The sequence below is a fragment of the Candidatus Methanoperedens sp. genome (genome assembly GCA_027460535.1).
Lineage (GTDB): Archaea > Halobacteriota > Methanosarcinia > Methanosarcinales > Methanoperedenaceae > Methanoperedens.
In genome coordinates this window covers 1-57,671 of record JAPZAR010000018.1, presented here as the reverse complement: position 1 = coordinate 57,671, position 57,671 = coordinate 1, and the positions used below count along the sequence as shown (strand labels likewise).

Annotated in this window: 48 protein-coding genes and 1 pseudogene (1 of these 49 running past the window's edge); 36 read left to right on the top strand and 13 right to left on the bottom strand. The window is 42.4% G+C overall.

The window, feature by feature from the left end; translation table 11 throughout:
• The 17 genes from O8C65_07965 to O8C65_07885 all read left to right on the top strand — a co-directional run.
• A protein-coding gene (locus tag O8C65_07965; protein ID MCZ7356853.1) for a phage tail protein crosses the window boundary here: on the top strand, nucleotides 1-828 show its 3' portion. The gene continues 189 nt to the left of window position 1, outside the view; the window shows 828 of its 1,017 coding nt (coding positions 190-1,017); the start codon falls outside the window, past its left edge; it ends in the stop codon at nucleotides 826-828.
• A 72-nt stretch (nucleotides 829-900) separates the two neighbouring features.
• Nucleotides 901-4,305 (top strand): hypothetical protein, encoded by a 3,405-nt coding sequence (locus O8C65_07960; GenBank protein ID MCZ7356852.1) that lies wholly within the window; start codon nucleotides 901-903, stop codon nucleotides 4,303-4,305.
• Nucleotides 4,306-4,318: 13 nt separating this feature from the next.
• Nucleotides 4,319-4,549 carry a hypothetical protein gene (locus tag O8C65_07955; GenBank protein MCZ7356851.1) on the top strand — a complete coding sequence of 77 codons (231 nt, stop codon included), beginning with the start codon at nucleotides 4,319-4,321 and terminating at the stop codon, nucleotides 4,547-4,549.
• 743 nt (nucleotides 4,550-5,292) lie between these two features.
• Nucleotides 5,293-5,487: a hypothetical protein gene (locus O8C65_07950; GenBank protein ID MCZ7356850.1), complete on the top strand. Its 195-nt coding sequence runs from the start codon at nucleotides 5,293-5,295 to the stop codon at nucleotides 5,485-5,487.
• Nucleotides 5,488-5,664: 177 nt separating this feature from the next.
• Nucleotides 5,665-6,129 (top strand): hypothetical protein, encoded by a 465-nt coding sequence (locus O8C65_07945; protein ID MCZ7356849.1) that lies wholly within the window; start codon nucleotides 5,665-5,667, stop codon nucleotides 6,127-6,129.
• Nucleotides 6,126-7,859, top strand: coding sequence for a M48 family metalloprotease (locus O8C65_07940; protein MCZ7356848.1), 1,734 nt, complete (start codon nucleotides 6,126-6,128; stop codon nucleotides 7,857-7,859). The genes O8C65_07945 and O8C65_07940 overlap by 4 nt, the downstream gene beginning before the upstream one ends.
• Before the next feature lie 213 nt (nucleotides 7,860-8,072).
• A complete protein-coding gene (locus O8C65_07935; protein ID MCZ7356847.1) occupies nucleotides 8,073-9,008 on the top strand; it encodes a tetratricopeptide repeat protein in 936 nt (311 codons plus the stop codon).
• A 288-nt stretch (nucleotides 9,009-9,296) separates the two neighbouring features.
• Nucleotides 9,297-11,189: a DUF4157 domain-containing protein gene (locus O8C65_07930; GenBank protein MCZ7356846.1), complete on the top strand. Its 1,893-nt coding sequence runs from the start codon at nucleotides 9,297-9,299 to the stop codon at nucleotides 11,187-11,189.
• Between the two features lie 364 nt (nucleotides 11,190-11,553).
• Nucleotides 11,554-12,210, top strand: a complete 657-nt coding sequence (locus O8C65_07925) for a hypothetical protein (GenBank protein MCZ7356845.1) — start codon at nucleotides 11,554-11,556, stop codon at nucleotides 12,208-12,210.
• 101 nt (nucleotides 12,211-12,311) lie between these two features.
• Complete coding sequence (locus tag O8C65_07920) at nucleotides 12,312-14,303, top strand: DUF4157 domain-containing protein (GenBank protein ID MCZ7356844.1); 1,992 nt, start codon at nucleotides 12,312-12,314, stop codon at nucleotides 14,301-14,303.
• A gap of 264 nt (nucleotides 14,304-14,567) precedes the next feature.
• Nucleotides 14,568-16,706, top strand: coding sequence for a hypothetical protein (locus tag O8C65_07915; protein MCZ7356843.1), 2,139 nt, complete (start codon nucleotides 14,568-14,570; stop codon nucleotides 16,704-16,706).
• 42 nt (nucleotides 16,707-16,748) lie between these two features.
• A complete protein-coding gene (locus O8C65_07910; GenBank protein MCZ7356842.1) occupies nucleotides 16,749-16,940 on the top strand; it encodes a hypothetical protein in 192 nt (63 codons plus the stop codon).
• An 87-nt stretch (nucleotides 16,941-17,027) separates the two neighbouring features.
• Complete coding sequence (locus O8C65_07905) at nucleotides 17,028-17,210, top strand: hypothetical protein (protein MCZ7356841.1); 183 nt, start codon at nucleotides 17,028-17,030, stop codon at nucleotides 17,208-17,210.
• A gap of 191 nt (nucleotides 17,211-17,401) precedes the next feature.
• Nucleotides 17,402-17,758 (top strand): hypothetical protein, encoded by a 357-nt coding sequence (locus tag O8C65_07900; protein MCZ7356840.1) that lies wholly within the window; start codon nucleotides 17,402-17,404, stop codon nucleotides 17,756-17,758.
• 42 nt (nucleotides 17,759-17,800) lie between these two features.
• Nucleotides 17,801-18,811, top strand: coding sequence for a hypothetical protein (locus O8C65_07895; protein MCZ7356839.1), 1,011 nt, complete (start codon nucleotides 17,801-17,803; stop codon nucleotides 18,809-18,811).
• Nucleotides 18,812-18,837: 26 nt separating this feature from the next.
• Nucleotides 18,838-19,089 carry a hypothetical protein gene (locus tag O8C65_07890; GenBank protein ID MCZ7356838.1) on the top strand — a complete coding sequence of 84 codons (252 nt, stop codon included), beginning with the start codon at nucleotides 18,838-18,840 and terminating at the stop codon, nucleotides 19,087-19,089.
• 667 nt (nucleotides 19,090-19,756) lie between these two features.
• A complete protein-coding gene (locus O8C65_07885) occupies nucleotides 19,757-20,206 on the top strand; it encodes a carboxymuconolactone decarboxylase family protein (protein ID MCZ7356837.1) in 450 nt (149 codons plus the stop codon).
• Here the strand turns inward: O8C65_07885 and O8C65_07880 are convergent.
• The 5 genes from O8C65_07880 to gatC form a co-directional block, all read right to left on the bottom strand.
• The gene (locus O8C65_07880) at nucleotides 20,203-20,895 is read right to left on the bottom strand and encodes an SDR family NAD(P)-dependent oxidoreductase (protein MCZ7356836.1); all 693 of its coding nucleotides are present in this window, start codon (nucleotides 20,893-20,895) and stop codon (nucleotides 20,203-20,205) included. The genes O8C65_07885 and O8C65_07880 overlap by 4 nt on opposite strands.
• A 12-nt stretch (nucleotides 20,896-20,907) precedes the next feature.
• Nucleotides 20,908-21,891: a hemolysin family protein gene (locus O8C65_07875; GenBank protein MCZ7356835.1), complete on the bottom strand. Its 984-nt coding sequence runs from the start codon at nucleotides 21,889-21,891 to the stop codon at nucleotides 20,908-20,910.
• 97 nt (nucleotides 21,892-21,988) lie between these two features.
• A complete protein-coding gene (gene gatB, locus O8C65_07870) occupies nucleotides 21,989-23,404 on the bottom strand; it encodes an Asp-tRNA(Asn)/Glu-tRNA(Gln) amidotransferase subunit GatB (protein MCZ7356834.1) in 1,416 nt (471 codons plus the stop codon).
• The gene (gatA, locus tag O8C65_07865; protein ID MCZ7356833.1) at nucleotides 23,404-24,825 is read right to left on the bottom strand and encodes an Asp-tRNA(Asn)/Glu-tRNA(Gln) amidotransferase subunit GatA; all 1,422 of its coding nucleotides are present in this window, start codon (nucleotides 24,823-24,825) and stop codon (nucleotides 23,404-23,406) included. Before gatA ends, gatB begins: the two co-directional genes overlap by 1 nt.
• Entirely contained in the window at nucleotides 24,826-25,173 is a 348-nt protein-coding gene (gene gatC / locus O8C65_07860) for an Asp-tRNA(Asn)/Glu-tRNA(Gln) amidotransferase subunit GatC (protein ID MCZ7356832.1), read from the bottom strand.
• Between the two features lie 81 nt (nucleotides 25,174-25,254).
• Here gatC and carB point away from each other — a divergent pair, with 81 nt between their 5' ends.
• The 3 genes from carB to O8C65_07845 all read left to right on the top strand — a co-directional run bounded on the left by carB (nucleotide 25,255) and on the right by O8C65_07845 (nucleotide 32,747).
• The gene (gene carB / locus O8C65_07855; GenBank protein ID MCZ7356831.1) at nucleotides 25,255-28,455 is read left to right on the top strand and encodes a carbamoyl-phosphate synthase large subunit; all 3,201 of its coding nucleotides are present in this window, start codon (nucleotides 25,255-25,257) and stop codon (nucleotides 28,453-28,455) included.
• Between the two features lie 2 nt (nucleotides 28,456-28,457).
• Nucleotides 28,458-30,938, top strand: coding sequence for a cation-transporting P-type ATPase (locus tag O8C65_07850; protein ID MCZ7356830.1), 2,481 nt, complete (start codon nucleotides 28,458-28,460; stop codon nucleotides 30,936-30,938).
• Nucleotides 30,939-31,406: 468 nt separating this feature from the next.
• Complete coding sequence (locus tag O8C65_07845) at nucleotides 31,407-32,747, top strand: dihydroorotase (GenBank protein ID MCZ7356829.1); 1,341 nt, start codon at nucleotides 31,407-31,409, stop codon at nucleotides 32,745-32,747.
• Nucleotides 32,748-32,822: 75 nt separating this feature from the next.
• On the opposite strand, the gene O8C65_07840 is transcribed toward O8C65_07845, so the two are convergent.
• Nucleotides 32,823-33,029 carry a TRAM domain-containing protein gene (locus O8C65_07840; protein MCZ7356828.1) on the bottom strand — a complete coding sequence of 69 codons (207 nt, stop codon included), beginning with the start codon at nucleotides 33,027-33,029 and terminating at the stop codon, nucleotides 32,823-32,825.
• A 498-nt stretch (nucleotides 33,030-33,527) separates the two neighbouring features.
• Nucleotides 33,528-33,842 carry a hypothetical protein gene (locus tag O8C65_07835; GenBank protein MCZ7356827.1) on the bottom strand — a complete coding sequence of 105 codons (315 nt, stop codon included), beginning with the start codon at nucleotides 33,840-33,842 and terminating at the stop codon, nucleotides 33,528-33,530.
• 147 nt (nucleotides 33,843-33,989) lie between these two features.
• Between O8C65_07835 and O8C65_07830 the strand changes: the two genes are divergently transcribed.
• From O8C65_07830 to O8C65_07775, 12 genes and pseudogenes are all read left to right on the top strand, one after another.
• A complete protein-coding gene (locus tag O8C65_07830) occupies nucleotides 33,990-34,349 on the top strand; it encodes a DsrE family protein (GenBank protein MCZ7356826.1) in 360 nt (119 codons plus the stop codon).
• Between the two features lie 10 nt (nucleotides 34,350-34,359).
• Complete coding sequence (locus O8C65_07825) at nucleotides 34,360-34,521, top strand: hypothetical protein (GenBank protein ID MCZ7356825.1); 162 nt, start codon at nucleotides 34,360-34,362, stop codon at nucleotides 34,519-34,521.
• Between the two features lie 21 nt (nucleotides 34,522-34,542).
• Complete coding sequence (locus O8C65_07820) at nucleotides 34,543-35,706, top strand: cysteine desulfurase family protein (GenBank protein ID MCZ7356824.1); 1,164 nt, start codon at nucleotides 34,543-34,545, stop codon at nucleotides 35,704-35,706.
• Between the two features lie 102 nt (nucleotides 35,707-35,808).
• Nucleotides 35,809-36,186: pseudogene (nifU, locus tag O8C65_07815) on the top strand (Fe-S cluster assembly scaffold protein NifU).
• Entirely contained in the window at nucleotides 36,175-37,143 is a 969-nt protein-coding gene (locus O8C65_07810; GenBank protein MCZ7356823.1) for an NAD(P)/FAD-dependent oxidoreductase, read from the top strand. Before nifU ends, O8C65_07810 begins: the two are co-directional and overlap by 12 nt.
• Nucleotides 37,144-37,248: 105 nt before the next feature.
• Complete coding sequence (locus tag O8C65_07805; protein MCZ7356822.1) at nucleotides 37,249-37,680, top strand: flavodoxin domain-containing protein; 432 nt, start codon at nucleotides 37,249-37,251, stop codon at nucleotides 37,678-37,680.
• 5 nt (nucleotides 37,681-37,685) lie between these two features.
• On the top strand, nucleotides 37,686-37,877 hold the full coding sequence (locus O8C65_07800; protein ID MCZ7356821.1) for a hypothetical protein: 192 nt from the start codon (nucleotides 37,686-37,688) through the stop codon (nucleotides 37,875-37,877).
• A 258-nt stretch (nucleotides 37,878-38,135) separates the two neighbouring features.
• Nucleotides 38,136-40,655, top strand: coding sequence for a DEAD/DEAH box helicase family protein (locus O8C65_07795; protein ID MCZ7356820.1), 2,520 nt, complete (start codon nucleotides 38,136-38,138; stop codon nucleotides 40,653-40,655).
• A 62-nt stretch (nucleotides 40,656-40,717) separates the two neighbouring features.
• On the top strand, nucleotides 40,718-43,180 hold the full coding sequence (locus O8C65_07790; GenBank protein MCZ7356819.1) for an N-6 DNA methylase: 2,463 nt from the start codon (nucleotides 40,718-40,720) through the stop codon (nucleotides 43,178-43,180).
• Nucleotides 43,181-43,251: 71 nt separating this feature from the next.
• A complete protein-coding gene (locus O8C65_07785; protein MCZ7356818.1) occupies nucleotides 43,252-44,703 on the top strand; it encodes an AAA family ATPase in 1,452 nt (483 codons plus the stop codon).
• A gap of 18 nt (nucleotides 44,704-44,721) precedes the next feature.
• Nucleotides 44,722-46,251 (top strand): VWA domain-containing protein, encoded by a 1,530-nt coding sequence (locus O8C65_07780; GenBank protein ID MCZ7356817.1) that lies wholly within the window; start codon nucleotides 44,722-44,724, stop codon nucleotides 46,249-46,251.
• 427 nt (nucleotides 46,252-46,678) lie between these two features.
• Nucleotides 46,679-47,140: a nucleotidyltransferase domain-containing protein gene (locus tag O8C65_07775; GenBank protein ID MCZ7356816.1), complete on the top strand. Its 462-nt coding sequence runs from the start codon at nucleotides 46,679-46,681 to the stop codon at nucleotides 47,138-47,140.
• A gap of 67 nt (nucleotides 47,141-47,207) precedes the next feature.
• Here the strand turns inward: O8C65_07775 and O8C65_07770 are convergent, their stop codons facing one another.
• From O8C65_07770 to O8C65_07745, 6 genes are all read right to left on the bottom strand, one after another.
• Nucleotides 47,208-47,633: a PIN domain-containing protein gene (locus tag O8C65_07770; protein MCZ7356815.1), complete on the bottom strand. Its 426-nt coding sequence runs from the start codon at nucleotides 47,631-47,633 to the stop codon at nucleotides 47,208-47,210.
• Nucleotides 47,596-47,802 carry a hypothetical protein gene (locus tag O8C65_07765; GenBank protein ID MCZ7356814.1) on the bottom strand — a complete coding sequence of 69 codons (207 nt, stop codon included), beginning with the start codon at nucleotides 47,800-47,802 and terminating at the stop codon, nucleotides 47,596-47,598. The genes O8C65_07770 and O8C65_07765 overlap by 38 nt, the downstream gene beginning before the upstream one ends.
• Before the next feature lie 221 nt (nucleotides 47,803-48,023).
• A complete protein-coding gene (locus tag O8C65_07760; protein ID MCZ7356813.1) occupies nucleotides 48,024-51,287 on the bottom strand; it encodes an ATP-dependent DNA helicase in 3,264 nt (1,087 codons plus the stop codon).
• A 337-nt stretch (nucleotides 51,288-51,624) separates the two neighbouring features.
• On the bottom strand, nucleotides 51,625-51,861 hold the full coding sequence (locus O8C65_07755) for a DUF433 domain-containing protein (protein MCZ7356812.1): 237 nt from the start codon (nucleotides 51,859-51,861) through the stop codon (nucleotides 51,625-51,627).
• Between the two features lie 617 nt (nucleotides 51,862-52,478).
• Complete coding sequence (locus O8C65_07750) at nucleotides 52,479-52,892, bottom strand: hypothetical protein (protein ID MCZ7356811.1); 414 nt, start codon at nucleotides 52,890-52,892, stop codon at nucleotides 52,479-52,481.
• Between the two features lie 41 nt (nucleotides 52,893-52,933).
• Complete coding sequence (locus O8C65_07745) at nucleotides 52,934-53,233, bottom strand: UPF0175 family protein (protein ID MCZ7356810.1); 300 nt, start codon at nucleotides 53,231-53,233, stop codon at nucleotides 52,934-52,936.
• Nucleotides 53,234-53,759: 526 nt separating this feature from the next.
• Between O8C65_07745 and O8C65_07740 the strand changes: the two genes are divergently transcribed.
• The 4 genes from O8C65_07740 to O8C65_07725 all read left to right on the top strand — a co-directional run bounded on the left by O8C65_07740 (nucleotide 53,760) and on the right by O8C65_07725 (nucleotide 57,099).
• Nucleotides 53,760-54,341: a hypothetical protein gene (locus tag O8C65_07740; protein MCZ7356809.1), complete on the top strand. Its 582-nt coding sequence runs from the start codon at nucleotides 53,760-53,762 to the stop codon at nucleotides 54,339-54,341.
• A gap of 531 nt (nucleotides 54,342-54,872) precedes the next feature.
• Entirely contained in the window at nucleotides 54,873-55,319 is a 447-nt protein-coding gene (locus O8C65_07735) for a CRISPR-associated endonuclease Cas1 (protein MCZ7356808.1), read from the top strand.
• Nucleotides 55,243-55,701: a CRISPR-associated endonuclease Cas1 gene (locus O8C65_07730; GenBank protein MCZ7356807.1), complete on the top strand. Its 459-nt coding sequence runs from the start codon at nucleotides 55,243-55,245 to the stop codon at nucleotides 55,699-55,701. The genes O8C65_07735 and O8C65_07730 overlap by 77 nt, the downstream gene beginning before the upstream one ends.
• 150 nt (nucleotides 55,702-55,851) lie before the next feature.
• Nucleotides 55,852-57,099 carry a hypothetical protein gene (locus tag O8C65_07725; GenBank protein ID MCZ7356806.1) on the top strand — a complete coding sequence of 416 codons (1,248 nt, stop codon included), beginning with the start codon at nucleotides 55,852-55,854 and terminating at the stop codon, nucleotides 57,097-57,099.
• Nucleotides 57,100-57,671 lie beyond the last annotated feature (572 nt).

Here is a 57,671-nt window from a genome sequence, read left to right as displayed (position 1 = left end):
TCCGTTTTCATTAAGGATAGATTTTCACAAGAGAACAGGCGGATTCTGGATGAGTTCATGAATGCAAGTCAGCCGTCAGAAGCCCTTCAAAAAGCCCTGAATGAAGAATTCAAGAACCTGCTCCTTGGAAATTCGATATATGAAAAAAACCGCTTCCAGAGGATAAAATTATCTCCTGAAACCGCAGAGCTTCTTGAAAAAAATCCGGTCGGTAATGACCTCATCCGCCTGAACATGATGCTTCTGGTAGAAGCGTTCCCTTATGAAGTAACTCAAAGAAAAGGTATAGAGGAAATAATTGACCAGATCCATATCTATTTCGAACCTCTTAATATGCCTCTTGAGTTCCTTCCCTGGCTTGCAGGCTGGATGGCCCTTGTTCCGAGAGAAGAGGATGAATGGAATGAGAATAACGCTGCGAAAAAGCGCGATCTTATTGCGAAGATAATCCCGCTGTACCAGAGGCGAGGAACGCTTGACGGACTGCGAAAGTTCATCCGGATCTATGTGGGCGAAGATGTCAAGATATCAATAAATGAGTTCCTGGAGACATTACAGATAGGCGTCAGTTCCACGATCGGAACGAATACAGCGATACGGGAAGGACGCCCCTATTATTTCCAGGTATATATCGAGCTGCCCACAGCGAGTCGGGAGATACTGGAAAAGAGGAGGCGCGTCATAAGGAACATCATCAATCTTGAAAAACCGGCTCACACATATTATTATCTGATTACTGAGGCACCCACCATGCAAATAGGAGTACATTCAAAAATCGGGGTGGATACACTGCTTGGAAGCTTGATCCGCGAAAGCACGGAGGCATGATCTGTCAATGGAAATCGAGTGAGTTTAAAGATATTAAGAGAAATGATTATAATAAAACAAGGAGGTAAAAATATGATAACGTTGGATGACATTGAGAAAATGAAAGAAGTCAGAAGGATGCGATACTTTAATGAACTGTTCCTGAAACAGGAAGAGTTCGTGCTTGACCAGAATTATCATATCAGGATGCGGCGGCTTCATAACGGGCATCTGCACAGCCACGGGATAGTATGGGGACTGGAGGTAGTAGAGGGATCCAATCCCACAAGTGTAAAAATAAAGCCGGGCATGGCGCTCAATAAGGTGAAAGCAGCAAATGAAGATGATGTAAGTCAGGAGATCATTCTTTTTGCTGAGACAGATGATATCGAACTCAAAGGCACTGCAGCTGAAGGTGATGGAGTCTATTTTTATATTTATCGGTTTGAGGAAAAAAACTATACTGATGAGTCGAAGGGGGGGAGTGAAGAAATCAACTGGCTGGAAACAGCCAAAGTTGAATTAATTGCAGTTAAACCTGAAAATAAACCTGACAATGAAAGTCATATCATACTGGCAAAGGTCAAATTGATAGATGGACATGTCCATATCGAAAATGAAGACCGCATTTATGCTGGAGCCTACGGTAAACTGGCGCTATCTGTGGATGGGGAAGAAAGCGCACTTTCTATCGAGGGAAAGAAGTTTGATGCTGAAAACGGGATTCAAATCAATTCTCCTTTAACGAATTTCACAGGCGGTCTTCGTATCGGAAGCACGTCTGAGCCGGGTGATAAAAATCTGGTCGTAGATGGCAATTGCACTGTTAATGGGACGCTTGAGGTAAAAAGCGGGATGCCCGGCGGTCTGCACATCGGAGGCACATCTGATCCGGGTGATAAAAATCTGGCAGTCGATGGTAATTGTACGATTGATGGTAATCTTACAGTCAAAGGGACCCGGAAAGAAGGAGTAGTAATTTCAGACAATATCATTACAGTACATGATTATCCACCCCCCGGGAATAAAAAACCGCTTATTGGTGATGGCGGTTTAGAGGTTTATCGGGGTGGGACAGCACCAAATGCCCAGATAATATGGCGAGAGGAGGCTATTGAGAAAAATAGCAAATGGAAAATCGGTCTTGAAAATAATTTGTTAGATTTAGTTTACGGTGACAATGTGCTTAAATTGACCGATGCTTCAATTGCAGATGAACTCCATAAGCACAGCAAACTCGTGGGTTCAGACGGCTCTCCTGACCCTGCCCTGATTGTTGATAACGATGGCAATGTTGGCATAGGTATCGATGAACCATCTGAAAAACTACTGCACGTTAATGGCACAGTTAAAGCCACTAACATTAATGCATCTGGATTCTCAGGAGATACATTGAATTTAGCCGAAAATGCCGAGATTATGGGGAATGTCGGTATTGGGACGCTGAATCCGGAATCAAAACTTGAAGTAAGGAACGGGGATCTTCTTGTTCAACCGATTGATTCTATGTCAGGTGATTATGTCAGGATCCATGGTTCCAGTCCGGCCCCCGTACCAATGCTGGCAGAATTCATACCCGACCCGGTGATATCTTTCTATGAAGATGGCACACAGAAAGCGGATATTCTCTGGTCAAAAGAGCTTGAAGCCTTGTTAATAAATAATAGCGCTGCAAATACTTATATAAACCGTAATGGCGGCTATGTCGGTATCGGGACGGATAAGCCGTCAAATGAATTAGAGGTCGCCGGCACTGTTAAAGCAGATGTGTTCTTAGGTGATGGTTCGCAGTTAACAGGAGCCAGCCAATGGCTCAATGACCCTGCCGGGATTTATTATGATAAAGGCAATGTTGGCATTGGCACATCCACGCCAGGTTATGGGTTAGATGTGAAAAGCAATGACGGTTACGCATTAAGGCTTTCGACTGAGGATACAAACAGCGATATCAGGATTCAGGCTGAAGGTACTGGTGGAGGTGGCCTGCAAATTAACTCGATGGGTGGGTCCAATTCTATTTATCTCATGACCCGGGAATTGATCAGAATCAGTATTGATGGAAAGGGTAATGTGGAATTATTAGGTAATTTATACGTTGACGGCCCTGTCAAAGCCAAGGAGTTCATAGGTGACGGCTCGAAGTTAACCGGTAAAACCCAATGGCTCGGCGACCCTGCCGGGATTTATTATAAGAACAACGTGGGTATCGGGACACCACCATCTGCAACCGATAGACTATCTGTTATAGGCACCATTAAGGCAGATAAGTTCATAGGCGATGGATCAGGATTAACAGGTATCAATGAAGGCAAATGGTCAGATGGTGCAGTCCCTGATAGTATTTTTTATAATGGCATCGTCGGCATCGGTACAAAGAGCCCATCAGGAAAGCTCCAGATTGGCGAATTTACTTATGCAGGCGAAGATCAATATGTTCCAGATGATTATGATAAGGAAGGGCTTTTAATCATCGGCAATGGTTATCCTTCTTTAACGCTACTCGGAAGGCGTTGGAACGGTAGCCATCTGCGTCTCGGTGATGAGGGAGAAATCTGTCTGGATATCAAGGGAGATAACGATGATACTTCATACATTGATGTCAAAGGCAATTCTCAAGGTCTGGAGTTTAGGATAAACGGTAAAGAGAAAATGAGAATTGATATTAATGGCAATATCTTCGTGGGGAACGCTTATGCTGCCAGCGATTTATCAGTTAATGGAACTGTCAGCGCAACGAAATTCATAGGCGATGGCTCACAGTTAACAGGCGCAGGCAAATGGTCTGATGCTGCTGGCGGTATCTATTACGATAAAGGAAATGTCGGCATCGGTACGATAACGCCATCAAAAGAATTAGAAGTCATCGGTACAGTTAAGGCGGATGCGTTTGTTGGCGATGGCTCAGGATTAAAAAATATTTTTGGCGCAAGCAAATGGATTGATGGTTCTATCGCCGGGCGTATTTACTATAATAAAGGCTACGTCGGCATCATGACAACGGACCCAGTATGCGCGCTGCATGTTGCAGGTGATGTGCAAGCAGAGGGAACAATGTATTCAAGTTATGGTTTCAAAACCGGTTTGGTTGGCGACCTAGCTGAGAACTATTCTTCAGATATGGATCTTGAACCTGGAGATGTTGTTCGTTTGGACCAGGACGAGGATAGAATCATCATATCGGAAAAGCCGGATGACTGTTTAGTCCTCGGAGTTATATCGACTGCACCTGGATTCTTGTTAAATACAAAGCGTGACGGTGAAAAGGTATTTCCTGTTGCCCTGTGTGGTCGTGTTCCCTGTAAAGTTGTTGATGAAAATGGTCCGATAAAAAGGGGAAATTTATTAACATCTTCTTCAATCCCTGGTCATGCTATGAAAGCCAGTCCTATAAAAATTAAAGGTGAAGAATTATTTCGACCAGGAACGATTATAGGAAAAGCCCTTGATAGGCATGAGTCAGGAAAAGGGGTTATCGATATATTCGTATATTCAAGTTGAAGGAGGTTGAATTATGAAAGAACGATTAGAGCATCGTCTCAAAGAACTGAGAACCGAATTCGAATCAGGTCAAAAAGCACTCTCCGACTTGGAAATTAAACAGGCGAACCTGAGGAACACACTGCTGCGCATCAGTGGTGCGATCCAGGTGCTTGAAGAGGAACTGGTGAAAGAGAGGCAGATAGAGTCGGTTAGCACAAGCCAGTTAGAAAGAATTCCTAAATCTGAGCCAATAACAGAGTGAAGAAATTGGATTATTGACGTATAGGAAACTATATTTCATTTCTCTCAAAAATAATATTCCACTTTGCTCTTAACGCGCTTTTATCTTTCGAAAAATATTTACTTAGGTAATATAATTAAAATGATGGTGGGAATATGATTAATAAATTAAGAATGATAATGTTCTTGGGATTATTGACGAGTGTAGTTGTTTTTATAAGTGGCTGTGTGCAAGAAAAAGCTGTATGGAATGAAACGATAAAGAAACTCAACCAACTACAACATCATACAAGAGAGGGAACACTCCAACTATAACTGAGACCCCTACCAGCAAGTCACCTACTTTCCTTTACAAAGGTTTTGATGATATCAAATTATTTAAGGGTGCCTACTGGAAATATTCGTGGGAGTATGCTTCTTCTGGTGACCCCACAATATCTGGAACCTTAATTATAGAATTGACCGATTCTGAAATTTGGGACATGACTGATTTGGGTGAAATAACCTTTCATCGCATCAAATACACGCTGTCCGGTGATAGTTATCCATTATCTATTAACAAAGTGAAATATTTGGCTTCAAGAGATGGAGTCATTTATATCGGTTAATATGATGGCACTAACCATAGGGCAGCTAGACTGTTTGACTCACATGACGATGAAGGTTTCATAGGTTATTTTTCCGCTGAATCGTAAGAAATCTATAGGCGAGACCACAATCAACAATCGTCCCGCAGTAGTAATTTCCGAACGTTATTATAAACCGATGTGTCAGATAACTGCGGGTGTGGAAACATGTGATGATCAATCCCACGATTATATTGTGCGCGAATATTACCTGCCACATATTGGATTCGGTGGCTTCTATCGTTCTGGAACTTCGGTCTTTACCGGTGGTGGCCTTTACGATAAATTTACTTCAACGATGGATATGTGGCTTACTGACACCAATATCATCTGAGTAAATATTCATTATTATTCAATTCCGTACCCGCGCCTGAATCAAATCAAAAAGATCAGGTAGACTATAGAAATCCCAAAAAATTGACAGAACTAACACTGATACCTCTGGACTTTCAAGTAAGAGGTCTGTACATTAAAAACCAAATCTGATTATGTGATTTAAGGTGGTGAAAAAATGGATAAAAATAGTGAAGAATTGGCGTCTCGCCTTTCGTATGAAATTATAAAAGAAGTGGCACCTGATGAACTGGATTTATTCGACGATATAAAAGAAGAATATCTTAAAAATCCTGATGCTTTTCTGGAGAAAGATCCTAAGAAAAAAGAAAAAATGCTGGGTTTTGGAGGTGGAGTTGGAGAAGTATTCATTACAACTACGATTCTTCCGCTTATCTGGGGTGTTATAGCACATATCGGTAAGGCCGGAGTCGAATCCCTAAAAAAGGAGGGTGCAAAGGCTTTAGAGGATAAGATCAAAGAAAAAATAGGGGGAAAAGAGGTTCATACATCAAATGCGAAAATCAAGGATTTAAGAGATTATGTATTCAAGGATGCTTTATCCATGGGGATAGATGAGCAGAAAGCAGGTTTTTATGCTGATTCTATAATTGGAAAATTGACGCTCATGGGGATACAATGAACGAAAATGATATCCGTTTAAATCCTTTCGTGTATATCTCGGAGACCGATATTCGATTTTACTTAATGGTCTTAATTGGCATTATCGTTCCATCTTTATGGGCTCTGATATTTGCGATTGTTATTTTTTATGTGATGGCCGGCGCTGAGATAACGCTTATTCTCCGATTATTGATTGTGATTCCGATTTTCTTATTTATCCCCATTTTGATTTACAGGGATTATAAAAAATCTACAGGAAAAATTGAAAAAGAATCAAAATTGAAGGAGTTTGACCCAAAAAAGTATCCAGAACACCATGAATACATTGAAAAGCTACATAGTGAATACTTTTCGAGAGAGAAAAAACCTGTGCTGATGGTTCAACCACTGGATGCATCAAAGTCCGCTTTTACTTTTGGTACGAAAAATCATATGTACATTGGTATTCCTGGCGGGCTGATCAAAATGTTTCGGGAAAATCTCAATGGTTTCAAAACGATTTTCCTTCATGAAATGGGTCATATAGTTAACAGAGATGTTGAAAAAACTTATCTGGCGAATTCTACATGGCGGTCGCTTTTCCTGACCCTGTCAGTACCGCTTGGAATTTTTCTATTATATGAAATATATCTTGCGTTAAGCATATTTTACTTGGGGAATCTCGCAGGATATGATATGGATTATATAATCTCTAAAATGGATATTGGAAAAAGAGTGGCATTATATGGAGGGATCATTATTTATTTTATAATTTTTTTAGGAGTTATCTATGTATTGCGAAACCAGATAATCCGTATTAGAGAGTTTTATGCAGATGCAAGAGTTGTTGAATGGGAAAGATCTCCTGAAAATATTGTAAAAACTCTGGAAGAAAGTGGCGGAGAGCAGTACTCGAAATTTGAATTACTAAAAAAATTTCACCCGAATATAAACGAAAGAATTCAGATCCTTAAAAATAATCTGAGCCTGTTTGATCCAAGTCTATGGATTGCATTTAGTATTGGTTTTTTCTACGGTTTAATTGAGTTATCGTTGCCTTTTTTCAATCAGATTTTTTCATTGTCTTCTTCTGAATGGGCTGCAATGGCAAATGAGAACTATCAATCAAGTGGAGAGATATATATTGGTCTTAGAGCTATTATCTCTGTTTTCATCGTTCCTGTTCTGATGCTGCCTGTAAGCCTTAGTTTTCATAAATCGATATTAAGAGATACTTTTATTGAAAAGAAGAACTATTTTTCGTCCACTACTATTTCAAATCTAATAAAATTTTCAATGGCATTCAGTTTAGGATGGTTGACCAATGAATTAATTTATTTTCCCGCAATTATTTCCCTTTATGAAATTAATACTATAATGAGCAATCTCCTAGATATAGCGAAAGCATGGTTCTGGCATGCTCTCTATTTTTCAATTGTATTGCTATACATTCTGATTTTTTCATCAATTCTGATACGGAGAAGTTTTAATAAAAAAGAAGCAGTAAAAAATTTCATATTTGTTTCGATTCTATCATCATTCTTGTATATCTTAATCAGATTCTATGCAATTGAAACTCTTAATAATAAACCACTTACGATGGTTTTTTTCTTTGTTTTTTCATGTGTAACTTATATTTTTATTAAAATCAAAGATAAAAAATTGTCATGTCCCAGTTGTAACGATAAAATAGACTTTTCAGTCTTTCGACGAAATTGTCCCAATTGCCAGCAAAATTTGTATCCGTGGGCAATCTATTCATTTTCATGAAAAATTCAGTGACCTACACGGTAATCTACCCATTTTACTCCTGCGCTGGAGCAGGATACAATGGTTAGTGAATGCATTACAGTTAGCGATACAAAAAATCAAAAACTTATAGAAAATAAAGAGAGCAGATAATATTAGAGAAATCTCGATAAGCTATGGAGTAATATGAACAAAATTTTAAGAATTATTTTATTGTCTATCGTATTGTCGCTGATGATATCAGCAGTTGGTGCAAAAACTGCATCTGACTGGAACCGAGAGGGTATTACTTTAGAAAAGGCCGGAAATTATGAGGGGGCGCTTGAAGCTTTTAGCAATGCTATTCAGCTTGATCCACAGTTCGCGAATGCATGGTATAACATGGGCACTACCCTTGGTGAATTAGGAAGACATAAAGAGGAGTTGGAAAGCTATGATAAAGCATTGGAATTAAACCCGAAATTAACTGTTGCATGGGATAAGAGAGGAATCGCCCTTGGTAATTTGGGGAGATATGAAGAAGCAATAAAAAGTTATGAAGAAGCATTGAAGATAAATCAAGAGGATAATTCTGCATGGCTTATGAAAGGAATAACGTTTGCTAAATGGGGAAAACACGAAGATGCCATAAGCAGTTATGATAGAGCACTGGAAATAAATCCAGATGACACTGATGCATTATTTTTAAAAGGATTATCTCTTTCAAGTCTTAATAAATATAATGAATCAATAGAATATTTTGATAAGACGTTGAAGATAGATCCAAAGAATGCCAATGCATGGAAAAATAAAGGAATTGCCCTAGATAGTTCAGGAAGACATGAAGATGCCATAAGAAGTTTTGATAGGGCGCTGGAAATCGACCCGCAATCAGCTTCTGCATGGTATAACAAAGGATTTGCCCTGGGTAATTTAGGACGATATGAAGAAGAGCTGGAAAGTTATAATAAGGCGCTGGCGATAGAACCGGAGTATGCAAATGCATGGTATAGAAAAGGGATTGTTCTTAATAACTTAGGTAGAACAGAAGAAGGAGAAGAAGCACTTAACATAGCATATAAATTGGATCCAACATTGAAAAAGTCCCCAATGTTTGAATTTACTCTTGTATTTATTCTTGGATTTGTTATTGTAATCTTGATAGTATATTTTTTAATGAGAAGAAAATAGAATCTGGACAACAGATGCCATCACTTCCAAATCATAGCCTTGTGCCTGAGTAGAATATAAGATCAATTAAGGAGGAGTAAAAATAGTAAAACTTATCGAAAAGCAGATTAAAGCTGTAGAAAAATTAAAACGAAATCACCCTGTAGGGACTGGAGGTTGAAAGTCATGGACATCGCGAATGAAGATACAGGAATTTTGAACAGGTGAGGGATAGAGGTTACGAATGAGGCTTAAATATATTTCTTAAAAATATAAAGGAGTATAAAGATAGATCATCAGGGAGGCACCATGGGCAATATATCTAGAATAGAAGTTAAAAAGCATGAGGCAAATAGTCAGAATTTTGTATCAAAGACCAGAAAGCCATGTTGTTCAAAAACCAGAATTTCACCGGTTGATAGAGTTCTATTTCTTCAAAGAACGATTGGCAACCAGGCTGTCCAGAAGCTCATGAAATCCGGTGTACTGCAGGCTAAGCTTAGGATAGGCGCGCCCGGCGATGTTTACGAACAGGAGGCTGACAGGGTGGCGGATGCAGTGATGAGGATGTCTGAGCCGCAGGCATCATCCAGTGGTATACCCAACATCGAGAGAGCTTGCCCGAAATGTGAAAATGATGAACTGAAGCGGCAACCGATAAAAGAAGAAGACGAAGAAGAAAAGCTGCAAAGGAAACCAGTAGAAGAAGAGGAGGAAGGGCTTCAGGCGAAAGCAACATCAGGTAGTATCTCTGAATTAAATCCTGATATCGAATCAAATATCCAGTCTCTCAAAGGAGGAGGCATGCCTTTATCAGAAAACGAACGCGCCTTTTTCGAGCCGCGTTTTGGCCAGGATTTCGGCCAGGTGCGTTTGCACATAGATACACGGGCGGCTGAAATGGCTCGAGCGGTGAATGCGCGGGCGTTCACTATCGGCAGCGATATGGTTTTCGGAGCGGGGGAGTATACACCTAGAACGATCGAGGGACAGCGGTTAATTGCGCATGAGTTGACGCATGCGGTGCAACAAAGTGGTGGCTTGGTGCAACCGCAAATTCAGCGCATAGGTGATCCAAGCCAATTACCCAGTGGTCTTGCCTGCCCAATCGCGCATGACTCTCCTGGTGTCTCTAATCTAGACATCATATTCCGAGTAAACAGTGCTAACCTGAGCTCCAGTGACGAGACTGCCATCGACAACTTTGTTAACAATTGGCACGCTTCTGGCGCTAACGAGAATTTACGTCTTGATGGTTACGCCAGCCCCGAAGGTACCGATTCCCTCAACTGGACTCTCTCGTGCAACCGCGCCATGGCTGTCAAAAACGCACTTATGAGCCCGGCGAGCGGAGGACTTGGTATACCTGCCTCCGATATAGAAATGTTTGCCCATGGCGAAACCTCTGAATTTGCAGCATCATATTCTCCAAACCGACGTGTCTCCATACAGATGCGAGGAGGCTCTCCTAATCTGATTCCGCCAAGGCCGATACAGACTAGGGTTATTCCCTGTACTGCTATGCCCAGAGAGATCTTTAACCGTGGAGCTTGTGGTGCGGATGCAGATTTTAGATCTAATGATTTTCCTCCACTAAAAGGTACTAATGTTGCACAACAGGCAGCTGTATGGGAGGCTGACCACCTTACTCTCGATTTCCAGTTACGTAACCGCATGCGCCTGGAACTGGGCGGACTAGCTGGTGCGGAGGGGTTGAGGATGGTGACCCATTTCTCTGGTGGCACGGGAACCAAGCTTACTCATGACAGTTCCAGTACACTGGGCGCGGATGCGCTTGTTTCAGGGACTTTCTCGCGCTTGCACGCTAGCGTGATCCGGGAAATCGAACGTCAGCTGACTAGCATGGATGCTGCGGGAGTGATCGATTGCAACGCTATCACTCTACCCACGGCGGGAGTTCCTGCTGTTAGCTTTGGTTTCTCAGACAGCACGGCGTTGAAAGCTATCATCGGTGGAACCCAGGGCTTAAGTATCCGTATTACGCGTTTTAGTATCAATCTCAGCTTGCGCATCTATGACATAGAACTCCAGTATCTTATTTGTGATGATTTCGGAGTTGACACAACCGATTTGTATTCACCGGCACTCATTGCTTTTTGGGTCTTGCAACATAGGCGGTCTGGAAATGTGCCTTTCATTAATGAGCTCGATTTACCCAAGGCTGAGCTGGGGCATTATTAAAAAGCCAAATGGCTAATTTATCGCACATTCCAGGAATAGTTATTCTGGGGGCTTTGATGTTTTCATTCTTGGGCCAGGTCGACCCCTTTTGAAGTCCGTATGCCCGCAAAAGGCCGGGGACTTGTAGCTCCATCGATCAACTATATTTCCGGTATCGTGAAGAGAATGCGGTAAGTGAGTATGAGCAGGATGGATGTTGAACTTACTCATCCGTGCATGCAAGAGATCGGCCGCATTTTGTTTTGTAGAAGTTTCCGCTTTAATGCCTATAATGCAATGCGTTGATTAATCCTTTCGTAATTTGCCACATTAAATTCCTTTCTTAAAAAGTTCATTAAGCAATTTAATTGGAAAAAAGATATTTATGCAAACAGAAACTCAAATTAGAAATAAAGAGCTATTGCGTGAAGAACACAAGGAATTAGCCGAAGGTCTGCTCTACACCCACACCCGCATCAATTCCAATACCAAAAAAACCTTAGAATCAACCTCATTCCTCTATGCAGTCATCGAACTGCTCAGCGAAAAGGGATTGATCTCGATCGAGGAACTGGACAAGCGGAAAAATCAGGTCGCAGAGCGGCTGGTAAAGAAGTTCGTAGAGAGTGGCATGGGACTTATGTATCAGGATCCGGAGGAAGACAAATACACGTTCGAACATGAAACCCAAGTGGACTGCGAGAGCAGGCTGCATACATGCAAGGCTATGTGCTGCAAATTTCCTTTTGCCCTGTCTAAACAGGATGTGGATGAGGGCATCATCCGCTGGGAGTTCGGAAGACCGTATCTTATCGCACATGATTCTGATGGCTACTGCGTTCATATGGACAGGAATACATACCACTGCACAGTGCGCGACCACCGCCCTGTGCCGTGCAGGGGTTTTACCTGCGAGAATAATCAAAAATGGCATGTTTGGAATGATTATGAGGCAATGGTCATTAACCAGGAAATGATGGAAAAGATATCTCAGGATAACAGTAAAATTTATGCGATTTCAAAGTCAAAATCAAATGGATGAGAGGTTGGAAGTACATAGAATAGTCATGCAATTTTCTTGGCAGTTTGAGATGTTAAAAGTTATTATATACATATGAGAATATTTAATTTAGGAAAATAACAATGGGCGAAGCAGTCAAGACAGCGGTCAAAGCACCAGAGACAAAAAAAGAGAATCAGATTTCACAGGTGCAGAAAGGTAATTTCTACCAGCCACTCAGTTCACCAGTTGAACAAATTCTCTTTCTTCAAAGAACTATAGGCAACCAGGCTGTTCAGAAACTCATGAAGTCGGGAGCGCTGCAGGCCAAGCTCAGGATAGGCGCGCCAGGCGATGTTTACGAGCAGGAGGCTGACAGAGTAGCGGATGCAGTGATGCGGATGCCGCAGACGCAGGCGTTATCCGGTGGTACACCTTCCATCCAGAGGATGTGCCCGAAATGTGAAATTGATGAACTGAAGCGGCAACCGATAAAAGAAGAAGACGAAGAGGAGAAGCTGCAAAGGAAACCAGTCGAAGAAGAGGAGGAAGAGCTTCAGGGGAAGACAACTTCTGGTGGTATCTCTGAAATAAATCCTGATATTGAATCAAAAATCCAGTCCCTCAAGGGTGGAGGGCAGTCTTTATCAGAAAACGACCGCGCCTTTTTCGAGCCACGATTCGGTCATGACTTCACTAAGGTGAGGTTGCATACAGACGAAAGGGCTGCAAAGTCTGCGAGGGATTTGAATGCACTCGCATTTACAGTAGGCAAGGATGTGGCCTTTGGAGCCGGGCAGTATGCGCCCGGAACGCTTGATGGGCGGCAGTTGCTGGCACATGAGCTTACGCATGTTGTGCAACAAGGACTATCGAGCCTTGGAATTGTTCAGCGATTCCTACCCGAAGATGCCGTGGAAGAGATGATCGGGAAAATGTTTATACTCAACAAAGAGTTGAAGGTTTCTGACCTTACTCTTCCCAAAGGAAGCAGTGTGGTCATTACTGCATGGTCGAACACCAAAACCTCAGTCACTGCCAATTTCACATCAGGCAGTAAAGTTACCTCCGTCACTATCGAGAAAAATATTCTGGTTCCAGCAGGCGACACCAAATCGGGCTTATCTCAATACCATGCAGGTGTTGCGAGCATAGAAAAAAAATATGCCGTACTCGAAAAGAAAATCAGCGATCAGGAAAAAGTAGTGTCTGATTGGAAGGCAGAGGAAAAAAAGTATACGACCGACAATGGAAAAGCCGAATGGCAGCGCCAGATGAATGTGAAGCAAACCGAACTTAAAGATTTGAAATACAAGTTGACGGGAGAAGGATACACCTCTGCTACACTTCCCGAATATTTGAAAATAGAAGCAGATGGAATAAAAATTCCCATCATCCCACAAAGCACATTACTGAACAAAGCTTTGATAGAAGAAACCATGTTCAATGCTTTCGATGCAAGTATTGTAAAATGGGTAGCGTTTTACAATAAGAACATCGGTTCGCCAAAGAAATGGCTTGCATTGGATGCCAGCCTGGTGAAATCAATGTTGTATCAGGAGTCCCACATGGGGACACTGGGAGATTTCCTCAAACTTCCACCATATACGAAAGGGCAACGGATGACCCGTTTCAATATAGGTCAGGCTATTGATAGCTCTGGAGATCAGCAAATTTTGATGATCAAGGAAATAAGTCCAGCTATCGCGATCAAACACAATCTCGATCAGGTAACTAAAGATATGTTTGATGCTCAAGCACGCAGAAAAAAACTTGTAGCAAAAGGCAAATCAATAACGCCCGCGGAAAAGTCGGAATTGGATACGATCAATTCTCGATCTAAAAACGGCGATCGCTGGAACGTTTTCTTCACCACGGACACGCGATGGGAATCAGCAGTTGAGGAATTCTTTACTGAAACGACCAAAGCCCGAAATCTCGATTATGACTACTGGATTCGCACGGCAGTTCGGTGGTTGTTTGAAAAAAGAAACGGAGTTAAGGATTGGGACGCTGCCATAGAAGCATATAATGGATCGGGGACGGATGCTAAAATTTACAAGAAAGACGTGATTGGTCGAAATGAAGCCGCCAAAGCTGCAACAGGAGATTTCATACCCAAACAACATTATTGACTTGTTTTGAGTCAGTCAGGCAGGATGGGAGTTCGGAAGACCATATCTTATCGCACACGATACTGATGGCTACTGCGTTCATATAGACAGGAAGACCTACCGCTGCGCATTGCGACCACCACCCTGTGCCGTGCAGGGGTTTTACCTGCGAGAATAATCAAAAATGGCATGTCTGGAATGACTATGAGGCAAAGGTGATTAACCAGGAAATTATCAATCAAGATAAAAGGAAGATTTATGCGATTAATTTCAAGGAGATAACAAATGAGTGAGGCAATCAGGACAACGGTAAAAGCGCCTGAGAAAAAAATAGAGAATCAGGTTTCGCAGGTGCGGAAAGGTAATTTATACAAGCCACTCAGTTCACCTGTTGAACAAATTCTCTTTCTTCAAAGAACCATCGGCAACCAGGCTGTGCAGAGGCTCATGAAGTCAGGAGCGCTACAGGCAAAGCTCAGGATAGGCGCGCCCGGCGATGTTTATGAGCGGGAAGCTGACAGGGTAGCGGATGCGGTGATGAGGATGCCGCAGCCGCAGGCAGTATCCAGCGGTACACCCAGCATTCAGAGGGCATGCCCGAAATGTGAAAATGATGAACTGAAGCGGCAACCGATAAAAGAAGAAGGAACCGAGACCGCTATATATACAATACCAACAGAATACTCTTTTGATGCCAGGGTATCTCCATCGGGCGGTACATTAATTTATAGATATTTTACTTCTGAAATACGCGTGATTTTAGAAGTAAGTCCTGAAGTGAGAATCGCAAAAGCACCATTTGCTTATCAATTCTTAACTTCGTTTGAAAAAAGGGATTATCCAATCATTCGGTTAGTAGTTGCACCAGGGGTTTCAATTCGGACAGAAGGTTATCCAGAGTTATGTATTTTAGGTCCCAAGTATCCATCACTTGAAATTTATCGCGTCCAAGACCCTGCACTTGTTCCACTTCAGGGAGATCCAGTAATTCCATCACATTATGTAGGAATGCAACCTGTTTACGGAGTAGCAGGTCCTCCTCCTCTTGTTGTCAAGAAACGCCCTGATGGGATTGATATAATACACACGGCTTCAGGGGATGTATTTGAAATCACAGCACCAAGTTTTTTGGGCACGGCTCGCTTCGCCTATGAATTGATTCCAGCTAACCCTTTGGCTCTTAGTTATCCTAAAAATGTATCTATAATAAAAGTAGTAAAAACACCTTCCACAAAATTTTTCGTAAATAGAGCAACAGAAGCTCAAACCCCCAAGCAAGAAGTTGTATTGGGAAACATTGAATTAGCGGATCCCATTTTAGAAGTATATGAGGTTCCTAGTGTTACTCAAGTGCCTGTTCAAGGGACATCGATTAAGCCTGTTGGGCGTCAACTGACAACTTTTGAAGCGACTTACTATGAACCAAATGAACAAATTTTTGCAAAAGCAATCACCGACACTGCCATAGGATTAATACCTGTAGTAGGTGACCTCACAGATATTGCAGAATTTTTTTATGGAATTTTTGAAGGTTATGATAAATGGGGACGACCCTTAACTGGAACAGATTTAGTTTTAATGGGAATTGGCGCTTTACTTCCATTAGCAGGGGGTGGTGCCCTGCGTGGAGCAACACGTATAGCTAAATCAATTGGACGTCACCCCGACGAAATTGCAGATATTGTTAAAGCTGCTTCAAATCTAACTCAAGCAGAAAGAAGTCGGATCTCAAGTTGGACTCTCTTAATACGCCAGGGGGGTGAAATTCCAGCAGAGGAGCTAAACAAGGCAGAACTCATAATAAGGCGCATGGATGAATTCGCCTCTGCTGGAGTACGAGAGGTAGAACCTGTAGCGGTAACGGCTCGAGAGACATTCTCGCCGATGTATGAACAACTAATAAAGGCTGGTTATAAGCCAATGGGCCCTTCAAAAGCAATATGGCCTGACGCTAGATACCCAACAGTGGAGATAAGGCCTAAAGGAGATATATTTGGAAATTACGATGAGGTCCTCAATTATGTAAGAGAAACAGGACTTACAGGACGGCGTGGAATAGATGAAAGTACAATTGAAGCCCACCATCTGCTTGAAGATAGGTTAATGGAATATTTTGGAATCCCAACGGCAAAAGGCCGTAGTGTTGCTCTGGAGGCAGGCGATCATGCCTACTTCTCTGCCGAAGTACCAAGTCATCTTCCGAGAAAAACATTCTTTGATATTAATGACGTTTTTGATGCCCATGCGCAAGTTTATCGAGAAGCTGGTCATGAAGAATGGATTGATGAGATAAGAAATTTCTTGCGACAGAATAAAGATTTTATTCGTTACCGCTATGAAATAACAGGATTAATACCAGGTTCATATCTGCCTGATTTTGTCGAAAGAAGGCGAATAGCACTAGAATTCCTTGATGGTTTGTAAAAGCTTAAACGAATTAGAGCTGCTTCCTATTTTGCAAAAATTTTGGTAAGAATTAACCCTATACCCAGCCTAAATTTGTTTTACTGCGAGAATAATCAAAAATGGTTTGCTTGGAATGATTATGAGGCAAAGGTCATTAACCAGAAAAAGATTGAAAAGATGTCTCAGGATAACAAAAAAATTTATGCGATTTCAAAGTTAAAATCAAACGGAGTAGAGGCTGGAAGTCCATAGAATAGTCTTTACAATTTTCTTAGCAGTTTGAAGTGTTAAGAGCTAATAAATCTATATATGAACATTTAATTTTTAGGGAAATAACAAATGGGCGAAGCTTTCAAGACAGCGGTCAAAGCACCCGAGACAAAAAAAGAGAATCAGGTATCACAGGTGCAGAAAGGTAATTTCTGCCAGCCACTCAGTTCACCTGTTGAACAAATTCTCTTTCTTCAAAGAACTATAGGCAACCAGGCTGTGCAGAGGCTCATGAAGTCAGGAGCGCAATAAGCTCGCTCAATGTCTCATCCACGATATTTAATGATTTATAAATTTGAATTCTCAACAGGAGGAAAATAATGGTATAGAAAATATCTGAAAGAAATAAGAAAAATGCATTTACGGAAAACAAATATCACTGGTTTTTTGACCACATTTTTAAAGTAATTTACATAATAAACTATATTAAGAGGTAATAAAAAATGCCAAGAGCAATAAATGTAGAAACAGATGACTATGCAAAGATACTACTGAAATTAATACCCAGCGAGATAATCGCTGCGTATGTTACAATAGCAGGTTTGATCCCGGCAGGAAATACCATGTGGTTATGGGGGATATCAGCTGTACTTTTAATCCTGGTAACCCCGTATCTGCGAAAATTCCAGGGAGTCACGAACCCGTTGCAATACGCAATTTCATCGATCTCATTCGTGGTCTGGGTATTCGCAATAGGAGGGCCCTTTGTTACAATGGGCTGGTACCAGAGCTGGATGGGCTCCATAGTGCTTATCCTGTGGACGCTGATTCCGCCATTGTTCTTCAAGATACCTGAATAGGTAAGATGTAAAGTGTTATTGAGTATATGAAGGGGAATAAAAATGAAATTGGAAGAAATAAGAATAAAATCTGAAAAAATGCTCTTACAGAAGGCAAATGTCGTCGGCGTGATGACGGGCTATAAGATAAGAGGAGAAGAAAAGACCAGGGAACTGAGTATAATCTGCATGGTGGAAAAGAAAGTCGAAGTATCAGCGCTGAAATCAGGTGACCTCATTCCTAAAAAGATCGATGATGCGGTTACAGACGTCATAGAGGTCGGGAAGATAAGGGCCCTGCAGGTCGACAGGAAGTCGCGCCTTCGCCCCTGCCCCATGGGCACATCCGGCGGACATTACCTGATAACCGCAGGCACAAACGGGGAGCTGGTCAGGGACAGGGCCTCGGGTAAGCTGTGCATAGGCACGAATAACCATGTGGGAGCCAACTCCAATGAAGTAAATATCGGCGACCCCTATCTTCAGCCCGGACCTATTGATGGCGGCAGGCGGCCAAATGATGAGATAGGCAGGCTCCTGCGCTTTGTGCATTTGAACCTCAGCGGCGTTCCAAGCGAATGCCCGGTCGGAAAGCTCTGGAGCGGACTCTACAATGTCCCCGCCAGCGCAGCAAGCCGCAGGACAAGGCTCATGTCGGTAGTGCAGGTACCAGAGGATAACTATGTGGATGGCGCCATCATCGAGTTGAACAATGAAAGAGATGCCAAAGCGGAGATATTGGAGATTGGTATTCCAAATGGAACAAGAACGGCACAGCTCGATATGCACGTCCAGAAATCCGGAAGGACCACGGGTCTTACAAGGGACGGTCCTATAACAGCAGTGGATGCCACCGTAAGCGTCGATTACGACGGGGGGCGGACAGGTATTTTCAAAGATCAGATAATTGTGGGCCAGCCTGGGTTCTCAGCAGGTGGTGACAGCGGAAGCCTTATCCTCGATATGGAGGGCTATGCTGTAGGTAAGCTTTTCGCAGGAAGCGACACAATAACGATAGCTAACCACATACAGAAATATCTTGACCTTCTCAATGCAGATCTTGTCACTGGTTAGCATGATGGCGACATCGAGATGAAACAATGGCTACAATCGAAGAAGCAAAGAGGATAAAGAACAAGTATGAATCCGCTCTTTTAAAAAAGAAAGGAGTGGTGGGTTGCGCTACCGGATACAAGGTCATTGGCGGCAGGAAGTCAAATAAGCCCGCCATCATATGTTATGTGATGAAAAAAAAACCAAAGAGAGAGCTAAGAGAGGAGGACATCGTGCCCGGGGAACTTGATGGAGTACCAACGGATGTGGTTGAAAGCGGTGATATCCGGGCATTGTGATCGATGAAATTATATCAGAAAAATGGGATATTTTCTTCATTTAACAACTGTTAAATTCAAAACACAGTTTCTTAAAAATGCGGGACTGTAAAAAAGTTTGGTGTTGCAGGCTATCATGAAATCCTTGTCAGGAAACCGCAGATAATGGCGCCCAGAGTCACGAGCCTCCCGAGTCGCGCCTCGGGAGGGCGTATCCGCATATGGCGTTGCCATATGCGTGTGCGGAGTCGAGAACCCGCAGGGTTTCGGAGCGGCGCATCCACGTCAACCGTTGCGCCAGTTGACGTCGCACAACCGTCACGTCAGTTGACGCCGTGCACACGTATGCCAGCGTACTGGCATACGTGGACGCGTCCTCAAGGGGCGCAACCCTTGACGTATGGCTCCGCCATACGTGGATATCGCTATGCGATATCCCCCCAGGGCATACGTGTTGTTTGGGAGTCGAGAACCGTTAGGTTTCGGTCTGAGAACCCGCAGGGTTTCGGCCTTGATGAACACAGATTTGTGATAGCGTATCCGCGTTTATATCCGTTCATCAGTGGTTCTGTACATCATAACACCAAAAGGATTTTACATCTACAAAAATGCAAAAAATTCAAATAAGAAGCAACAAAAAATTATAAGCAAATCTTTATTTAGTATAGGATTAAAATCGTTTTAATACATGGAACTACACAAGATTGAAAAGATCTTAAAAAAAGAGCCGGATGAAGCGGCCGAGGAATTATTGAAAGAGGTCGAGAAAGCATACGGTGAAGTACCATACATTCTGAACTTCATGAAACAATCGCCAGAGCTGCTTGTCACCAAGGTTCTTTATGAAAATGCGATAATACGGGAATTTAAGCGCCTTGATCAGAAAACCATAGAATTGATCTCGATAGGGGTGTCTGCGGCGCTTCGCTGCGACCACTGCCTGAAAATGCATATCCGGGTGGCCCAGCGCCTTGGGGTGACAAAGGAAGAAATATTTGATGCTATCCTGATCGCGGGCTCGCTTTCCAACGCAGCAGTGCTTGCCGAGGGCACACGGGCGATGGATTCTGAAAAAATCAAACTTTCAGACAAAACGGAGTGCAAAGTTTGCGGGATACCCAAAGAAAAGGAAGATTAAGCTATCTCCACTGAAGAGCCGCTCACGATCCTGCATTCGGGGAGGCACAACTCAAGAACTTGCGCTGCCACATGCTCGGGTCGCAGGAGCGAGGATACATCCTCCGGGTAAAGGGAGCGGTGCATACCGGTATCCACTCCACCCGGGCACACAGCATAAACCCGGATGCCTTTTTTGGCAACCTCATATGCCAGTGATTCTGTGAGGCCGATCACGCCGAATTTGGAGGCGCAGTAAGCCGAAAGCTCGGGGATACCGCTTTTTCCAGCCCCGGAGGAGATGTTGACTATAACACCGCCTTTGGTCAAAACCGGAAGGACCTCGCGGCAGCACAGGAAAGTCCCTTTCAGGTTCGTATCCATGATCATATCCCACTCTCCATTCGAAGTCTCAGCTAGGGTTTTTCTGAAGGCGATGCCTGCGTCGTTCACAAGAATGTCAATGCCTCCCAAAACGGCTTTTGTTCTCCTGACGAGGTTCTTTACAGCCTGGATTGACCTCACATCCATGGGTACCGCAAGGCTGCGCCTTCCCAGCTTTTCTATCTCAGCTGCCACGACGCCTATCTCTCTATCCGTACGCGCGGCGACTGCAATATCAGCCCCCTCGCGTGCAAGCGCCAGCGCTATCTCCCTACCAATGCCCCGCCCGCCGCCAGTCACAACTGCGACCTTGTTCAGAAGTTTCATCTAAATAATCCCTTATTCCACGTGCTTGATCTCACCTATTATTTTCTCAAGTAATAAGCCAAGCGTTATAAGTCCGAGTGGATTTCCCTGCCCGTCAATCACGAAACACATACTGGACTGCCTGTCCTTGATCAGTTCTACCAGTTCGAGAAGGGAAGTATTTGGTGAAACGAAGAGAGCCGGGCGAGCCAAATCCTTTATCGACTTCTTCCTATCCTGGAGGTTATTAAGGATATCTTTGATGTGCACATATCCCAGTATTTTGCCATCGGCAAGAAGCGGCATCCTTGCGAATCCCTCTGAATTAACTACATTTACAGCGTATTCAAGTGTTGAATTAATATCTATGCTCGTAACTTTTTCCATAGGTATCACTACATCGCTTGCTTTTATCTGGGAAAAATCCAGAGCCGATTTGAGAAGATGTTTCTCTCTCTTGTGAATTACGCCCTCTTCTTCTCCCATTTCGATCAGGTGGCGCAGGTCTTCGCGAAGGAAGATTGGCTCTTTTGGGGATGAGCGCACGTGAATCAGTTTCAGGAGAAAGTTAGTAAATCTTGTAAAAAAGATGATCAATGGTTTTAGGATCCTGATTATGAGTCTCATCAAGCCTGCAAGCTTATAGGCGATCTCGGGATTCCTTGCAGCATAGGCTTTTGGTGTTATTTCTGCAAAGGCTACTATCAGGAATGCAGCGATCACCGTCGCAAGAGTTGCCGCACCCTCACCGAAAACCTGCAACACAACTATGGTTATCAGTACCGAGATCGTTATATTAACAATATTGTTGCCTATCAGGATAGCGGCCAGGAAATTCTCGGGAGCGTTCAGCATTTCCTTTATTGCATCGGCGTTCTTCCGGCCTTTTTCCAGGTATCCTTTCAGTCGGATCTTATTAAGGGATAGTATCGATGTCTCGGTCAGGCTGAAGAATATGGAGGCAACCATGAGTAAGATTATTGCGAGTATGCTGAAAGAAAGTTCTGCCAGAGACATGGAATCACCTTCGCCAAGTTTCAGCTAAATGCTATGCGGGTACTTAAAGCCAATCGATGAGGAAGAACTACATTGAATTTAAAAGTTGAACCAAATTCTACCCCAACTTCCCCAGCAATACCTCCCTCGCCGCCTTCGCATCCGCCCTGCCCTTCGTCTTCTTCATCACCGCACCCACAAGCGAGTTGAGCGCCTTTTCCTTCCCGGCTTTGAAATCTGCCACAGCCTGCGGGTTCTCCTTTATCGCTTCAAGCGCCGCAGTCTCAACGATATCCCCTTCGACTATAACGAGCCCTTTCTCTTTGATGATTTCTTCAGGTGAGCCACCTTTATCAAGAAGCGTTCTGATAATATCCACGGCGCCGTCCTCTGTTATCCTCTTGCCTGCGAGAAGCTCAAGCACCGAGAGCATATGCTCTTTCCTGAAAGCATCTACAGTGAGGTCGCGGTAATTCAACTCTCCTTTCAGCACATCGCATATCCAGACAGCAGCCATTCTTGGATCGGCTTTTTTTGCCACATCTTCGTAGAAAATCGCAAGTTTCAGCTCCGATGTCAGCGCCTTGGCATGGTCATCCTTGACACCATACTGCTCCACGAAGCGAATGCGTCTGGCATCAGGCAGCTCAGGCAGCGTCTCCTTTATAGCCGGCGCCCATCCTGATATCTTCAGAGGCACAAGGTCAGGTTCAGGAAAATAGCGGTAATCGTGGGCCTCTTCCTTAGAACGCATGGAGAGCGTGATCTCTCGCGCCTCGTCAAAATGGCGCGTCTCCAGCACCACAACGCCGCCGCGGCGCAGCACGTTCTTCTGTCGCACGATCTCATAGAGAAGCGCACGCTCAGCGCCCTTATGCGAGGAAATGTTCTTGATCTCGGCGCGCTGTCCTCCCATTATGGAGATATTGGCGTCCACTCTGAGAGCGCCCTCCAGGTTTCCGTCAAACACATCAAGGTATTCAAGGATATTGCGCAGTTTGTCGAGATAGCGCCGTGCCTCTTTCGGGCTCCTCAAATCGGGCTCGCTCACTATCTCAAGCAGCGCCATTCCTGAACGGTTATAATCGATAAGCGTGTACTTTGATTTGTCTATTGTGCCCTCGTGCACGAGCCTTCCGGGGTCTTCTTCCATGTGAGCCCTCGTTATCCTGACTCTGTGCTCCCCGTCCTCACCTTCGATAATGATGTAACCGCCGCTTGAAATGGGAAAGTCATATTGCGTTATCTGGAAGCCTTTCGGAAGATCGGGATAGTAGTAGTTCTTCCTGTAAAACTGCGTATGCTCTTCAACCTTGCAGTTCAGGGCAAGCCCTACTTTTATTGCTGCTTCCACTGCCTTTTTATTGATCACGGGCATGGAACCGGGAAGCCCGAGGCACACAGGACATGCATGCGAGTTCGGAGGGTCGTTGTGATAATCAGTGGTGCATCCGCAGAATACCTTGGTCTTGAGTTTGTTTAACTGGACATGGACTTCAAGACCGATCATTACGCCGTCAGGATTATCGTACATTACAATCCCTCCGGTCTTTTTTCATGAAAATCAGTATTCTCTTCAAATGTGTAAGCAGTCTGCAGAACGGTTGCTTCGTCAAAATGCTTCCCTATCACCTGCATCCCGACAGGTAGCCCGCCTGAAAAACCGCATGGCACGGAAATAGAAGGGACGCCTGCGAGGTTTATCGGTACCGTATCCACATCAGCAAGGTAGAGCGACAGCGGATCATCAATTTTTTCACCTATCCTGAATGCAGGATACGGCATCGTGGGCGCGATCAACACGTCCACGTCCCTGAAAGCGCGCTCAAAGTCCTGCTTTATGAGTGTCCGGATTTTCAGGGCTTTCAAATAGTATTTATCATGATATCCTGCAGATAGCGCATATGTTCCAAGCAGGATGCGCCGCTTTACTTCGTCACCGAACCCTGCGGCCCTCACCTGCGAGAAGGTGGTATGCCAGTCGGAGTCCTCCGTTCGGAGGCCATATCTCATGCCGTCGAACCTGGCAAGGTTAGAGGATGCTTCACTCATGGCTATGATGTAATAAGCCGAAAGAGCATATTTTGTGTGAGGCATCGTTACGCTGGTGCTTCTCGCGCCCAGGTCTTCCAGCGTTTGGATTGCATTCCTCACCGACTTTTCCACTTTTTCATCCGTTCCTTCCCCGAAATATTCCTCCGGGACACCTATCTTCAAACCTTTCACATCGTTTTTAAGCGCCGACGAATAATTTGCCTCGATTTGAACCGATGTTGAATCGCGCGGGTCATAGCCTGCTATGACATCAAATAGAGTTGCCACATCACGAACGTTCGTGGCGAACGGCCCTATCTGCTCAAGCGAGTTGGCATACGAAATAAGCCCGTAACGTGATATCACGCCGTATGTAGGTTTCAAACCCACTACTCCGCAGAAAGAAGCGGGACAGCGCACTGAACCGCCTGTATCAGAACCTAACGAGAGCGGAACTTCGCCTCCAGCCACTGAGGCGGCGCTTCCCCCTGATGATCCGCCGGGTACCCTGCCAGAATCCCAGGGATTCCTTGTGGCCCCATAGTAGCTTGTCTCCGTGGAAGTGCCCATTGCAAACTCGTCCATGTTGGTCTTACCGATGATAACTGCGCCAGCTTCTTTTAGTCTTTCAATTACATGGGCGTCGTATGGAGGAACATACCCGGTCAGGATCTTTGAGGCGCAGGTGGTCGGGATGCCCTTTGTGGAAATATTGTCTTTGATAGCGATCGGAATGCCTGCAAGGGTGCCTTCGTGACCTTCTGAATCTATCTCTCTGGCCCTCGATATTGCGCTTTCTTTTGAAACTGTGATGAAAGCATTCAGCTTGCTGGCTTCGATCCTTTCAAAGTATTCGGCAATGATCTCTTCAGAGGACTCCGCATGGATCCTTTCCCTGAGCTCGTTGATACTCGCCCACATTCACATCATCCTCGGCGCCTTGAAAAACCCGTCCTGCCTCTTCGGAGCATTGGATAGCGCCTCTTCCTGCGAGAGGGATCCTGAGACAGCGGGTTCGTCCTCCCGGAACACGTTGCTAAGGGGCAGGACGTGATACGTGGGCTCGATCCCATCGGTATCCACCTTATCAAGCTCGCTGAAATAATCAAGAATAGAATTGAGCTTGGGGGTGTATTTTTCCTTATCCTCCTCGCCCAGCTCAATGCGCGCAAGCCACCCAATGTGCTCAAGGTCTTTTCTGGTGATCATAATGCTTCCTGCAATCTGAATTAAACGTAATAAGTCTTTGCTTTCCAGATTTTTATTCATAAAAGTCAATATAATAAAATCAATGGATAGAATTAATAACAGGATATGACATTTTAGGCAGAAAAAGAGACTCGAGTTAGAATGCCAAAAAGACCCGACATCAAGAAAGTCCTTCTGATAGGCTCAGGCCCGATCATGATAGGCCAGGCTGCAGAGTTTGATTTTTCAGGCAGCCAGGCATGCCGCTCACTCCGGGAGGAAGGGATCAAAGTCGTTCTTGTCAACAGTAATCCCGCTACAATAATGACGGACACAGACATGGCAGACGCCATCTATATCGAACCCCTCGAGCCCGAGATAGTGGCAAAGATCATCGAAAAAGAGCGGCCTGATGGAATCATTGCAGGTCTTGGCGGCCAGACAGGGCTAAATATAACCACCGAGCTTGGCGAGATGGGCGTGCTTGACAAATTCGGGGTAAAGCTCCTGGGTACCTCACTGCAGGCGATAAGCGATTCTGAGGATCGCGATCTCTTCAAGAAAAAGATGCTTAGCATTGGCGAAAAGGTGCCGCGCTCAAAAGCCGTGAATTCACTTCATGAAGCCGAGGCGCTGATCGAGGAACTTGGCCTCCCGCTTATCATACGCCCGGCATATACACTGGGCGGTGCAGGCGGCGGCATAGCATATACGCGTGAGCAGCTCGTTGAGATAACAGAGCGGGGACTTGAACGCTCCCGGATACACCAGGTACTCATCGAAGAGAGCATCATCGGATGGAAAGAATTCGAGTACGAGGTCATGCGTGACAAGAACGATACGTGCATCGTCATATGCAACATGGAGAACATCGACCCAATGGGCATACATACGGGCGAGTCCATCGTGGTTACACCTTCGCAGACTTTATCGGATGTCGATCACCAGAGGCTCCGCAGCACTTCGATAAAAATAATAAGGGCACTCGGTATTGAAGGAGGATGCAATATCCAGTTCGCCGTGCGAGAAGACGAGGTCAGGATCGTTGAGGTCAACCCAAGGGTCTCGCGCTCCTCAGCCCTTGCATCCAAAGCCACTGGCTATCCGATAGCGCGCGTCACGGCAAAGATCGCTATTGGCATGACGCTTGATGAGATCATGAATGACATCACCAAAAAAACGCCTGCCTCTTTTGAGCCCACCATCGACTACACGGTTGTCAAAATCCCGCGCTGGCCTTTCGATAAATTCGTGACAGCGGACAAGCATCTCACGACGGCGATGAAGAGCACGGGCGAGGTGATGGCGATAGGGAGAACGATAGAAGAGGCGCTGCAGAAAGCTGTCCGCTCGCTGGAAGTAGATATGTTCTTCGGGTTCAGGGAATGGAGCAGCGATGAAATAATTGACATCCTGCGCCATCCTACACATGAGCGGTTGTTCGTCATATACCAGGCATTACGTAACGGGATGCCATCAGATGAGATTTGCAGGATTACTAATATTGATCCTTTCTTTATTCGGAAGATCGAGAACATCATTGATATCGAGGAATCGATAAAGATCGAACTCTCTATGGATAATCTTCGGAAAGCAAAGAGAATGGGATTAAGCGATGAAAGAATAGCGTTCTTATGTGGAAGATCACGTGAAGAGATAAACGATGTTCGAAGGCAGAACGGGATTATTCCCACTTATAAGATGGTGGATACCTGCGCTGCAGAATTCGCTGCTGCTACGCCATATTATTATTCAACTTATGAAGATCAGTGCGAGGCTACTCCTTCCAATAAGAAGAAAGTCCTTATCATCGGCTCAGGCCCCATCCGCATCGGGCAGGGAATAGAGTTCGACTACTGCACTGTGCATGCGGTGACAGCGCTGCGGGAGGAAGGTATTGAGACACATATAATTAACAACAATCCCGAAACCGTCTCGACAGACTACGATACGTCAGACAAGCTTTTCTTTGAACCGCTGACGCTTGAGGATGTCATGAACGTGATAGACAGGGAGCGTCCTTACGGCGTGATGGTTCAGTTTGGAGGGCAGACTTCGGTGAATCTTGCAATACCTCTAAAAAGAGAACTTGACCGCAGGACTGACCTGAATACTGTCATCCTTGGAACGACACCGGATAATATGGATATTGCTGAGGACAGGGGGCGCTTCAATGCCATGATGAAAAAACTTGGAATTCTTCAGCCTGAAGCAGGATGCGCCACTAATTACAGCGAAGCCATCAATGAAGCAAAAAGGATCGGGTATCCTGTGCTTGTGCGCCCGTCATACGTGCTCGGGGGGCGCGCAATGGAGATAGTCTATGATGAGCGCGACCTTGAGCGCTACCTGAAAGAGGCAGTCAGGGTATCGAATGAGCATCCGGTGCTTATCGATGATTTTCTTGATAACGCCACGGAAATAGACGTGGATGCAATATGCGACGGCAAAGAAGTGCTCATCGGCGCAATAATGGAGCATATAGAGGAAGCAGGGATACATTCAGGGGATTCGGCGTGCGTAATTCCTCCGCAATCCCTGAAACCTGAAATACTCGCAACTGTTCGCGATTATGTGAAAAAGATAGCTCTTGCCCTTCAGGTGGTCGGGATAGTGAATATCCAGATGGCAACGAAGAACGGAGTAGTCTACGTGCTCGAGGCAAATCCCAGGTCAAGCCGCACGATTCCTTTCGTGAGTAAAGCCGTGGGACTTCCGCTTGCCAAGATCGCTGCCCGCGTAATGGCCGGGCACACGTTGGCTGAGCTGGGATATAAAAGCGACCCCGTCACAAAGCATGTATCTGTTAAGGAAGTATTGCTTCCTTTCGATAAGCTTCCCGGTGCAGACCCGGTGCTCGGGCCCGAGATGAAAAGCACAGGAGAAGTGATGGGTATTGATTATGATTTCGGCAGGGCTTTCTTCAAGGCAGAATGGGGTGCGGGCAACATCCTTCCACTTGCGGGAACCGTGTTCATGTCGATACGCGATGATGATAAACCGCTTATCATGAAAGTGGCAAAGAAGATGCAGGATGCAGGTTTGCACCTGTTAGGAACAAGGGGCACGGCGCATTTTCTCTCAAAGAACGGAATAAAGATAGATGTCATAAACAAGGTGAGTGAGGGCACGCCAAATATCGTGGACCTCATTCATAAGAAGAAAGTGGATCTCATAATAAATACTCCCACCAGCAAGGAGACGGTGAAAGATGGGTTCCAGATCCGCCGGGCTGCGGTTGATTTCAACGTGCCTTATATTACGACGATACAGGCGGCGCTTGCTGCTGCTGATGCCATCGAGGCCATGAAGAAAGGCGATATCACCATTAAATCAATGGGTGAATACCATGCGGGACGCTGACGATGAGCCAAGATATTAACGGGTTGAGTTCGGGCGAAGCTAAGGATAGACTTTTAAAATTTGGTCCTAACCAGATCTTTAAACCGACCAAAGTTAGTTTTTTTGGGATCGCCAGACATGAAGTTACAGAGCCTATGATCCTTCTTTTACTGGTCGTGGGCTTTTTCTACAGCGTCTGGGGAAAACTTGAAGATGCAATTACCATCTTTTTAGTTATAATTTTATTAGTTTTAGCCGAAGTCTACAATGAATTTCGTGCAAAAAAAGCAATAGCTTCTTTGGAAAAGATAGCAGCTCCCAGAACAAGAGTGTTGAGGGATGGTGAGGTCAATGATATTGAATCGCAATATGTTGTACCGGATGATATTTTAGTTTTGACTTCGGGAACCAAAGTTTCTGCTGATGCAAAAATAGAAAAATCCATAGGCATGCAGCTTGATGATTCTGCTTTGACAGGCGAATCTCTTCCCCAGGACAAAAATAATGGTGATGAAATTTTTGCAGGTACAATTGTGCTATCTGGAGAAGGGTTGGCTCGAGTTCTTGCCACGGGCAATGATACACGTCTTGGCAAAATTGCCGCTGCCGCCAAAGAAATCAAACCGCCCAAAACACCTCTTCAGCTGGCAATGAGGTCATTAGCGGGCAAATTGGTTGTTGTTGCCCTGTTTTTTTCCATTGCTATTCCCGTTTTAGGGATTTTGCAGGGGCAGGATATAAAAATGATGATCTTAACCGGCCTGTCTCTCTCCTTTGCCACTATCCCGGAGGAACTTCCTATCATTATTACAATGGTTTTAGGGTTGGGAGCTTACACTCTTTCCAAAAATGGATTTTTAGTTAAGAGGATCAAAGCAGCTGAAACTTTAGGCAACGCCACAGTGATCGTTACTGACAAGACGGGTACTATCACCGAAAGCCAGATGAAGATCATTTCATTATATCCTGAAAATAAAGAGAAAGGAATTCTTGAAAAAGCCCTGGGTTCATTAACCGAATATTCCCTGTCTCCTATAGAGCGGGAGATCAAAAACAAAGCCGCGGAATTGAATTTAAAAACCGAGATGACGCAGGTGATCCGGTCAAGAAATCTTGGGAACGGCAGGAAAACAAAAGCAGTCATCAGAAAAAATGGGCTGGAATATGAATTATTTTCAAGTGGTGCGCCGGAGGAAATTTTTAGAAGTTGCGTTGAAATAAACGAGGAGGCAAGAGCTGCCGTAGCCAGAGAAACTGAAAAAGGAAGACGAGTGATAGCCATTGCCTATAAGAAATTGACTTCCGAGGAAAAGAGCCTCGATTTTGCCATGATCGAGAAGGAAGTGAATTTTGTGGGATTGATAAGTTTTGAAGATTCGCCGAGAAAGGGAGTCAAGGAAGCTATTTCCGAGGCCATGAAGGCTGGCATCAGGACAATCATGGTTACCGGCGATCATCCTGTGACCGCTGTTTTCATTGCAAAAGAGGTTGGGATTTCGACTTCAGAAAATAAAGTTTTAACAGGGGAAGAGCTGGATAATCTTACAGATGAGGGATTGCAGAACGCCGTAAAAGAGTATTCTGTTTTTGCGAGAACAACGCCGGAACATAAATATCGTATCGTAAAAGCATTGCAGAAGAATGGCGAAGTAGTAGCGGTAACCGGGGACGGAATTAACGATGCACTGGCTTTAAAGGGTGCAGACATAGGTATAGCAATGGGAATCAGGGGAACGGATGTTGCAAAAGAAGCTGCAGAAGTGGTGGTGACTGATGATAACTATCTGACCATTAGCCGGGGTATTTTTGAAGGGCGCAAATTTTTTGATAACCTTCAGAAAGGTATTAAATATTATCTTTCTGTGAAGGTTGCTTTAATATTGATTTTCTTGGTGCCTGTTCTTTTGGCTCTGCCAATGCCTTTCGCCCCTATTCAAATAATCCTCCTGGAATTATTTATGGATCTGGCGGCTTCTGCAGGTTTCGTCGCCGAGGCAAAAGAAAAAAATGTCTATTCCAGGCCGCCCCGCGACCCGAAAGAAGACATACTCAATAATAGGGCTGTCAAAGACCTTTTGACCAAAGGTGCTATCCTGTTTATAGGGGTCATTTCTGTGTACCTTTACGCACGAAGCCAGAATTTAAGCCTCAGAGAAACGCAAACCTTTGCTTTTTCGGCCTGGATGTTCGGTCATATCTTTCTGGCTTACATCTCTCGTTCTGATAAAGAATCCATTTTCTCCCTGGGAATATTTACCAACAGGGTAATAAACCTCTGGGCGGTGGCGGCAGTTACCTTCCTTGTTCTTGGAATTTATATTCCATTTTTGAATGATAGATTTAATCTTTCTCCGATCGACTTTATTCAGCTCATATTCGTTGCTCTTGCCATGATATTTATTGTGGGCTTGCTGGAGATCAAAAAATTATTAAGTTTTGGCGTGCAGGGAAAAGGTTGGAATATTGACTGCCCGGTAAATGATGACACAGGAAAAGATTCATGAATAGGATGGGTGGGCAGGATATGAGGAAAATAGTGGTGGTATTTTCGAAAAAAATATTTAACCTGCCCACTAAAGTATTGATTGCTTAAAGTATATGAATTTTTTCATGATGTGGATGATGCATCAGGCGTTACGGCTGCCATTTTCTTCGATGATGGGGAAATTTCAATGGGGGGGTACTAATTTTCCATGAAGAGCTCTTCATTTTATTTATTATATAATAGTTAGATAATTATATATAATAATTAGTATAATTATAGCTTTCGAATACTTGATGTTGCCTTTTTCCTCTTCACCGATATGTTCCATAAAATGCGTTTTAAAGGTTTTTTCGATGTTTTTTATGGGCTAGTTTGTCGAAGTTCCGGGTATCCAGTCTTTATAGCAGTTCAATAAGAATAGCTAAAAGTGGTTCAAGCAAACAATTGAAACATAATTAAGTACCAACTTATAATAAAGTATCAAGATATGCCCGACCTCGTAATCAGGAATGCAAGGATTTTCATTGGCGAGGCTATCCAGCCAGCAGAAATAGCGATAGACAACGGCAGAATATCAAAGATCGGGAAAATAATAGGAACACAGGATGTCAACACGATCATTGATGCAAAGGGCGCGCTCGTCCTCCCGGGCGCCATTGATGCCCATGTCCACTTCCGCGATCCTGGGATGACAAAGAAGGAGGACTGGTACACAGGTTCATGTGCTGCTGCGGCAGGCGGGGTCACGACTGTTATCGACCATCCCAATACCATTCCCCCCACAATAGACACGGACTCTTTCAAGAAAAAGAAAAAAGAAGCGAAAAAATCCATAATCGATTACGGTATCAACGCCGGCGTGACGAGGAACCTGAAATCTCTCAAGAGCCTGTGGGAACTCGGTGCTATTGCATTCGGGGAGATATTCCTGGCAGAATCCACAGGCTCGCTGAATGTAAATTACGGGATATTGGAGGATGCACTCTCCGTAATTAAAGACCTTGGCGCGGTGGCATGCATCCATGCTGAAGATGAAGACATAAGACAAAAGTACCTTAAGGCGTTGAAGGGAAATCTTGAACCAGAATCTTACTCGAAATCACGCCCTCAGTTATCAGAAAAAATTGCGGTTGAAAAAGCGATCGATCTCGCTGGAGAGGCAAAGCTCCATTTCTGCCATATCAGCGCGCGCGAAAGTCTTGAGACCATAAAAAAGGCAAAAGCCGAAAAAAAGAGCGTAACGTGCGAAGTGGCACCGCACCATCTATTCCTCTCCTCAAAGGATTACAGGCGCCTGGGAACGCTTGGAAAAATGAACCCGCCGCTTCGCGATTACCAGTCACAGCAAAGCCTCTGGGCAGGACTGAACGACGGCACTATTGATATTATTGCCTCGGATCATGCCCCGCATCTTGAACATGAAAAAATGGCAGATATCTGGAGCGCTCCAGCCGGTGTGCCCGGTGTGGAGACAATGATGCCTCTCATGCTTATGGCGGTAAAAAGGAACCTTCTGACCTTGAAACGATTGATAGAGGTATCAAGCCAGAAACCTGCAATGATATTCAGTCTCAAAAAAGGTGTGCTTGCCGAGGGCTATGATGCGGACCTTATGATAGTGGGCGAGACGCAGAAGATACGCAGAGAAAAATTGCACAGCAAAGCAGGATGGACTCCATTTAAGAATGCCGAGGGTATCTTCCCGAGAATGACCCTCTCAAGGGGGGAAATAGTTTCCGAAGAGGGTGAGATCATTGCAAAAAGAGGGAGAGGCAGATTAATAACCGGCCAGGGGTTCGTTATGAAAATCAATTCTGAAATAGATTGAACGAGACAAAGTGGTGCCTTGCCAGCTTAAAAAATAATAAAAATATTTAAAAATGATATAAGTAATAGAATCTTTTTATTCTACCTTTTCCCCAAACGCGAATTTTCGCATTACTTTGGTGACTTTGATCTTGACTTTGTCGCCGACTTTCGTCTGCGGTACAAAGATTACAAAACCTTCCACTCTTGCGATCCCGTCGCCTTCTTTTGCTATTGCCTCTATCGATACGTCGTAGGTTTCCCCGGCCGTTACCGGAGCACTTTTCTCCTGATCTCCAACCAAAATTACACATCCTTAACTTTTGATTGCCGTCTGTCTGGAAAGGTTCGCAGGGATGGATAAAGACTGCTTTCCATAACTGCTGCTTTAAGCCCGTGCCACAACAGCTTCAATCTATTGAATTAATACTTTTACAGAATATAAATCTTTTGCTTTGAAAAAAGAAGCAGTATCCCAATCTAAACTGATCTTTTTAGGAAGGTTTTCAGTATCTTCTCATAAACCACAATTGAAACCCAGGTTTTTGCTAAACCGAGGTTCAGTAGCATGCTCTTACATACCATTTGTATTGTCCAGAAATCTTTGACTTTGTATACCGACGTAGGAAAACGAAACAAATACTGCAAAAGAATTCAAAAGTGGTGACCTGATCAAGTCTAAACATTCAGGATTCTGCAATGTGCTCCATGGCGATGAAGCCTTCAGGTTGTGAATTTTTAGCAGGCGGGATCACGATATACAGGAAAATGTTGAGACGGAGCGACTCACCACAAAATCGCTTTAGTTTTTTAAAGGCATTTTCTTGTGGAGAAGCGTGTACCATTTGTACTGAATCAACACAAGGATCAGAAGAACTAACGGGAGCGAATATTGGCAAGCAATATCCATATACTGAGGCAGGACTCCCTCAAGTTCCATATACTCCGTTATAAAATGAAAGCTTAACAGCGCCACCATTATTATTGTAAGTTTGAAATCGTATTTCAAGAAAGAGCTGTCCAGGAATACCTTCGCCTTAAGTGTGCTCAGATCTAACTTTTTCCAGCATGCCAAATTTCTCAATGAGAGATAGATCGCTATGGCTGCAATTGTCAAGGAAAAAAATATAAAATAGATTTCAATCACAAATAATATAAATATATTTACTTGACTTAAGTTTTTCTGAAATAAATACCACACCTTCGAATTCATTATCGAAAAACGTATCTACTCATAACCCTAAATGGACATAATGGAGGTTACATGACTAACATTCTATATGTCCAGACAAGTGGTGTCGATACACCTGAACGCCTTTATTCCCCTTTTATCCTGGCACAGACCGCGAAAGCAATGGGGATAGATGCCACCATATATTTCCTGGGTATGGGGATCACTGTTGTGAAAAAAGGGAATGCAGAAAAGGTAAAGATAGGGAAATTTCCGTCTCTTAAAGAGGTAATGGACCAGACTGTGAAAGCAGGAGTAAAGCTCATGGTGTGCGAGCAAAGCACGCAGTTAATAAACCTTGGGAGAGGAGATTTTATTCCCGCGGCAGAGATCGTGGGCGCTGCAACGCTCAATGACCTTGTGCTGGAAGCTGACGGAGCGATGTGGTTTTAAGAGTATTCTTATGAATATCCAGTGGAAATGCTCCATGTGCGGCTACCAGTTCGAAGGGAGCGCATCACCTCCCGAGAGGTGCCCCAGCTGTAATGAGGCGTGCGCTTTTATTGATGCGACCTGCTATATACCAGAATGCGAAGGACCAGAGGGCAGGGACAGGCGGATATAAAAAGGAAAATTGAGTGAAAAAATGAGACAGGTTTACATGGATCACGGTTCAGCTTCACCCGTTGATGCGCGGGTGCTTGAAGCCATGTTGCCATATTTTGATAAAGATATCGGGAACCCTTCCTCCCTCCATTCTTCCGGGAGGAAAGCCAAGCGAGAACTTGAAGGAGCCAGGCAAAAAGTTGCAGATTTGATAAACGCGCCAAACCCGAAGAGCCTCGTTTTCACTTCGTGCGCCACGGAATCTAATAATCTTGCGTTGAGGGGCGCAGCGTTGCGGTATAAAGACAAGGGAAATCATATAATTACCACCTCTATCGAGCACATGTCTGTAATGAATACCTTGAAAGACCTGCAGAGAAGCGGATTTGAGGTGACCTATGTCCCCATTGACAAAGATGGACTGGTGAACGCTGAACAAGTAAAGAATGCAATAACAGACAAAACCATTCTCATCTCTGTAATGTACGCTAACGGAGAAATAGGAACCGTGCAGCCGGTCAGGGAAATAGGTGAGATCGCATCTGATAAGAAAATATTATTCCATGTGGATGGGACAGCTGCAGTTGGAAAGGTCCCTATTGATGCTGAAAAGGAGCATATCGATCTCTTAACCATTTCATCAAATGATATGCACGGTCCGAAAGGCGCGGGAGCCCTGTATATCAAGCAGGGTGTAAGGCTCATGCCTTTTATGCTTGGAGGTGGGCAGGAATTCGGGATGAGAAGCGGCTCTGAGAACATCCCCGGAATTGTTGGGATGGGGAAAGCTTCGGAGCTTGCCCAGAAGGAAATGGTAGAGGAAGGTGAACGACTTATAAAACTACGTGACAGGTTGATAGATAATATCCTTAAAATGGAATATACATATCTCACAGGTCACAGGACAAAGAGACTTCCAAACAATGCGAGTTTTCGCTTCAGTTTCATCGAAGGCGAGAGCATCATATTGCAGCTCAACGATCTGGGAATAACAGCAAGCACAGGTTCGGCATGTTCCTCGAAAACGCTTGAGCCGTCGCATGTGCTTATTGCCACGGGATTAAGGCACGAGGAGGCGCACGGCTCGCTTCTGCTAACACTCGGCAGGTCTAATACGGAAGAAGATGTTGATTATGTTATTGACTCAGTGCCTAAAATAGTTGCTAAACTCAGGGCATTATCGCCGCTTTATCATAAAAAATAAATAGGGGAATCAAAATAAAAAAACCGCAGATAAACGCAGATGAACGCAGATTTGTTGCGGCGTTCATCCGCGTTCGATATAATCACTAAACCAGGTGAAATAATGGCAGAACAATTCGAATATTCAGAAAAGGTAATGGATCATTTCAGGAATCCCCGGAATGTGGGTGAGATTAAAGATGCGGACGGTGTAGGAAGGGTCGGGAATCCCGTATGCGGGGATCTGATGGAGATCCAGATAAAGGTCGAGAATAATATCCTGAAAGACGTGAAATTCAAGACGTTCGGCTGCGGCTCTGCGATCGCTACGAGCAGCATGATAACAGAAATGGCGATCGGAAAAACGCTTGAAGAGGCGCTCAAGATCACCCGCGGTGATGTGGCAGCGGAGCTTGACGGTCTTCCCCCGATCAAGATGCACTGCTCGAACCTCGCTGCAGATGCCCTTCATGCCGCCATCCAGGATTACATGAACAAAAAGGAAGAGCGTGCCAAGATCGAGGGAGAGAAATATGATTTTGACGTGATAGTCGTGGGAGGCGGCCCGGGAGGGCTGACCACAGGGATATTGTGTGCGTACAGGGGCCTCAAAACCGCCATCTTCGAAGCCTCCAACTGGGGCGGGATACTCTCATGGCTATGTCCTAACAAGATGATCGAGAACTTCCCCGGGCTTTGTGAGAAATCAACATGCCAGGACCTTGTCAACCAGTGGGTGAATGAAGCCAAGAAATTGAAGGTGGAATTAAAAAAAGAACGTGTGAATGAGATCACTCAGGACAGGAAGATCATTGCGGAAAGCGGTGAATACAAGGGAAAGATAATAGTTCTGGCCACAGGCAGCTCTCCGGCAGCAGGTGGCATAAAGGGTGAAGAGAAATTCGGCAAGGGCGAGCGCGGAGTATATTATTACGTAACAAATCCCGAGAAATTCACAGGAAAAAGGGTTCTTATCGTGGGCGGGGGCAACTCGGCCGTCGATGCAGCTTTGAGCCTGGCTGATACTGCCGACCTCATTACTATAGCGCACGGGAAAGATGAGTTAAGAGCAGATCCCTACAAGATCGAGCGCATGAAAGCTATCGATAAAATCAAGGTTTTGTACAATACTGAGGTTCAGGAAATTGCAGGAACAGACAAGGTCGAAAAAGTCATAATGAAGGATCTGAAGGAAGATGAAACCATCCAGCAGGTAGTTGACGCGGTTGTTCTGGCCGTGGGCATGACACCGAACACAGAGATATTCAAGAAGCTCGGCCTTGAAATGGATGTGAAAGGATACCTGAAGACCGATAAGACGCAGAAGACCAATATCGATGGAGTATACGCAGTCGGCGACATAGCCTCTGACCTCCAGCTCGTAGTGGTCGCGGTGGCGCATGGTGCCACGGTGGCGCATAACGCATACATTGAATTAAGAAAACCTTATTGGCGTTAAGGATTGAAATCACAGTAAAAATAATCTTTGCGAAATTTGCGACCTCTGCGGTGAACGGAGCAAAGAACGCAAAGAGCGCAAAGTGTTGATAAATGGGGAAATAATATGGCAAAAGTGGCAATAATATACGATTCTGCAACGCATAATACCGAGGCGATGGCAAAAGCGATAGCAGAAGGAATAAAGTCAGAAAAAGTGGATGTGAATCTATCGCATGTCCATGAGGCGAAGATAGAGGATATTAGAAACGTTGATGGTGTGGTTCTTGGTTCTGGTACTTACCACCATGAAATAATGCCGGCCCTTGAGGTTTTCCTGGATCAGGCAAAAGATGTGGGTTTGAAAGGCAAAGTTGGAGCAGCCTTCTGTTCTTATGGCTGGTCCCCCGAAGTCGTAGACCTGATCACGAACAGGTTGAAGGGTTATGGAATGGAGACTTTAGAAGGGCTTCTGATACATGAAAAGCCTGATGAGGCAGGGTTAGAGAAGTGCAGGGAGTTTGGGAAGAGAATTGCGATGAAGGTGAAAGGGCGTTAGAAAAAATGCGGGCAGAAATTAAAGGCTGCGGGGCATCCATTGGAGAAAGAGTGACAAATGAAATTAGTGAAAGGTTTGGAGAAAAAAAGAAAAGAAGCATTTTAGAAATCAAACCTGAACATTTTGGTAACCAGCATCGAAATCTGAGTGGAAAGGTCGATGAAATTTTATATAATTATGAAGATAGCGACCTTTGATAAGGATTTTTTGGGGAGGAGTGAGGTTGTGGGTGGGTGAAAATACTGGTCGCTGTTCGAGAGCGACGGGGTGAGGCAGAAGAGATTTGCGGATTTTATGTGGGGAATTAAGTCCACGTGTATTTATTGGGTTTAGAACACGGATTTGACGGATTTACACGGATTATTTATTGTCCGTGCGGCAAGTAACAATATATAATATCAACAAGAATTAAATAGACCTTACTAAAATCTAAGATATGATGGTTGGAGGCAGTAATGCAAAAAGAGGCAAAAGCGCGCATTAAGATCAATAAACTCCTTGAACAGTCGGGTTGGAGGTTTTTTGATGATGAAAAAGGAAAAGCCAATATCGTTTTAGAGAATAATGTCAAAATCACCAGAAAAAACCTTGATGAATTTGGGAATGATTTTGAAAAAACAGAAAATGGATTTACAGATTTTCTTCTTCTAAATGAAAAGGGCTTCCCATTTGTAATAGTAGAGGCAAAATCTGAAGATAAAAATCCTCTTGATGGGAAAGAGCAGGCAAGGAAATACGCGCAATCGCAAAATGTGAGATTCGTGATACTCTCAAATGGCAATTTGCATTATTTCTGGGATTTAGAGCGTGGAAATCCCAGTGTTATCACAAAATTCCCAACATTAGAATCGCTTTATCATACAGCTTCTTTTGCGCCCAATCCTTCAACTCTTGTAAGCGAAATAGTTGGAGAGGATTACATTACCCGAATCCAGAACCCTCTTTTTGATAAAGACCCGCGCTGGAATAATGACAAAACAAGAGCAGACTACATACATGAATCCGGACTGAAATTCTTAAGACCGTATCAGTTGGATGCGGTTCATGCTTTGCAGGAATCTGTAGAAGATGGGAACGACAGGTTCCTTTTTGAAATGGCGACAGGAACAGGAAAGACTCTGATTTCAGCCGCGGTTATCAAACTGTTTTTAAGATCAGGTAATGCAAAGAGGGTGCTTTTTCTTGTTGACCGATTAGAACTTGAAGACCAAGCGAAGAAAAATTTTATTAAATGGCTAAAAAATGATTACAAAGTTATAATTTATAAAGAAAATAAGGACGATTGGCGAAAAGCTGAGATTGTCGTTTCCACCGTCCAGAGCCTTTCTTTTGACAATAAATATCAGAGGCTTTTTTCACCCACGGATTTTGACCTATTGATTTCGGATGAAGCCCACCGCTCGATCGGATGGAACAGCAGGGCTGTTTTTGAGTATTTTGTTGGCTATAAGCTCGGTCTTACTGCCACACCTAAAGATTATCTGAAGTATTTAGACCCTGATAAAGTAAGTAAGAAAGACCCGCGCGAATGGGAACGAAGACAGCTTAGGGACACCTATATCACATTTGGCTGCGAGAGCGGGAATCCGACTTTTCGCTACAGTCTTATTGACGCTGTGAGGGATGGATATCTTGTGAACCCAGTTGCTGTTGATGCGCGAACCGAAATCACCACACAGTTACTTTCAGAAAAAGGTTACTCTATCATCGTAGAAAATACTGAAGGAATAAAAGAAGAGCAGATATATTTTCATAAGGATTTTGAGAACAAATTTCTCTCTGAAGAAACAAACAAAATATTCTGCAAGACTTTCATTGAAAATGCTCTCAGAGATCCAATAAGTGGAGAGATTGGCAAAACCATTGTTTTTTGCGTAAGCCAGAACCATGCCTCAAAAATAACACAGGTAATGAATGAGTTTGCAGATAAATTATATCCTGGAAAATATAATTCAGATTTTGCTCTTCAGATAACGTCAAACGTTCAGGATGCGCAGCAATTTACTATCAATTTTACCGATACAAGTAATAACCTATCCGGCAATTCGCGGTTTCTGGAAGGTTATAAAACGAGCAAAACAAGGGTATGCGTAACCGTTGGAATGATGACGACAGGCTATGACTGCCAGGATATTTTGAATATATGCTTGATGCGCCCTATATTTTCACCAACGGATTTTATCCAGATAAAAGGAAGGGGTACAAGAAAGTATGATTTTGCATTTTCCATGAAAAATGGGCACGATAACGAAATCATAAAGAAAGCTAAAGAAAAATTCAAGCTTTTTGATTTTTTTGCGAATTGCGAGTACTTTGAAGAGAAATATAATTATAATGAAGTTTTGAAATTGCCTCCAAGGACTACATATACAGGAGGCGGTGAGGGTGAGGAAAGGACAAGTGAATATGAGAATCTCAGTTTCGACCCTCTAACAAGCCTTGAGGAATACGCTATCGGCATGGATGGAATGAAAATAGACCGTATGTTCTTTGATAAATTCGAGAATACTGTGAGGAATAATATCTTCATAAAAGAGAATATTGAAAAAGAAAATTTCGATGCCATTGAAGAATATATAAAAAGTAAGATTTTTGAAAAACCTGAAGAATTCTATAATCTTGAGAAGTTGAGAAAATCGTTGAGAATTGACCGCCGCCTGAGTTTGCGGGAGATCATAGAGAAGATATTTGGAAGGATTACTGTATTTAAGACGAAAGAGGAATTGCTTGATGAGGAAGTTGAGAGATTCATATCTATTTATAAACCGGAAAGCAGGGAAGTACCGCTCATAAGGAATTTTATAAAAGCATATATTATAGACCATGAAGTGAGGGATATTATGGAATCAAAAGAATTCGGGCGTTTTGCGACAAATTCCCAGTTTTCGATGGAGGAGTTCCGGGAAGTGAGAAAGTGGTGTGAGATGATACCTGAGTATGTGAAAGATTATGTTTCTCTCTATAAGTTCGTGTGATGGTTATGAATGAGCATAATGTTTGTAATTATTTCTGCAAATTATTAAACGAAGGTTAAAAAATGTTAGATCAGGAAACAAAAAGAAAAATCGATAACGCCCGCGATATCCTTGTAGGAAAAGTGCCAGACCCGAAATCACAGGTCGAGCAAATAACAATCGCGCTCATCTACAAGTTCATGGACGACATGGATAAAGAATCGCAGGAGCTCGGAGGTAAAGCAGCATTCTTCACCGGAGAATTCGAGAAATTCACATGGTCGCGCATTTTTGACCCGCGTCTGGGAGGATTTGAACTCATAGCACTATACAGCGAAGCCATCGCCAAAATGAACCATAACGAGAATATCCCGCAGCTTTTCAGAGATATTTTCAAGAATGCCTTCCTTCCATACCGCGATCCAGAAACGTTGAAAAGCTTTTTAAAAGAAATAAACGAGTTCAAATATGACCATAGCGAGAAACTGGGGGATGCTTTTGAATATCTCCTGTCAGTGCTTGGCTCGCAGGGTGATGCGGGACAGTTCAGGACACCACGGCATATTATTGATTTCATAGTCGAAGTGGTTGACCCGAAGAAAAATGAGACAATCCTTGACCCGGCCTGTGCTACAGCCGGATTCTTGATTTCCTCATACAAGCACATCCTCAAGCAGAATACGAAGGAGAGAAAAGGGGATTGTTTGACCATGGATGAGCGCAAAAGATTGATGAACAGCCTTGTAGGTTATGACATTTCTCCTGATATGGTGAGGCTTTCGCTTGTGAATATGTATCTGCACGGTTTCCAGACCCCGAAAATTTACGAATACGATACGCTCACGAGCGAGGAGAAATGGAACGAGACCTATGACGTGATTCTGGCAAATCCGCCTTTTATGACGCCGAAGGGCGGAATCCGTCCGCATAAACGCTTCTCAGTCCAGGCGAACCGTTCGGAAGTCCTGTTCGTGGATTATATCATGGAACATCTTACCATAAACGGAAGGGCGGGAGTTATCGTGCCTGAGGGAATCATTTTCCAGTCTGCGAATGCATATAAAGCGCTTCGCAAACTGCTTGTGGAAAGCGGTTATCTTTTCGCGGTTGTATCTTTACCACAAGGAGTTTTCCAGCCGTATTCAGGGGTTAAGACAAGTATTTTGCTGATGGATAAAAGCCTGGCTAAAAGGGCGCAGGACGTTCTTTTTGTGAAAATTGAAAATGAGGGATTTGACCTTGGCGCGCAGAGAAGAGCGATTGATAAGAATGATTTTCCAAGAGCGCTTGATGTGATTTTAAGATATAAGAAGAGTTTGCAAGAAGGGAAGGAATGTGAGTTTAGTGAGGATGAAAGCAAATTAGCTCACAGGGTTTTAAAGACAAAAATCGCTGGAATTGGGGATTATTACTTATCGGGAGATAGGTACAGGGATACTGTGGTTCATTCGCATAAAGATTGGCCGATGGTGGAATTGGGGGAGGTGACATTCTTTAAAAGAGGTCCTTTTGGCGGTTCTCTTAAGAAAGAAATTTTTGTAAAGGACGGTTATAAAGTTTATGAACAAAAACACGCAATAAATAATAATTTTGAAATTGGAGATTATTATATTGATGAAGCCAAATACAATGAAATGATCGGCTTTGCAATAAAGCCAAACGACATTATAATTAGTTGTTCAGGGACTATGGGGAAAGTTGCGATTGTTCCTGAAAGTGCAAAAAAGGGTATTATTAATCAAGCACTTTTAAAAATCACACCTCAATTTGAAAAAATTTTGCCTATCTATTTAAAATTAATTCTTGAAGAAGAAAATATTCAACAAAAGTATTTTAGAAATACTTCTGGTGCAGCTATTCAAAATGTTGTCTCTGTAAAAGAACTCAAACAAATTAAAATCCCCCTCCCGCCCCTGTCAGTCCAGCAGGAGATTGTGGCTGAGATCGAGGGCTACCAGAAGATAATAGATGGGGCGCGGCAGGTGGTGGAGAACTATAAGCCGAGGATTAAGGTGGATGAGGGATGGGAGGTGGTGGATTTAGGGGATGCTTGTGAAATAGAAACTGGGAAACTTGATGCTAATGCAGCAGAAAGAGATGGAATATATCCTTTTTTTACATGCTCAAAAACAGAAATATTCAGGATAAACAGTTATGCATTTGATTGTGAAGCCCTTTTATTAAGTGGGAATAATGCGTCTGGGGATTTTGATGTTAAATATTGTAAAGGTAAATTTAATGCGTATCAGAGAACTTATATAATAACTATTAAAGACAAATTTAAGACTAAGTTAACCTATCCTTTATTAAATTATTATTTGCAAAATAGTCTATTATCTCTAAAGCAACAATCAATAGGCGGGTTAACTAGATATTTAACGAAAAATATGATAACCTCTATAAAAATAAGTATTCCTGCAATAGAAATACAAAAGGAAATCGTTGCCCGAATTGAAGAGGAGCAGAAATTGGTCGATGCGAATAAGAAACTGATCGAGCTTTTCGAGGGGAAGATAAAGGCGAAGATTGCTGAGGTATGGGGATAAATGTTTTCCGAAATTGACTCAGAATTACATTTTATTAGCTATCAGAAATATGTCCGAATGGAGAAGTAAAAATGCAAAATCTAAGAGAAATAAAATTGAACCTTGAGAAAAATTTCAAAGAGAGGGATGAAGAAATCGCTGGAGCATTATTGAGCATTTTATCTGGAGAAAATATACTGTTCCTGGGACCTCCTGGAACAGCAAAAAGTCTCTTAGCACTCAAGTTATGCGAATCCATTGATGGGGGAAATTTCTTTTACTATCTCTTGACAAGATTTACAACCCCAGATGAGATTTTTGGACCGTTATCTATCAAGTCCCTTCAAGAAGATGAATTCAAAAGGAAAATAGAGGGATACATTCCAACCAGCCATATATGCTTCTTAGATGAGATATTCAAAGCAAATAGCTCCATTCTTAACAGTCTGCTAACACTATTAAACGAGAGAAAATTCCATAATGGAAGAGAACTTATTGACACGCCTCTTCTGACGGTTTTTGCAGCGTCCAACGAACTTCCTGAAGAGGATGAGAGTTTAGAGGCATTATATGACAGATTCCTATTTCGATATTCTATGGGATACATTCAGGATGAAACTAATTTCAGAGATTTATTGCTTGGTGACACTGAAAAGATGAACATTCAGAGCAAAATAACTATCCGATTTATCAACGAGATTCAAACAAAGGCAAATGAGGCTAAAATAGAAGAAGATGTTCTTGATGCACTTTTAGCGCTGAGGAAAAATCTTCGATCCATGAATCACCATATTTCCGATAGAAGATGGAAAAAAATGCTGAAAGCATTAAAAATCGCTTCTGTTAGTATTGGAAGAGAATCTGTAGACAGAACCATGGTTCCATTACTCCAGCATATGACGTGGGATAAACCTGAACAAAAAGATGCAATAAGGCATTTATTAATCGATTTAACAATATCTGGGGGGGTAAGCCTTGATAAATTAATGAAGGACGCTGAGGAACTCAAATCACTAACTGAAAAATCAAGAGATTACACATTCCCAAAAACAATTGAGACCCAGGACGAGAAGAAAGAATTCAACAGTTGGAGAGAACTTGAAGAATACGTATCAAAAAACCCTGATGAAACATATAATAATCCATACTCCGACAAAAATAAACATGAATACAATATACGTAGATTTTATTTTAATGACTTGATAAAAGAATTAAAAGAAAACCACTCCTGGAATTTCGGCTCCACAATACCAGAACCACAACTAAAACGTTATAAAAAAGAAATGAATGAAATAAAAGAGCAATTTGAAACAGTCAAAGAAAAAATATTCAGCGAAAGAGAACGCTTGAAACAGCTAATGGAAACAAACATATGGCTAAGTCATAAGGATAGACATGACATTATGATGAATTACGATGATAAAATAAAAACGGTGCACAAAGTAGAGGAGACGTTAAAAAGAATAGAAAATGGTATCACCGTAAATGAAGTAAAAATCGAAATTCCTATTATAAAGCCAGTGCACAGAAATTCCGGGTTCTGATGTTAGGAGTGGTTAACATTGCCTGAAGAAACCACGGATGAAATCGATACACCCGAATGGTCAGTTCGTTCTCTACTGGCAGAAGAAGAAATGCACACATTTATCGCCACGCCAAGAGAAATCCCACGGAGAATGAGGGAGGAAATATCTGAAATTGTAATCAGAGAATTGATAAATGCTGCTCCAATCGAAATTAAAGATCTTCCGAAATTCGTTGAGAGATACGGTGCTTTTTATTCAATTCTATCAACGATAAAAAATTCTCTCCTGTGGACAGAGATAAAGGAATTGGCTGGTCAAAACAAAATCACCGCTATTCTGGCAGCAAAAGCAGTTCTTAACCAAATATTCGACCTTATGGAGAACTTCATAAAATATCAAAAGGAAATGGAAGACAAAACGGATAATGTTTTAAAAAAACTACTTGAGGAATTCAGCAAAATTGTAGAAGAAACATTGAAACTTTGGGGAAGAAGAACAGAGGGCATACCACCAGAAGGAGAAATCCTATCCTCATACTTCAACGACTTCCATGCAAAAGAAAAATCTGGAGAAATGTTAAACGAGATAGTTCAAATCGGATTTATTAATCAAATATCACAGGAAATAGAAAAAATTAGAGAAGAGCTTGAAACCATAGAACTACTTTATCTTCTGTTCCCCGGACGGCTTTGGGATTATTCGCTAGTTGATCTACATAGAGAATACTTAGAACATATTACACAATATTCGCGCATATTAGAACACAGCAGAGAAATAAAGAAAATGATAGAACTATTGGGCAGAATCGAACTAGAATACGGTTCAAAGAGGCTTACAATAACTAACTTTGGATCTTCAGAAGTATTCTCCGTTGGAATATCAAAAGACATTCAACACATACTCCCAATAGAGTTGGTCAAACTTAAGGATAATATTCTGAAAAACGTATTTTTCGCTAATTATAGTGAAGGAAAACTCTTAACATATCAGTTAAGGGGAAAATACTGGGCTGGTGGTCCCCCTAAGAAAAGGAAACGTGGACCTGTTGTAGCTTTAGTGGATACTTCTGGCTCGATGCACGGAGAGCCAGAAATATTAGCGAAAGCTCTTATGCTTTCAATTGTGAGAATAATGCTTAAAAAAGATCGTGATGTAAAGGTAATCTTATTCTCATCAACAAACCAAACCCATGAAATAGAATTAACAAACAAGACAAAAATGGCATCGGAATTCCTCAATTTTATGAGTATGAGTTTTGGGGGTGGAACAGACTTCAACACAGCACTCGCTTCTGGAATCAACGTTACAGAAGAAAAGAAATGGAAAAGTGCTGACTTATTATTTATTACAGATGGGCTTTCTCAAATAAGCGAAGAAATGCTTATCCAAAAGTGGAATCAATTAAAGAATGAAAATGATGCGAGAATATTCACGATAATAATAGGTAATAATACTGCTGGGGGATTAGAAAAAGTATCAGACCATACATATATTCTTGCAAACGGTGACAATTGGAAGATTTCTGAAAGCCCTACAAATATAATAAAAGTTATTTCAAACAATTAAATATTTAGGATGTCAACAGCGGTCAAATGCAAATCGCTGCCCGAATGGAAGATGAACAGAAAATAGTTAATCGAAAAAGAAATAATCAAGCACTATTTCATCAACCCAAACAATCTTGCTCGCAAGTACATCCTCCCCTTCTTGCTGTCACACCTGCGGGAAAGAAGAGGAGGACGGCGGCGCGGTATTTTGATTGATATTGAAACATAGGTAAAATAATGGTAGAGATATGCGATTCCCTGGTAACAAATCTGCGTTCATCTGCGTTCATCTGCGGTTTGTATTATATGTGTGACCTGGCAGGCTTTGGTTTTGAGGAATGAGGATGCTTCGGGAACGTATCGGCGCCGTGATTTAAATAGTTATAACCCAATACAAACCCCACCGATACCTGCGCCTGTTATACTCCCGCCTGAAGATGCTGCACATGAGCGAAGAACATATATTAGCAAAAACAAATTATAGAGTATTCATGATACAATATGAAAAAGAACTAACAGAATATTTCAGCAGCAAAGATAGCATAAAACTTGCTTATCTTTTTGGGTCAACGGTCAGGGGCGATACAGGTAGATTGAGCGATGTTGATATTGGAGTCCTGCTGGATGAAAAATTGTCTAAAAAAGACCGCTTCGATCTGGAATTAAAATTAATTAGTGAAATAGCGGTTTTAATTAAGAAAAATAAAATAGATCTGGTTGTTTTAAACGATGCGCCTCTGCTTTTGGCACATAATATTATAAAAGATGGAATTATTTTAAAATCCAATGAGATAGATAGAGTAAAGTTTGAAACAAAAATCCTTTCTATGTATATGGATCAAAAATATTACATAAATAGGCATACGGAAGAAACCCTGAAAAGGATTGCCGAGGTTGGTTTCACGTGAATGATGAGATTGCATCCAAACTTGAACAGCTTAAAGAATATGTCAGCATATTAAAAGGCACATTTATCTATTTTATATAGATCACATCTTTTAAATGTTCAAAATGAGGATCGCCGCTGACTACTTTGTGGCCCAATCTTTTCTGCTGAGCGATGATAAGAGCATCTATCATACCAAAGCCTTTTCTGGTTTTTCGAAGCTCACTTCGAATGGCTGCAGCTTCCAGCCAATCCTGAGTCAAGATACACTGGATATTGGAAACTTTCCTTATGATTGTATATAGCTCCTCAAAATCCATGTTTTCCCTGATAGCCCAACCTTTTATCTCCGCGAGGCAGCATTCAGGAGTGATGATGATATTGTTCTCATCTTCTATTATTTTTTTAACTTTCTCCCCGTTTTTTGAACCTGTGAAATATTCAATCCAGGCATAGGTATCTATCAGGTACACCATATCACCAGAGGTCTTCATGTTCGGTTTCTTCCCTTTCAAACGGCTTTTTCCCCTTCGCTATACCAAATCCGCTTACTTTTTCTTTTCTTAAAATATCTATATCGATAATATCCTTTTCAGATAATCCCAGTTCAGTGATTTTGTCTTTTGGGATGATTATTCCGAGGGAATTACCCCATTTTTTAACCTCTACGGCAGCATGGCACATAAGAATAACAATGCATTTACACACATATAAGTTATACGTTATCGTATAACCTATCTCTGGGCTTAATATTGAGCCGATCTACTAATTTTTTTGAGAAATGGATTTTATAAGTGTCATCTACGATTATTTCTTCCATACTGTTCACAGCATCATATTTTTAGGAATATATCTATGATTTCTTTATATATAGATTGATAGGTTCTTTTGATAAATTTTTATTTTCAATCTCCACAATACAACCTAAATCCGCACTCTTCACAAGCTTTCTCATCCTTCGTCCTCTCAAACCCATGTTCATAATCATGTGCTATCGACTTTGCGATCTCAATCATATCAATAATAGCATTCCCATCAAGCCCTTCCATCCGTGAACTGCCCGCGCTCTCAAACTTCCCATCCTTTAGTTCAAAAGTCCTGGGATTGGGAAGACCGAGCTGTTCCAGAGTGAGTCTTTTCACCCTGTATTTTGGATAAACATGCTCTATACCCCGGGCATACAGCAAAAGCTGTCGGGAGCGCTCAGCAGGTCCAGGTTCAGATTTCCCTGTCTTGTAATCGATGATTTCGATCTCATCCTTTGTCCCGGGGATTAGATCCACCCGGTCAATAAACCCCTTGAAAGTAAAACCTCCAAGCTGTACAGCGAATCTCTGCTCAACCATCAGGTTATTTGCCATTCTATTTTTGTTCCGCTCCCAGAATACATCGAGCGCTGCAGTTGCAGTTTCAATGTCAACGCCCCTGAAATCAGGTTCTTTTGCGACTGTATCTCTTATCTCATACAACCTTTCTTTTGTGGCAATCTTTTCACTCACTGCTATCTCAAGCACCTTATGAACAAAATTCCCCCTTCTCATGGCTCCGGTAGAATCTTCGGAATCGCGTGCAGGCATCCTGAGAAGCTCCGCGAGTTCATACTGGCGCGGGCATCGCTCATAGGTACTTATTGAGGAATAGCTAAAAGTCATACTTGCGGGATTGAATTTCAATCCGTTCTTCTTTTCCTTTATCTTCGCTAAAATCCTGTCAGCATCATCGGTAGGGTCTATTTTTGGCCAGCTGGAATCAATAAGCTCCTTAAAATCCGGCGTACCCTCGACCTTCAGAGCCTGATACAGCAGCGCATTTTTCATGATTTCATTAAAATCTCCTGAATCAAGCGACTCTATAAGAAGCCTCTTACGCATTGCCTTTTCCCGTTCAAGCGCGCTATCCTTTATCATCTCCCTGACTTTGGTATCGGTATCCCTGAAATAATTGAGATCCCCGACTTTGATGTTCCCCCCGGCTCTCCAGTTGTTGTATCCAATATCCGTGAGGAACTCGGAGGGCTCTCTTTCATCCTCTGTGTATCTGGTCGCCAGTGTCAGGAAAAGATGTTCTTTTGCTCTTGTTAGCGCTACATATGCAAGCCGCCTCTCCTCTTCCTTTTTTATTTCCCTTTTCCGCTCCCTGACTGCTTTCTCAATATCTTTGATGGATTTATCCTCAAAGATATCCCTGTACTGATCCATCAGTTCAGGAGGAACCAGCGGCTCTGCGCCCCCCCGGTATAGAGGGAATTTATCTTTTGCAAGGTTCGTGAGAAATACCACGCTGAATTCAAGCCCCTTTGCAGCATGTACGGTCATGAGGTTTATGGCATCCTCATCCGCTATTCTTGCAGGCGGCGGGTTACCGTCCATCTCATCAAGTATCTCAAGATAATCTATGAACAGGCTCAGGTCTTTTCCATGGAACTCCTCAAAATTACTGGCCAATTCATGAAGCTGCCTGAGGTTCAAAAGCGCTTCCCTGCTGCGCTTTGTGTCAGTGTGGGCGAATTGCCTTGAGAGACCTGACAGGTCATAGACCTCAAGGATCAGGTCTGATACATCAAGGTTCTTCTTGCCGCAAAGCGAATCTATCCTCTTTTTAACGTTGCTTATGGTCTCAAGACCGCTCTTTGAAAGTCCGAGTTCTCCAATATGGTGATAAATGGCTTCCTGGAACGAGACCCATTTTTTCTTGAGGTATTCTCCTATCCTGATGGAATCTTCCTGGCTCAATGCATTATTGTAATGGAATATCCTCCACCATGCCTCTGTCCCGCGGGCTGCGGGATGGGAGATATTGTTGATCACATACAAATAAGCCAGCGCAGTCTTTATCTCAGGCTGCTTCAGGAAATCGGTATCGTCTTTGACCCGGAAAGGCAAACCCCTGTTTTCAAGAGCCTGCCTCACCTTTCGTCCCTGGGCGTGAGTCCTATATAATACGGCGATCTCTTTTGGAGGAATACCCTGTGCCAGGAAAAACTCAATCTTCTCCACTATGGCTCTTGCTTCTTCGTTATCGTCCTCTGTTTCAATGATACGGACGTTCTCACCTTCAATATCTTTGTGGTTTTTTAGAAGCTGGCAATCTTTCTTTTTTTCCTCTCTATAGTTCTTTTCGATCAGAGTGTGGGCGACTCTGAGAATCTTATTAGTCGACCTGAAGCTGACATCCAGAGATACGATGTCTTTGTCTGAAAGGGTGAATTGCTTTTTGAACTCATCGATATTATTGGTATATGCTCCGCGGAATGCATAGATGGCCTGGTTTGGATCTGCCACCACTGTTATGTTATTATCCGCCGCTGTGAGCTTCTTGATCAGCTCGAACTGGACATAGTTGGTATCCTGAAATTCATCAATGATGATGTAGCGGAATGTGTCGTTCAACTCCTGCGTGCCGTACACATCAAGATACCAGAGTGCAATCTTATTAAGGTCGCCGTAATCCAGTGCGCCTATAGCTGATTTCTTTTCTTCATATTTCTCCCATGCTGATATGAAGTTTGAATATTTCTGGTATTCTTCATAGAGGTCTATGAATTCAGAATATCGTTTTTTCTCTGCCTGTTTTGCCTTCTTATCTTCTTTGTCTTTGTATTCCTGAAGATGGAAGGTATTGAGCTTGAATTTGGATTGGCGATATAGTTCCTTCCACTTGCTCTCATCTTTTTCGATATCCTGAACTTGTTTTTTAAGCTTTTCAAGAAATTCTTTGAATTTGTCCATTGAAATATTCAGGTCTTTGGATTTTCCGATCGTATTCGCGTACAGGCTGGCGGTCCTTGCATCTGTCCCGAGTTCCCTGAATATGAAAATGGCTGAATCAATTTCCTCGAATATCTTGAAATCGCCGGGAACTTTGCATCTGTCAGCATTATCCCTGATGAGCTCGGCGCAGAATGAGTGGAAAGTTTTAACGATCACTTCCTTTCCCTGAAGGAGTTTCTCGACTTTTTCGCGCATGTTCCTTGCGGCTTCTTTGGAGAAGGTAAGGGCTAGTATCTGGGAGGGGTCGATGCCTTCCTTTTCGACCATGTTCGCGATCTTGGCTGTGATGGTCGTGGTCTTGCCTGTACCTGCGCCTGCGAGGATCAGTTGGGGACCCTGGGTGTGTTTGATGGCTTCGAGCTGGCGCGGTTTTAGGGAGGAGAGGAGGGAGTTTAACAAATATACATCACCGTTTTAATAGGGTTACAGAATACGTCCTGAATAATAATACTTTGCAAGAAATATTTTTATTTTGTGGATTATTTTCCAAGCTTATTTTCGACCCATTCAACAAGCCGCATCCTTTAGCATTTCTTGTGCTTCAGTTTGCTTGATCAGCCTGTCTTCACCTACAGCGGCGTTCTTCAATGACATGATCCTTCTTGCTTGTTTCAGCTTTGATTCGATTTCAGATCTCTCAAAGACTGCCCAGAAGCTCTATTGCCTGCATATGATCCGCTCCACCATGGCGAAAATTTAGCACGAATCGCATCAACATTCTCATCTGCCAGGACGTTCACGAAACGGCCTCAGCGACCGGATATACCACATCTGCACGTAAAGCCCGCGCTGCAAATGCAAGAGCCGCTCTTATTGACTCTTCCATTAGTCGGGGATGGGCTTCCAGTATCTGTTCCACTGTTTCGCCTGCAGAAAGCTTCTCCAGGATCATCTCAACTGTAATGCGGGTTCCTTCGATGACCGGTTTGCCCATCATCACTTTGGGGTCAGATATGATCAATCTTTTTTGCATTCTTGCCTCCTTGACAATAGGGATATAGGATATTCGATATGCATGGTATACTCACTTATCAGATTGGTGGATTCTTATTTATATGATTATGCACAAAGGTTATATTCACTCGCGGATGTAGTGAACGCTGGATTTTAAAATGTAGTCATGTCCCTCTTCGATATAAAAGAAAGGCGCCCACAATTTATAACTCTTTAAATATTAATCCTCCGGCGCCGATATGTTCCCGAAGCAACCTCTCGTTCTATGAAAGGCTACAACCTGCGTAAATTGAATACCCTGCATTTTCTGTGGAGATGAGCAGGGAAGCATGGCGACCTTCTCAGGAAATAAAAGAAGCCGCAGATAAAGGCGGTGTAAAGCGCCACACATTTATCACTTCAAAAATATTAATCCCTCGGCGCCAATGTACCTCCTGGCAACCACCCCACCTCAAACCCCCCGCCGCCCGGCCCGAATCGGCCTGCTTAGTTGGGCGACAGCGCTGCTATAGATTCAAGATGGCTGGCGAGAGAAAGAGGGTGATGGGGCTGCTGGATTTGAAGGGCTATGGTCTTATTTTGATTGGAGACCCTGTTCGCCGCGAATTTTTGGCAAAAGACCAGATTGACCAAATATTATTTGATCAATTCCATCTCAATATCTTCCTTGAATGCGTATCCATCCTTTTCCCTGAGTTCGTTGATTATTTCTACAATCTCCGACCTCTTAATTCGTTCTTTCATTTTGCATGCAAGCAGCACTTCGGGAATATTATACACCTTCAAGCCCTCTTTTCTTGCGGCTGCCTCAGCGTCCCTATCTTCTATAAAAGCTATCATGTCCTCTCCAGAAGCGATTACGCTGAGTTCGCCTGCCCCAAGCTTGGGATATTTTTTCTGCAAATTTGAGTAATCACCCGATTCCATTAGCACGATATTTCCATTTTGAATTTCATTAATGAGCGGCTTTATCAGATGCCTGCACCTTGTTAGCTCTTCGTATACCTCTGTGGTAATGCTAACCCTTCCAAGTCTGGATATTATATACAAACGGTCGATTTTCAGAAGAGAGCTTACGAAACCGGTATCAGCTATAATATTTCTGCTAATTCTTTTGCCCTTTTCTTCAGTTCTTTGAGAGATACAGGTCCCCTCCTAATCTCCACATTATTCTTAATTAAAAGCTCTTTCATTTCTTCATACGATATGTCCGCTATTTCACTTGCCTTCCCAAGACTGATTTTGCCATCTTTATATAGTTCTACGGCAAGTCTTTCCTTTAGCTCCTTATTGGCGTCCAGATACATTTTAAGAGCACTGTGCAGTATTTCCCCTTTATCATAACCAAGTTTTGAAGTTGCTTCCAGCAAATCTGTTTCAAAATCTAACATATATAATTCCCTTGATCAAAGGTATTAATTTCTGATAATATACATATTATTTTCCCTGTAAATGAACATGTCGGCGTGTATCAGAATCTTATTAATATATTATTATTCACCTGTTAACTATCAATCTTAGTTTGAGACGTTTAATAAGAAAGGAGCATATCAGGTTCAAAATGTCGACTTGGAGACATATATTACTTCAAAAATATTAATTCCCCGGCGCCGATAAGCCCACGCCCCCCGCATCTATATATTAATGTTATTATTTATACATTTGTACAATTGTACACTCATTCTGGTTTACAATCGCTCTTTTGCTCTCTTGCTTTTTTGTACATTTGTACAATCTTTATCTAATCCTCTTATCCTTTCTCTCTCTTTCTTTCACACCACAGACAGCACACACACACGCACACACACAAAAAAACCGTAACGGAATATCTTGGGGCATAAGAATTGATTGACCAATTATTATGGCTGATTTTGGTAATCAAATTTAAATATTAAGAAAGAACAGATTGTTCGCTGTATGAATTATATAGATTCTCTATCTAAAAGCTTTGAAAAAGGTGAGTTAGATAAAATTTTTTATTTTTTATGTGGTTATTTTTTGGTTGGTTATATAATTTTATTTGTCACATACGAGCAGAACTTTATTAGTTTAGATTTAGTTACTCGAATTTTATTATCCATTGGAGTTAGCATTCCTATAACGACTGCTTCTATAGTTTTTCTGGAGAAAAGGGTTGGTAATAAGGATTACACAAAAGGTTACCTCCATCAACATGCAATAGAAATATCTTCTTTATCTAATACTGTTATTCCAAGTTTTATGCTTTTTTATATCTTGAAAAAAAATACATTTAATTATGATAACTCTATTTCTCCATTTATTGCGTTAGGACTTATTACGTTTCAATTATTAATCAGTTGGATAGTAGGGAATTTCCCAACAATAATAAAATTGGAAGAGCCTCCACAAAAATTTGACGACGAAATCAAAGCAGAGCTAGAAGTGTTAAAAGCTAAAGTTGACGAGATGTTAAAACTCAAAGCTGAGAATGAAAAACTCAAGAGCGAGATAGAAGCATTAAACAGCTCCCATAAATGACGAGTTACAATACTTTTGCTATTTTTTAAATATAAAAAAAAAATTCCAATAGAATAAAAGAATATTTATTGAATAAATAAAAAATATTATAAATGTGATCAATACACAAAGTAATAAACGTTTTAAGACCAATCCTTAGGGATATATTGCACATTGGAATAACTACCAACATCAATTGAAACGATTTCTTAATGCCAAAAATGTAAGTACCTATCCCAAAAAAATAGTTTGCGAAGACCATATTTTAAGGGATAGGCAAAGATTATATTGTATTGATACGTATTTAATATTGCGAAGACCATATATGAATAATAATCTACAAGACCTTACTCACATTCGATTATTGTAAACTCTGAATTTGCATTAAGACAGCAGAATTTAAAACCTGTATTTACGTACATTTCGTACACAGAAAGACCTTATACCGATAGTGAAATTGACGAATTAATAAGCCAGCAATTAGAACGTGATAACAAAGCTGGATTACCAGATAAGAAGATTAAACATCATGGTAAATTGTATCTAAAATTCTTGAGAGAACATAGCAAAAAGATAGAGGTTAAGAAGGATTATCCAATAGACCTTCATAATATTGAAAGAATTATCATAACTCCAATGGGTAAAGGGTATATATCAACTGCTTTTATTGATTTTGCTAAAGCCAATTCGATAGCAATATACTGGATTGACAGCAAGGGTAAAGTTGATGCAAGCTTTTTACCGTTCAATTTTAAAAGACCATCATTGATTATAAAACAAGTGGAATCAAGGATTAACGGTAAAGCATTGGAGATAACCAAATATTTGATAAAATTAAAATTGGAATCCCAAGACATGAAAGATTATATCCCTAAACTTAACAAGGCACGGGATATAAAAGAGATTATGCAAGTAGAAGCCGGTGCATCAAATATCTACTTTAAACAATGGATGTTTAATAAAGAATGGGATTGGAAAGGCAGAAAAAGCATCCGGTAATAAAAATGCACTTGATCCGGTAAATGCAATATTGAATTTGGGTTATTCTCTGTTGGCTCAAAGAATGAGTGAACTATTATTAAAACGTGGTTTTGAGTTAAGTATTGGCTTTATGGATCAGAATGAAGCACAAAAGCCTTACTGGAATATTCTGGTTTATGACTTCATAGAGCCTTATCGTGTATGGATTGATAAACAGGTTATTGAGATGATTTTAGGATTAAGAATAAAACCCACTGATTTCACTTTTACAGATGATAAAATGAGCATGACATTCAAGGATAATGCTTTTGATATTGCTTTGAATGAATTTATGTTTGTACTTAATCCGCTTGAATATAAAAGCCTTCCAATGATACGGGAAATTGAAAATATGCCTTAGTTTAAAAATTAAAGAATAGGTAAATCTAACGGTCATTTAACATTAAACATGTATGGAGTTAGAGCTAAACGGCTCTATCTCTACCTCTCATCTATAACCAAAATAAATAGTTTTATATTGTATTAAAATTAATTAAACTCTGGCGGTACTATGGCGAAACATGATTTTAAAATATTAATAATAATAGCAACCTTGATCTTATCAATTATTGCTTCCGGTTGCGTAGGTGGTCAGGATGTTACTTCAGCGTTCAAAGCTTTGCCTGAAGTACAACAATTTATGAAAGAGCATCCAGATGCTAAAATAACAGTTACATATTGGTCAAAAGATGATGTAGCACAATCATCTCAAGAAATTAGCCAACAATGTGATAAGCCTATAACGCCCATAAATATGTATAAAGCGACAGTAAGTGAAGGAAATTTAAAGGTTGTATCGTGGATTAACGCTGAAAATCAGATAGTAATCTGTTCTACAACAACAGGCAGTGGTGAGGCATCATCAGAAACAACACCAAAATCTGGGACTCAATCAAATGATTTAAAAATAATTAACTTACATGCTGAACAAATTATTCTTACTGACACTGAGATAAAAGAACTAGTAGGAACTGACTTAACGAAAAAGGGACAAAGAATCATTCCAGAGACAATACAAAACCATGTATTAAGTGGTATTTATGCAGAATATGGTAACCCTAATATTTCAATCTGGCTCTATGTATCTCCTACTATAGACGCAGCAAATGGTGTCTCTCAATCATTAGCTTCAGAATCACAAAAGAATTTTAAAGTAATTGTCAATAGAGTAGATATAGGGGATACTGAGGGTGAACTATATTCTATTGTTGGTTCGCAAAACGAAAAAACGACCGTAGTGGCAGGAGGATCGTATATAATATTTAGAAAAAATAATATTATAGTTCTGGTGGTATCGACTCCAGATGTTAAAATTGAAACTCTTTTATTATTAGCGAAAAAACAGGAAGAAAAAATATCAAATATACTTGATGTAATTTCCACAACTGGGGGCAGTAGCAGCCCGCAAATAACAAATCCAACACCTAATCCAATACAAACACAGACTTCAACTTCCATAGCAGCTCCGACAGTGAGTATATCCATAGCGAACAACCCTGACACAACAAGCCCTGACATGAAAATACAACATAAAGGCGGAGATACATTGAAAGCAGGTGACTGGAAGTTATCAATTGTTCCTGTTGGAAATTCGCCATGGTTTAATAATCAAGGTAGTGATTTTGCTGTTGGAAATCAGATAATAATAACCACTACGTCAGAAGGTCTGCCGTTATCGTCTGGGGGTAAGTATGATGTTAAACTCGTTCACATACCATCCAACACCATGTTGCTTGACACGGTTGTAGAAGTCAGGTAGGTTAATCCTACCTTAGCCCATCCCATCAACGCGGGCTTCGGGAGTTCGAGCTCTAATGGAATATTGCTGCTCCGGGGATGGCGCCGGGAGTATAGAGTTATAAGGCGCAGTAGAAAAGTGCTATGAAGAGCGAGACTATAAATCTGCGTTCATCAATGCCGAAACCCTGCGGGTTCTCAGACCGAAAACTACGCTTCTCGACTTGGTATACACGCATGCCTGCGGCATGCGTGGGTGCGCCCTCCCGAGGCGCGACTCGGGAGGCTCGTGACTCTGGGCGCCTTCATCTGCGGTTTTTTATTTTCAGGAAATCAGGCTTCGGCTCTTGTTGAATATTGCTGCTTCGGGAACATATCGGCGCCGGGAAATTAATAATTACAGAGTTATAAATATTCGGAGCAATAGAAGAGTGTTATGAAAAGCGAGACTATAAATCTGCGTTTATCTGCGTTCGTATATACAACATCCATGCGAGAAATATAAAAACGTTCTTGCACCTACATAAAAGTAGGTCGAGAGGGTAACAAACATTGCGTTTGGGATCCGTTCCCGTAGATTAACCTGTTGCCCTC

What these genes read in the sequence shown, in the direction of transcription:
- gatA (MCZ7356833.1), bottom strand. Translation starts at nt 24,825, where the DNA reads ATGTGGGCGAGTATCAACGAGCTCAGGGAAAGGATCCATGCGGAGTCC.
- O8C65_07895 (MCZ7356839.1), top strand. Translation starts at nt 17,801, where the DNA reads ATGAAATTGGAAGAAATAAGAATAAAATCTGAAAAAATGCTCTTACAG.
- O8C65_07830 (MCZ7356826.1), top strand. Translation starts at nt 33,990, where the DNA reads ATGACTAACATTCTATATGTCCAGACAAGTGGTGTCGATACACCTGAA.
- O8C65_07775 (MCZ7356816.1), top strand. Translation starts at nt 46,679, where the DNA reads ATGAGCGAAGAACATATATTAGCAAAAACAAATTATAGAGTATTCATG.
- O8C65_07940 (MCZ7356848.1), top strand. Translation starts at nt 6,126, where the DNA reads ATGAACGAAAATGATATCCGTTTAAATCCTTTCGTGTATATCTCGGAG.
- O8C65_07790 (MCZ7356819.1), top strand. Translation starts at nt 40,718, where the DNA reads ATGTTAGATCAGGAAACAAAAAGAAAAATCGATAACGCCCGCGATATC.
- O8C65_07765 (MCZ7356814.1), bottom strand. Translation starts at nt 47,802, where the DNA reads ATGTGCCATGCTGCCGTAGAGGTTAAAAAATGGGGTAATTCCCTCGGA.
- O8C65_07800 (MCZ7356821.1), top strand. Translation starts at nt 37,686, where the DNA reads ATGCGGGCAGAAATTAAAGGCTGCGGGGCATCCATTGGAGAAAGAGTG.
- gatC (MCZ7356832.1), bottom strand. Translation starts at nt 25,173, where the DNA reads ATGAATAAAAATCTGGAAAGCAAAGACTTATTACGTTTAATTCAGATT.
- O8C65_07755 (MCZ7356812.1), bottom strand. Translation starts at nt 51,861, where the DNA reads ATGCAAAAAAGATTGATCATATCTGACCCCAAAGTGATGATGGGCAAA.
- O8C65_07915 (MCZ7356843.1), top strand. Translation starts at nt 14,568, where the DNA reads ATGAGTGAGGCAATCAGGACAACGGTAAAAGCGCCTGAGAAAAAAATA.
- O8C65_07900 (MCZ7356840.1), top strand. Translation starts at nt 17,402, where the DNA reads ATGCCAAGAGCAATAAATGTAGAAACAGATGACTATGCAAAGATACTA.
- O8C65_07960 (MCZ7356852.1), top strand. Translation starts at nt 901, where the DNA reads ATGATAACGTTGGATGACATTGAGAAAATGAAAGAAGTCAGAAGGATG.
- O8C65_07920 (MCZ7356844.1), top strand. Translation starts at nt 12,312, where the DNA reads ATGGGCGAAGCAGTCAAGACAGCGGTCAAAGCACCAGAGACAAAAAAA.
- O8C65_07885 (MCZ7356837.1), top strand. Translation starts at nt 19,757, where the DNA reads ATGGAACTACACAAGATTGAAAAGATCTTAAAAAAAGAGCCGGATGAA.
- O8C65_07740 (MCZ7356809.1), top strand. Translation starts at nt 53,760, where the DNA reads ATGAATTATATAGATTCTCTATCTAAAAGCTTTGAAAAAGGTGAGTTA.
- O8C65_07785 (MCZ7356818.1), top strand. Translation starts at nt 43,252, where the DNA reads ATGCAAAATCTAAGAGAAATAAAATTGAACCTTGAGAAAAATTTCAAA.
- O8C65_07875 (MCZ7356835.1), bottom strand. Translation starts at nt 21,891, where the DNA reads ATGTCTCTGGCAGAACTTTCTTTCAGCATACTCGCAATAATCTTACTC.
- O8C65_07820 (MCZ7356824.1), top strand. Translation starts at nt 34,543, where the DNA reads ATGAGACAGGTTTACATGGATCACGGTTCAGCTTCACCCGTTGATGCG.
- O8C65_07890 (MCZ7356838.1), top strand. Translation starts at nt 18,838, where the DNA reads ATGGCTACAATCGAAGAAGCAAAGAGGATAAAGAACAAGTATGAATCC.
- O8C65_07825 (MCZ7356825.1), top strand. Translation starts at nt 34,360, where the DNA reads ATGAATATCCAGTGGAAATGCTCCATGTGCGGCTACCAGTTCGAAGGG.
- carB (MCZ7356831.1), top strand. Translation starts at nt 25,255, where the DNA reads ATGCCAAAAAGACCCGACATCAAGAAAGTCCTTCTGATAGGCTCAGGC.
- O8C65_07950 (MCZ7356850.1), top strand. Translation starts at nt 5,293, where the DNA reads ATGTGTCAGATAACTGCGGGTGTGGAAACATGTGATGATCAATCCCAC.
- O8C65_07905 (MCZ7356841.1), top strand. Translation starts at nt 17,028, where the DNA reads ATGGGCGAAGCTTTCAAGACAGCGGTCAAAGCACCCGAGACAAAAAAA.
- O8C65_07880 (MCZ7356836.1), bottom strand. Translation starts at nt 20,895, where the DNA reads ATGAAACTTCTGAACAAGGTCGCAGTTGTGACTGGCGGCGGGCGGGGC.
- O8C65_07745 (MCZ7356810.1), bottom strand. Translation starts at nt 53,233, where the DNA reads ATGTTAGATTTTGAAACAGATTTGCTGGAAGCAACTTCAAAACTTGGT.
- O8C65_07930 (MCZ7356846.1), top strand. Translation starts at nt 9,297, where the DNA reads ATGGGCAATATATCTAGAATAGAAGTTAAAAAGCATGAGGCAAATAGT.
- O8C65_07725 (MCZ7356806.1), top strand. Translation starts at nt 55,852, where the DNA reads ATGGCGAAACATGATTTTAAAATATTAATAATAATAGCAACCTTGATC.
- O8C65_07955 (MCZ7356851.1), top strand. Translation starts at nt 4,319, where the DNA reads ATGAAAGAACGATTAGAGCATCGTCTCAAAGAACTGAGAACCGAATTC.
- O8C65_07925 (MCZ7356845.1), top strand. Translation starts at nt 11,554, where the DNA reads ATGCAAACAGAAACTCAAATTAGAAATAAAGAGCTATTGCGTGAAGAA.
- O8C65_07805 (MCZ7356822.1), top strand. Translation starts at nt 37,249, where the DNA reads ATGGCAAAAGTGGCAATAATATACGATTCTGCAACGCATAATACCGAG.
- O8C65_07845 (MCZ7356829.1), top strand. Translation starts at nt 31,407, where the DNA reads ATGCCCGACCTCGTAATCAGGAATGCAAGGATTTTCATTGGCGAGGCT.
- O8C65_07935 (MCZ7356847.1), top strand. Translation starts at nt 8,073, where the DNA reads ATGATATCAGCAGTTGGTGCAAAAACTGCATCTGACTGGAACCGAGAG.
- O8C65_07850 (MCZ7356830.1), top strand. Translation starts at nt 28,458, where the DNA reads ATGAGCCAAGATATTAACGGGTTGAGTTCGGGCGAAGCTAAGGATAGA.
- O8C65_07810 (MCZ7356823.1), top strand. Translation starts at nt 36,175, where the DNA reads ATGAACAAAAAGGAAGAGCGTGCCAAGATCGAGGGAGAGAAATATGAT.
- O8C65_07795 (MCZ7356820.1), top strand. Translation starts at nt 38,136, where the DNA reads ATGCAAAAAGAGGCAAAAGCGCGCATTAAGATCAATAAACTCCTTGAA.
- gatB (MCZ7356834.1), bottom strand. Translation starts at nt 23,404, where the DNA reads ATGTACGATAATCCTGACGGCGTAATGATCGGTCTTGAAGTCCATGTC.
- O8C65_07945 (MCZ7356849.1), top strand. Translation starts at nt 5,665, where the DNA reads ATGGATAAAAATAGTGAAGAATTGGCGTCTCGCCTTTCGTATGAAATT.